Here is a 57,012-nt window from a genome sequence, read left to right as displayed (position 1 = left end):
AGGACAGCGTCAGCCTCTTGCGCCTTGGCCATGGTGGCGTCGGTCAGAGGAGTGCCATGCACGTCATAGGCGGCACCGCCGACCAGATCTTCGCTGACGTCGAATTTCAGCCCGCGCTTGTCACCGAACCAAGTGATGACGCGGCGCACTTCCGCCATGACCTCAGGTCCAATTCCATCACCGGGTAGAATGAGCAGAGTAGGCGTGGTCATCGGCGCAAATCCTTTTCGAGTAGAGGGTTGCGGATGCCTAGCCCGTCCCCCCCACGCGGTCAAGAAACACCGGACGCGCCAACAGTGGCGCAGCGCCCTTCAAGGGAACTCGAGATCGACCCAGACCAGCCGTCCGCGCGACGCCGCGCGCCCGCCCTCGCCCAGCAATGCCACATCGGGGTCGTCCGGCGTCGGCCAGAAGACGCCTGCGTCCAGCACTGTCAGATCAGCAGATGGCAGGACGTAATCCACCCGCATATTTCCCGGCTCCCCCTCGGCGTCCCAGGCCACGGTGTCGGTCCGCGCAATCACCGGATCCCGCTGTCCGGCAATGGCAGCCCCGGCGCTTTGCGGCATCGGGTCTTGAATGCGAGGGTCCGCCAAAAGGGCAACAATTTCGGATCGATGCCCTTGGCCGCCGGTCGGATCCAAATTGGCGTTTCCGATCAGCACGAAGGGGGGATCCGGCGGCAGCCACGGCAAGGCCCCGTCCCACAAGACGCGCCAGAACCGTACCTCGTCCCGGTTGCGCAGCCCGTTGCGATCCTCGGGCCCGTCAAAGACCGGTGGGGTTGCATGAAACGCCAAGAGGTTCAGACGCCGGCCATCGGGGAGCAGAACCGGCACATCCCAATGGCCGGTGGTCGAGAGCCGTTGTTCGGCCTGCGCCCGGCGCGACGGAAACGGCACGCCGGCGACTTGCGGCAGAATCGCCCCGGGCAGGTCCTGCCACAACAGTCCAGAAAAGTCGCGAGTGCGGTCATGGTCGAGGGGATACCGCGATAAGATCGCCATCCCACTTTGCCCCGCGAACCAGCCGAAGCCTTGCGCATCGGCCGGACCGCCCAGACGACCGTCGCCATCCAGATCCAATCCGCTCGCACGGCCGGTGTTCGGCCGAAACGCAAACCGATGCGGGTAGTGAGCCCCGCCCTGCGCCAAAACATCGGCGAAAGCCGCCAGCGCGACCCCGCCCAGATCGTAATCGAACCGGGTCAGCAGGATCACATCGGGATGGATCCGAGCAATAATCCGTGCCGCGGCCAGAACCTGCGGGTCATCGCCCTTCAGGATATCCCGCAACAGCAAGCCGGGGCGTTTCCGGTCAAGTTCCACCGTATAGGTGGCGATCCGCACCGGGTCGGCGCCGTAGGACGGCACCACCCCCAGCGTCAGCCACAGCGCGATGATCCCGAGAAGCCGCATTGCGCCAGACAACGCGACACTCGTTAAGACAAGGTAAAGACCGGCCTGATCAGACCCAAGGGCGGGCTTGTGCGGCGGCAACCTCAAACGCGTCGATCTGGGCGCTTTTCTCTAGGCTGAGACCGATATCGTCCAAGCCATTCAGCAGGCAATGCTTGCGGAAAGCATCAACTTCGAAGGCGATGCAGCCGCCATCCGGCCCGGTGATCGTCTGGCTTTCCAGATCGACGGTGACAACGGCATTGGACCCACGCTGCGCGTCGTCCATCAGCTTGTCGACATCTTCCTGAGGCAAAACAATCGGAAGGATGCCGTTCTTGAAGCAGTTATTGTAAAAGATGTCGGCGAAACTGGTCGCAACAACGACCCGGATACCAAAATCCAACAACGCCCAAGGCGCATGTTCCCGCGACGAGCCACAGCCGAAATTGTCACCCGCCACAAGGATTTCTGCGTTGCGATAGGCCGGTTTGTTCAAGACAAACTCTGCGATCTCATTGCGATCATCGTCATAGCGCATCTCGTCGAACAGATTGACGCCCAACCCCGACCGCTTGATGGTTTTCAAAAACTGTTTCGGAATGATCATATCCGTATCGATATTGATCATCGGCATAGGCGCCGCGATTCCAGTCAGCGAAGTGAATTTTTCCATGTGGTGTCTTTCCGAAGGTTACATCATCGATGCGGCGTAGTCCGAAGCAGCAGATACGCCCTGCCAAGGTTTGGAAAAGGCGCACGCGGCAAACGGGTCATGACCGATCAACCGGCGGCCCATTTCAGAGCCACCGTGCGTTCAGCGCGTAGCGTTGCGCAAGAAGAAGGCCAACGCGATCAGACCCGCGCCATTGAACAAAAGTTCGATCCCAAGCAAGATCCCCAAAAGCGAGATCGACGCCGCCGCAAAATTGGCGACGATATAGCCCGCCAGCAACACTGACAGCGCCCCGGACACCAGCATCGGCCAAAAGAACTGGGTGGCCTTCATCGTGAAGGCCAGAACCAGCCGGATGATGCCGCTCGCAGCCAGCAGGATCGTCACCAGCATCGTCAGAGAGATCGCGCCTTCAAGCGGGTTGGTGATGAAGGACAGGCCGATCACCCCCATCAACATCCCCAGCACGATCGACAGGACCTTATGACCGGTTCCCGGCTCACGCCAACCGGCGATGATCTGGAACACCCCGATCAGCAGGAACAGAATCCCGGTCAAGGTTGTCACGGCCATAGAGGCCGCCACGGAATTGCCCAGTACAAAGATCCCGAACACAACCGACAGGACCCCGAGGATCAGCCATTTCACCCAATTCTTCATCTCAAATCGTCCTTATGACCGCGGCCAACCGGCTGCTAATTCAAATCCCGTACATCGGTCAGATGGCCGGTCAAGGCTGCGGCCGCTGCCATCGCAGGGCTCAGCAAATGGGTCCGACCGCCCCGCCCCTGACGACCTTCGAAGTTACGATTCGATGTGGCCGCACAGCGCTCGCCCGGGCTCAGCTGGTCTGGGTTCATAGCAAGGCACATGGAACACCCTGCCAGACGCCATTCAAAACCCGCGTCCAGAAAAATTTCCGCCAAGCCTTCTTCTTCGGCTTGGGCCCGAACCAGACCCGAACCGGGCACGACCATGGCCCGCAAGCCGTCCTTGATTTTCTTGCCCTTCAGGATTTCAGCCGCAGCGCGCAGGTCCTCGATCCGACCATTGGTGCAAGAGCCGATAAAAACGGTGTCGATCGCGATTTGGCTCAGGGGCGTGCCCGGAACCAACCCCATATAGTCCAGCGACCGGCGCACAGCATCAACCTTGCCACCCGCGAAATCTTCGGGGAACGGCACGGTGCCGGTGATCGGCAACACGTCTTCTGGCGACGTGCCCCACGTAACGACCGGGGCGATATCTTCACCAGCGATGGTCAGAACCTTGTCCCAATGGGCGTCCTCGTCGCTGAACAAGGTTTCCCACCACGCCATGGCCTTGTCCCAGTCGGCACCTTTCGGGGCGTGGGGGCGGCCTTTGACATAGGCATAGGTGGTTTCATCTGGCGCGATCAGACCGGCGCGCGCGCCGCCTTCGATGGCCATGTTGCAGACCGTCATCCGGCCTTCCATGGACAGATTGCGGATCGCTTCGCCACAATATTCGATGACGTAACCGGTGCCGCCCGCAGTGCCGGTCTTGCCGATCACGGTGAGGGTAATATCCTTGGCCGTCACACCCGGGCGCAGCTTGCCGGTGATTTCGACCTTCATGTTCTTGGATTTCTTCTGGATCAGGGTCTGGGTCGCCAGAACATGTTCCACCTCAGAGGTGCCGATGCCGTGGGCCAAGGCACCGAACGCGCCATGGGTTGCGGTGTGGCTGTCGCCGCAGACCACGGTCATGCCCGGCAAGGTCCAGCCCTGCTCCGGTCCAACGATATGCACGATGCCCTGACGGACGTCGGACACTGGATAATAGTGAATGCCGAAGTCCTTGGCGTTCTTGTCCAGCGCCTCGACCTGAATGCGGCTTTCGACGTTATCGATGCCATTCACCCGGTCAAGCGTGGTCGGAACGTTATGATCCGGCACCGCGATGGTTTTATCGGGCGCGCGCACAGTGCGACCGGCCATGCGCAGACCTTCAAACGCCTGCGGGCTGGTCACTTCATGGACCAAATGGCGATCAATATAGATCAAACAGGTGCCATCTTCCGCTTCATCGGTCAGATGGGCGTTCCAGATCTTGTCATACAGTGTCTTGGCGGCGGTCATTTTGGTCCTCTCCCGCGGTCGTGTTCCGGCCTCGTGCCACGGGCGGGCCGCGCCCGGTGGCTGCGCAATCGCAGCACCGACACGACCACATCCAGACCACGGCGCCGCGCTGATGCGCGACAGTCAATGGCACGTTCCGGGATCATTGCTGTGCCATATCGCGTCCCTGTCCCACGTTCAAGACATTGAGCAGGGCCAAAGGCCCGACGATAGTTCGGCCATTACCCGCAGGAGGCCACCGTTCGACGTTGCGAGAAAGCGCGCTCACGTGCGACTGTGACAGGGAACACGCACCCACCAGACCCGGAGGAAGGCAGATTCTCAACGAACTCACCCTCTTTTGGGACCAAACCCTGAACTTTTTGTCGACCTTGGTCGTCCCTGGCTGGCGCCTGTATCAGGTGCTGATGATCGTCGGGCTGCTGGCAGTGTCCTTCGGCCTGAACGCCATCATTGGCCCGGCGCTGTATCAACGGATGCGTGCGTTAGAGGGGTTGCCGAAATGGCTGTTGCGGCTGTTGCTGGTCCTCTACCGACAGCTTCCCCTGATCCTGTTCGTCGGCTTAAGCTGGGCTACGGTCGTCGTCATCCGCGAAGTGACGTGGCCCGCCCGCAGTTATCTGGTGGGCATCGCCGCCTCGATCGCCACAGCGTGGCTGCTGGTCCGGCTGGCCGGGCAACTTGTGCGAAACCGGCTGCTGCGACGCTTGGTGACCACATCTTTGCTGATCTATGTGACCCTGTACTATCTCAGCCTCGACGATGATGCCGCGCGTGTCCTGAGCGATATCGCCCTCGATTTCGGGGATCTGAATCTCAACGCTCTCGCCGTCTTGAAGGTGCTGATCTTCACCTCGTTGCTGCTGGCCGGTGCGCGGCTTTTGGCACAGACAATTCGGCAACAGATTCACGCCAACGATGACATCACTCCGACCATGCAAGTGTTATTAATCAAACTCTTGCAAGTCGTTCTTTATGTCACCGCCTTCTTTATCGGCCTCAAGATCGTCGGGGTCGACCTGACCGGGCTAGCATTTCTATCCGGCGCCATAGGTTTAGGGGTCGGTTTTGGCCTGCAAAAAATCGTCTCCAATCTGGTTTCCGGCGTGATCATCCTGCTGGACAAGTCAATCAAGCCCGGCGACGTCATCTCGCTGGGCGAAACCTTCGGCTGGATCAACGCCTTGGGCGCGCGCTATGTGTCCATCACCACGCGGGACGGCAAGGAATTCCTGATCCCCAACGAAGACCTGATTACCGGGCAAGTGGTCAACTGGTCCCATTCCGACGAATTCGTCCGTCTCGACATCTTTTTCGGCACCGCTTATGGCGACGATCCGCATCTGGTGCGCGAGGTCGCCGTTGCCGCAGCCGGCAGTGTCCCGCGGGTTTTGAACAGCCGCAAGCCGGTCTGCCATATTGTTGGGTTTGGCGACTCGTCCGTCGATTACATCCTGCGGTTCTGGATCACCGACCCGTCTGGCGGCCTGACCAACGTGCGCGGCGCGGTCTTTCTGGCGCTATGGGACGCGTTCCGCGACAACAGCATCACCATCCCCTTTCCGCAACGCGAAGTGACCCTTATGTCAGGCAGCCCCGTTCAAACCAAACCCGCATCTGAATGATGCGCTACGCCTTTTACACCGTTTTCTTATTGGCTTTATCCTTGTCGGGATGCGCCCAGATGCCCCCCGGGGCCAGTCTGGACTTCGATATTGAGTCGTTCGTCGACATGAACCCGGCGGACTTCCGGCTGCGCAGCACTGTTCCCGCCGGGCTGGACTTCACCGGCGACGCCGAGTTCCATCTCAGAGTGTTGCTGCCGAACGACAACATTCTGTCCGACCGCGTCTATGACCTGCGCCAAGTTGCCTCTGGCACCGACCCCGCAACGGGGCGCAATCGGATCGACTTTGCTCTGCGGCCTGCGGATGAATCGACCTTTCATCTGCAGCAAAGTGCGCTGTTGTCATCGTTGGTCGCGGGGTTCGTAAACCTGCAATCGGACCAGACATCACTGGGGATTTGCCAGCGACGCACGTCCGGGCCACTTCTGGGGCACGTCACCATGGACTGGCGCGATTCCGGGCGCGATTTAACGATCGCCAGCATTACTGTCTCCACCAAATCGCTTGTCGACGGCCTGCATGGCGGCCTCGAGCTGTGCCTCCACTAAGCCTTGGCACTGAACCTGCGCGGCTGACATTGAGATTTTATCCCGAAGATGCTATATCAGGGTCACACGCGCGCCGGTGTCTTGCGGCGCTCAATTTCTGGAGGACACCATCCTGTCCCACTTAGCCCAGGCGGCCATGCCCATGACCGCACCCCATGCGCCCGGTTCGGGCGTTCACACGACGTCGAAGAGCGACGACATCCTCGCGCGGATCATGTCTTCTCTCTCAGATGACAAAGCCGAAGACGTGGTCAGCATCGATCTGCGTGGACGGTCCGAAATTGCCGATCACATGGTCATTGGAACCGGTCGCTCGTCGCGTCAGGTTGCTGCCATGGCAGAAAAGTTGACTGAGCGTCTCAAGCAAGACCTGAGCGTCAGCTGCAAAGTCGAAGGCAAGTTCCCCGGCGACTGGGTTTTGATCGACACCGGCGATGTGATCGTACACCTGTTCCGCCCTGAAGTCCGCGATTTCTATCAGCTTGAGAAGATGTGGATGCCGACCGGATCGGGCCAAGCCTGATCTCGTCTGGTTGCTGACGTTATGAAACTGACCATTCTTGCAGTCGGTAAGATGCGCGCGGGCCCTGAGCTGGCACTGGTCGACGACTATCTCACGCGGTTCGATCGGACTGGTCGCGCGTTGGGCTTGGGCCCGGCGCGCATTGTCGAGGTTGAAGACCGCAAAGGCGGCGGTCCCGCGGCAGAGGCACAGTTGCTAGACAAAGCCTGCCCCAATGGCGCGGTGCGACTGGCGCTGGATGAACGCGGCGCCCAGATGTCATCGCCGGATTTTGCCAACCTTTTGGCAAAATGGCGCGATGACGGACGCAGCGATCTGGCGGTGATGATCGGTGGAGCCGACGGCTTCGATCCGGCCTTTCGCAAGGGGGCTGACCGCTTGCTTTCGTTCGGGCCAATGGTCTGGCCACATATGATGGTGCGGGTCATGCTGGCCGAGCAACTATACCGCGCCAGCAGCATTCTGGCCGGCGCCCCGTATCATCGCGTATGACACTCCCCCCGCACCTCGTATCATTCGGGCACGGATATTCCGCCCGAGCGCTCGCGCCGCTATTGCTGGCCAAGGGGTGGCAGATCACTGGGACAACCCGCGATCCGGGCACAGCCAACGCCCTGCGCGCAACCGGGATCACGCCCTTTTTGTGGGGGGATCAAGACCCTGCCCCATTGTTGGCTTCGGCCACACATCTGCTGATTTCAGCAGCCCCCTCGGCGACCGGCGACCCCACCCTAGAGACCTTTGGCCCTAGCATTGCCGCAGCCGCGCCGCAGTTGTCCTGGGTTGGCTATTTGTCTACCACCGGCGTTTATGGCGACCACGGCGGCGCTTGGGTCGACGAAGACACCCCCCTGACCCCCAGCACGACCCGCGGCGCGCACCGTGTCATGGCCGAAGCCGCGTGGCGGGATCTGGCCCGCCGGACCGGGCTTCCCTTGCACATTTTTCGCCTCGCTGGGATTTACGGCCCCGGTCGCGGCCCTTTCGCCAAGGTCCGCGCCGGAAGCGCGCGCCAGATCATCAAGCCCGGACAGGTGTTCAGCCGCATTCACGTGGCGGATATCGCGCAGGCCCTCCATGCGTCGATCCATGCCCCCGCGCCGGGCGCGATTTATAATCTATGCGATAATGATCCGGCCCCGCCACAAGACGTTCTGGCCTATGCAGCACAGTTGCTGAACTTGCCCCCGCCGCCAGTCGAGGCGTGGGAAGAGGCCGAAATGACCCCGATGGCGCGCAGCTTTTATGCCGAAAGCAAGCGGGTCCACAACGACCGCATCAAGCGCGATCTCGGCCTGCGTCTGCTGTTTCCAGATTATCGCTCTGGATTGCGGTCCCTGCTGAGCGAAGAACAGGCCACCAGTCGCGCCGCAGCCCAGAACAGCCCGACAAAAACCACCCCGCTTGCGTAGGTGAGCCCGTAAAAGCGCAACCGCGCCGCCAGCGGCATGTCGTTGAGAAACGGATACGGCAATCCCGAAGTGACCGTGCCAACCGGGGTCAGATTCAACGGCGCCACCAGCACTTCGGCCCACAGAACATAGATCACCACCAACGCGCCCAGCCAGACAGCGGTGCACAGTGGGAACCGAAACGCCCGTTTCAGGAAAAGCACGTCAATCCATTGCAACACCGGCCCGGCCAGATGCAGATAATATTCACGGTAGCCCGCAATCTGAGTGTCGCCATTCACCAACGCCGGATCGGTGAAATACAGCCGCCAATAGGAGGCAACGACAAGGGCGTTCAGCACCGCCACTACCGACCCGAACACCGCGCCCGGATCGCCGAGAGCCCCATACCGGGCGGTCCGCATCATAGCCGCCGCAATCAGACTTCCGGTCAGCGCCCAGATCGTCAGATAGCGAAACTGTCAGCCGAACGCCCCCAGCTGATCGGCACCGAACCGGTCTACGAAATAGAACGCGGCCAGTGCCAGAACGATCAGACGGTAAGTCCGAACAAGCGTGCGGCTTAGGGGCGGCGCAAGGGGCAACGCCTCAGACGCGCGCTTTGGCCAGATTTTCGACGCCGAGAACTTCCAGAACCTTTGCCTCGATATCAGCCGCGGACATGCCCGCGCTCGCATACATATCCTCGGGGCTGGCCTGATCGATGAAGGTATCCGGGAACACCATTGACCGGAACCGAAGTCCGCCGTCAAACACGCCCGCATCGGCCAGAAGCTGGGCAACGTGGCTGCCAAAGCCGCCCACCGCCCCTTCCTCGATGGTGATCAGGGCTTCATGCTCGGCCGCCAGTTTCAGGATCATGTCCCGGTCCAGAGGTTTCGCAAACCGCGCATCTGCCACGGTCGGCGTGATCCCGCGCCGACTCAGGGCATCCACGGCGCGCTGGACTTCGGCAAGCCGGGCACCGAACGACAGGATCGCGACCCGTTGACCACGGCTGACAATCCGGCCACGGCCGATTTCAAGCGGCGTGCCCCGTTCCGGCACATCCACACCCACCCCTTCGCCGCGCGGGAACCGCACCGCCGATGGACGGTCATCAATGCTGGCCGCCGTCGCCACCATATGCATCAGCTCAGCCTCATCCGCCGCAGCCATCACCACGAAATCGGGCAGATTGGTCAGAAACGCGATGTCGAAGCTGCCCGCGTGCGTGGGGCCATCCGCGCCGACCAGACCGGCCCGATCAATGGCAAAGCGCACCGGCAGACGCTGGATCGCCACGTCATGCACCACCTGATCATAACCGCGCTGCAGAAAGGTCGAGTACATCGCGCAAAACGGCTTCATGCCGCCCGCTGCCAGCCCGGCGGCAAAGGTTACGCCATGCTGTTCGGCAATGCCGACATCAAAGCACCGGCTGGGATAGCGTTCGGCAAACAGGTTCAACCCGGTCCCATCCGGCATCGCCGCAGTCACCGCGACCACCCGGTCATCCGCTGCGGCCTCGGCCAGCAAGGCCTTGGAAAAGACGGATGTGTAGGACGGCGCGTTACTGGCGGCCTTGGTCTGCTCACCGGTCATGACATCGAACTTGGCGCGGGCATGGCCACGATCCGCGCTGTTTTCGGCCGGACGATAGCCCTTGCCCTTCTTGGTGATGACATGCAGCAGGATCGGGCCCTGCGCCCGCGCCTTAACGGTCCGCAACACCGGCAAAAGCTGGTCCATGTCATGCCCGTCGATGGGACCGAGATAAGAAAACCCCAGCTCTTCAAACATGGTGCCGCCGACCGTCAGGTGCTTCAGCATGTCCTTGGCCCGACGCGCGCCTTCTTGCAGCGGCGGCGGCAACAGACTGACCGCGCCTTTGGCCGCCGATTTAAACTCTTGAAACGGCGTGCCAGCATAGAGGCGCGACAGATACGATGACATCGCCCCAACCGGCGGCGCGATGGACATCTCATTGTCATTCAGAACCACGATCAGGCGCTTTTTCAGGTGCCCGGCATTGTTCAGCGCCTCAAACGCCATCCCTGCCGACATCGCGCCATCCCCGATCACCGCAATCGCATCGCCGATGCCGTGTTCGGGCGCACCGCCCAGATCACGCGCCACTGCGAACCCAAGCGCCGCCGAGATCGAGGTCGACGAATGCGCCGTGCCAAACGGATCGTATGGGCTTTCCTTGCGCTTGGTGAATCCGCTGAGGCCATCCTTTTGCCGCAGCGTCCGAATTCTGTCGCGCCGTCCGGTCAGAATCTTGTGCGGATAGGCCTGATGCCCAACATCCCAGATCACTTTGTCATGGGGCGTATCGAACACAGCATGCAGCGCCACGGTCAATTCCACCACCCCAAGCCCGGCCCCCAAATGGCCACCAGTCACAGAAACGGCACTGATGGTTTCGGCCCGCACCTCATCGGCCAGCCGGGCCAAATCAGCATCAGACAACGCCTTCAGGTCAGCCGGTCCGGCAACCTGATCGAGCAACGGGGTAATCGGGCGATCTGCCATGGCACTTATCCTCCGGCTTGGTCAGCCACGATGCCTCAATCGAGACATCGCCAGTCACCCCTCTTGGGCAATCAATAGTCTCGCGAGATAACGAAATGTGCGGTCTGCCGCAAGCGATCCGCGTCTGCCCCGTAAGGGTCGAGCGCGGCGCAGGCGGTATCGACTAGGTCGCGGGCACGACCCTGTGCCGCTTCCAGTCCCAGCAGGCTGACAAAGGTGGCCTTGCCCGCCCCCGCATCCTTGCGCAGACGCTTGCCGGCGCGGCTGGCATCGCCGGTCACGTCCAAAATGTCATCCGCAATCTGAAACGCCAGTCCAAGCGCGCTTGCATAGGTTCCCAACGGTGCCGGATCGGCCTGGGCCAGACGCGCCCCCGCCTCGGCGGACCAGCGGATCAACGCGCCGGTCTTGTTGCCCTGCAATGTCAGAATCTGCTCCAGCGTCAATGGCTGTGACGCGGTCTCCGCTGCCATGTCCTGCGCCTGTCCCAACACCATCCCGCCAATGCCGCTGGCCCTGGCCAATGTCGCCACCAGATCAATCCGCACGGCGGGATCCGGCGCACAAGCCTCACGCGCCAACAGCTCAAACGCCAGTGTTTGCAGGGCATCCCCCACCAGAACCGCAATGCCATCGTTCCATTTCTTATGGACCGTCGGCTGGCCGCGTCGCAGATCGTCGTCATCCATACAGGGCAGATCGTCATGCACCAGCGAGTAGGCGTGCAGCGCCTCGACCGATGCTGCCGCGATCACCGCTTGCTCCGGTTCGATCCCGTGCAAGCGCGCCGTTTCAAGCACCAGAAACCCGCGCAGCCGTTTGCCGCCGCGCAGCGCATACCGCATGCCCTGCGTCACCGGCACGTCGGCCGCATCGGCCAACACATCGTCGAAACAGGATTGAACCTGCGCAGCCGCAGTCGTCAGTGCCGCTTGGAACACCTCAGAGCCCGTCCACCGCCACAGTTCCCTTTGGCTGGCCGCTGTCATCCAGAGTGATCGCGGCGACCTTTTCCTCGGCAGCTTTCAGCCGATCTTCGCAATGGCGTTTCAGCGCCGCCCCGCGTTCGTAAAGGGTGATCGATTCTTCCAACGCCACGTCCCCGGCTTCCAGACGTCCGACCACGCGCTCAAGTTCCTTCATCGCTTGCTCGAACGTCATGTCCGCTACTGCTGTCTCGCTCATCCGTCTGTCCTTTTAACTCACTGCCGCATCGTGTTGGGCCATGAGACCCCGCAGATGGGCCGCAACACTGTCGCCCAAAGCCGGCAGATCATAGCCGCCTTCCAGACAGGAAACCAGCTTTCCGCCGCAATGTTCCTGCGCCAGCGCACACAGACGGTCGGTGATCCACGCAAAATCCTCGGTCTCTAAATTCATCTCTGCCAACGGGTCCGCCCGATGGGCATCAAACCCGGCCGAGAGAAGAATCAGATCCGGTCGCGCTGCCGCAATTGCCGGGATCACCTCGGCCTCGAACACAGCGCGATAGGCCGGGCCATCAGTACCTTGGGGCAGTGGCAGATTGACGATCTGATCATGGGCGCCCCGCTCAGACCGCGCGCCAGTGCCGGGATAAAGCGGGCTTTGATGCGTCGACACAAACAGAACGCCGGGCTGGTCCCACAACAAATCCTGCGTCCCGTTGCCGTGATGCACATCAAAATCCATGATCACGACACGCCGCAATCCATGCACAGCCAAAGCGTGCTGGGCCGCCACCGCGACCGTGCCGTACAGGCAAAACCCCATCGCCGTCTCCCGTTCGGCATGGTGTCCGGGTGGGCGCATGGCGACAAAGGCATTATCGGCCCCGCCGGTCAGGACCAAATCGACAGCCGCCACCGCCGCGCCCACCGCACGTCGGGCCGCCCGTTCGGATCCCGCCATGACATGGGTATCGCTATCCAGTTCCGCCCAGCCTCGCGCTGGCGCTGCGGCTGCGACCCGGTCGAGATAGCGTTGCGGATGACAGCGCAACAACGCGGCATCGGGGGCCAACGGCACCTCGGGGCGCAGCAGGCCAGAAAATTCCGGCTTCGACGCAAGGTTCGCAATCACGTTAAGCCGCGCCACCTGTTCCGGGTGCTCAGGCGGCGTTACATGTCCAAGCCCGTCGGGATGGAAAAAAAAAGCTGTTGTCATGAGGCTGACGCTAGCCGCCGCAGGTCAGTCTGTCACCAGCATATAGCCGGCACCGCGCACGGTTTGCAGATAGCGCGGTTGCTTCGGGTCCGCCTCAATCTTGCGGCGCAGCCGGGTGATCTGCACGTCGACCGCCCGTTCTTGGGCCTGCCCGCCCTCACGACCGGAATCGCGGCCCAGATCCTCGACCAGTTGCATTCGGCTCACCGGCTCTCCCAAGCTGGTCGAGAAAATCTTCATCAACTGGCTTTCGGTTGCCGTGAGCCGGATCAACTCTTCGCCCGACCACATCTCGCCGCGCTCAGTGTCATACCGCACCGGCCCAAGCGTCAGGACCTGAAGACCATTCGTTTCGGCCACGGGGGGCGGCACCCGGCGCAGGATGGCGTTGATCCTGAGCAACAATTCTTTCGGCTCGAACGGTTTCGGCAGGTAGTCGTCGGCGCCCGCTTCCAGACCTGCGATCCGATCGCCGGTTTCACCCTTGGCGGTCAGCAGCAAGATCGGTGTCGCAATGTCCTCGCGCAGGGATCGGGTCAGGCTGATCCCATCCTCTCCCGGCATCATGACATCCATGACGATCAGATCAAATTCCAATCCGGCCAACAACCGCCGGGCATGCGCCCCATCCCGGGCCGCCGTGACGCAAAAGCCGCTTCTGCTGAGAAATTTCTGCAGTAGGGTGCGGATGCGTTCGTCATCATCGACCACCAAAAGGTGTGTTTCTGGGACCTGTGCCATACCGCTTACTCCTTGAAGGTCCGAAAATGCCGCTGCATGTCGGGGTCCATCATTGCTTCCAGTACCTGCCGAAAGCCACTGACGGCTTCGGGCCCCACGGTGCGATACGCCGATCGCATCCGTTTTCGCTGGGCTTCGGACAGCGCCTTTTCCAAAGCCTCACCTGTGTCTGTCAGATGCAAGTGCCGCTCGCGTTTGTCGCGATGGCCCACCCGGCTTTCCACCAAGCCGTCCTCTATCAACGCTCGCAAAACCCGGTTCAGCGATTGCTTGGTCACCCCGAGAATTGCCAACAGGTTGTTCACCGTGGTTCCGTCGCACCGATTGATGAAATGCAGCGCGCGATGATGGGCCCGGCCATAGGAATATTCTTCCAACAGACGATCAGGATCGGACGTGAAGCCACGATAGGCAAAGAACATCGCCTCGATGCCCTTGCGCAACTGCTCGTCCGTCAGGAACAGCAGGTTCTCGCCGCCATTACCGCTGTGACCATCCATCTTGTCCTGCCTTCCCTTGCGGGCGGTCCGGTGTTCACAAACCGCCTGCGTGTGCATCATTTTACGTCAGCGTTATTGACTTTCCAAGGCTCAACCGATAGATCGCAACAGATTTCTCGTAATTTTCTGTCCGTACCGGACCTAAATTGCGCAATTTTCGTAAACTTTCCGCCAATTGCGGACAAACATAAAGGAATGGAATGATGGCCGGGGCCTATGATGATCGCGACGGGTTGATTTGGGTCGACGGCAAAATGGTGCCGTGGCGCGACGCCAAAGTTCATGTCCTGACGCACGCCCTTCACTATGCATCGTCCGTGTTTGAGGGCGAACGGGCCTATGGCGGCACGATTTTTGAATCTCGCCGCCATTCCGAGCGTCTGCGGAAGTCGGCAGAGTATATTGATTTTCAGATCCCGTGGACGGTGGATGAGATCGAAGCCGCGAAATACGAGGTGATGTCCGCCAACGGCCTGACCGATGCCTATGTCCGGGCCATCGCGTGGCGCGGCGCCGGCGATGACATGGGCGTTGCATCGGCACGAAACCCGGTCCGCATGGCTGTCGCGGCTTGGGAATGGGGCAACTATTACGGTGACGCCAAGACCAAGGGCGCGAAACTTGATATTTCGAAATGGCGTCGTCCCGCACCCGACACCATTCCGTGCCAAGCCAAGGCGGCCGGTCTGTATATGATCTGCACCATGTCCAAACATACGGCCGAGGCAAAAGGCTGTTCGGATGCGATGATGTTCGATTACCGCGGCTATGTCGCCGAGGCGACCGGGGCGAACATCTTCTTCGTCAAGAACGGCGAAGTGCATACGCCCACGCCAGATTGCTTTTTGAACGGCATCACCCGTCAGACCGTTGTGGAGATGCTGAAAGCGCGCAACGTCACCGTGCACGAGCGTCACATCATGCCGGAAGAGTTGGAAAGCTTTGAGCAATGCTGGCTGACAGGCACTGCTGCCGAAGTGACCCCGGTCGGCAAGATCGGGGACTACAACTTCGAAGTTGGCGCAATGGCGCGGGATATCTCGGATGCGTACGAAAAGCACGTCCGCGCCTAATCTCAGTCAGCCCCCCTGTGCGGTCACGCGCCGGGGGGCAATTCCTTGATTATTCCGGTTCGCTGGCTTCAATGCGGACGAATTCGCGCATCCGGCTTCCTTCCTGCCGTGACGGGGACCGCTGTTGTAGGGCGAGGGTCGCTGCGTTAGGCTGATGCGCCAAAGTTTCGCGCACGCTGGCTTCGATCAAACCGTTGCTTTTCGACGTGTCAGACTTGTCCAGAACATGTTTGGTCATAGAGTCCTCCTTCTACCTAGAAGCCGATTGTATCACGACTCCCCTACTGATGTGAGGTCGTTTTGCGGCGATTCAAGTCAGCGTCAGCCTTGGGGCGTCATTCCGGACTTGGCTTTTCCGCGCTGAAGACCCAGTTGTCTTTCGCGCCAGATGATCAGAACGCCGGCGGAAATCACGATCAGCGCGCCGCCAAGCATCCGGCCAGTCGGCACTTCTGCGAAAACCACATAGCCTAAGATCAACGCAAACAGCATCGACACATACTCAAACGGTGCGATCAAAGATGCGTCCGCGAAGCGATAGGCGGATGTCAGAAAAATTTGTCCAAAGCCCCCCAAAATTCCAGCGGACACCAGCAAGGCTGCGGCGCCCGCACTTGGCATAACCCAGCCATAGGGGATGGTCAGAAGCGACAACACCGTCGAGGTGATCGAAAACCAGAACACAATGGCGCTGGTCCGTTCTGTCCGTACCAAATTTCGAACGAAGACCTGTGCAAGCGCAGCAAAACAGGCCCCCATCAAGGCCAGAAGCGCCCCAATCGCCTGTCGATCCGCAATCTCTCCAGACAAAAGCGACATCCGCGGCGACAGCACGATCATCACCCCAAGCATCCCCAAGGCCACTGCGGACAGGCGATAGACCCCAACTTTTTCGTTCAAGAACATCGCGGCAAAAACGACCACCAGCAGCGGTGCGGTATAGCCAATGGCCGTCGCTTCAGGCAGCGGCAACAACCCCAGCGCGGCAAATGCCAGCCCCATTGCCAAAGTGCCGACGAAACCGCGCCAGACATGGGCCATGGGATTTGCAACCGTCAGCCCGACCGACAATTCGCCCCTTACGATCAGCCAAATCAGGATGACGGGCAGCGCAAAGAATGACCGAAAGAACACAGCTTCCCCTGCCGGAACCTCAGCCGACGCGGCTTTGATACAAGCCGCCATCGACACAAATGTAATCACCGACAGGATCTTTAGAATAATGCCATGAAACGGGGACATACGCGCTCCGGGATTCGGGGGAATTCAGGTCGTGCCTAGCCTCTGCCCGTCCAAAGCGCGAGTGTTACTTTTTGCCAGCCGCGGAAACCCGGCGCACCGCGATCAAGCCCACGATACCACTGGCCAACAGAACGACCGGCAATGGCAACGGCACGGGGGCCACCGTCGGGGCAATTGAAATCGCATCAATCAACCCTCCGTATGAATCGCTCAGCCCGCTGGCACCAAAGCGCAAACGATAGGTCCCCGCCGTTTGAACATTAAAAGCTTCAGACACTTGCGACCAAAATCCAATCGTTCGGGCGGTGGTGTCGCCCGGACCACCCACACTGCCCTGAAACAGCCCCGTCAACGAATAATTGATGCCATTGGTGCCCGAATTATTCGTGCGAGGGCCGTAAAAGAAGGTCATCACATAGTGCCCCACGTCCAGCAGCACGTCTTGGAACATGCTGGAATTGGAATTGCTGTCCAATTCGACATAGTGATTGCCGTCATAGGCATCGACCTCGGTCAATGTTCGGTTGCTTTGAATCTCAATCCCGGCGCCGCTGTCCGTGGTCCAGCCCGCAATCGAAGACCAGACATCCCAACTGCTGCCGGGGCCGGACATCAAATCATCAAAACGCTGTCCGTAATTCGATCCGGTTTGACTAAAGGTGTCCTCGAAACTGCCGTTTTCCACCACCGCTGCGGATGCAGGCAGACCCCAAAGAACCAGCCCCGTCAGGGCGCCTATCACGTTCCATATCATACCACCTACACTCCCCGGAAACCCACGCTGTCGCCGATCAGCCGCACTCTGATCGACATTCCGTGTGGTGTATCCCATCACCAGTTAATCCGGCGTTAGGGGCTGCGATGGTCGTTAAATTCCGAGATATATTCAGTGCGTTCAGGTTGGCTCACGCAATCGGGCCACAGCCCATTCGGCAGCATCCCGCACCGTCGGATCGTCGTCTTCAAGACGCGCGCGGGCTGTGGACACCAAACCCTGATCTGCCGAATTTCCAATCGCATACAGCACGTTGCGGACAAAACGGTTGCGGCCGATCCGCTTGATCGGAGACCCGCTGAACATTGCCCGGAACGCGGCATCATCAAGGCCACAGAGCAGTGACAGATGCGGGGCAGTCAGATCTTCCCGCGCCGCATAGCGCATTTCCGTCGCCGCCACAGCGAATTTATTCCACGGGCATACCGCCAAACAATCATCGCATCCATAGATCCGATTGCCCAATCGCGGCCGCAATTCCAGATCGACCGGACCGGCATGTTCAATCGTCAAATAGGAAACACAGCGCCGTGCATCCAATTGAAATGGTGCAGGAAACGCACCGGTCGGACACACATCCAGACAGGCGGTACAACTGCCGCAGGATTCGACCCCCGGTGCATCTGTCGGCAAGTCCAACGTGGTGAAGATTGCCCCCAGAAAGAACCAGTTCCCCAGATCTCTGCCTAAAAGATTGGTGTGCTTGCCTTGCCAGCCCAGTCCCGCCGCCGCCGCCAACGGTTTCTCCATCACCGGCGCTGTATCCACGAACACCTTGATTTCCGCACCCGGCGCCTGTTCGATCAACCAACGTCCGACCCGCTTTAGCCGTTTCTTAACCAAGTCGTGATAGTCGCGGTTGCGGGCATACACACTGATCGCGCCGCAGCTTGGCTGGTCCAGAACGGCAAGAGGGTCCTCGGCCGGGGTATAGGGTTCTGCAAGCATGATCACCGACCGCGCCTGCGGCCACAAAGCCGCCGGATCGCCGCGCCAGCCGGTTCGTTCCGCCATCCAGCCCATTTGGCCGTGCCGGTCTTGCGCGATGAAAGCCGCCAACCGCGCCGCAAGCTCCGGCACCGCATCAGGGCGACAAATGCCGGTCTTAGCGAAACCTTCAGTCCGGGCTTGGGCAATCAGGGCCGATTTCAGCGCAGCCCCATCCGTCCCCTCAGTCAGGGTCATGACACCTGACCACGCCGCAGGGTCAGAGCAGCAGGCCGCCGCGGATCAGAAATCCAGGTCGCTGTAGTGCGCCGCGGGCTGAAACCCAAGCACCTGATCGGCCAACAGGCTTCGGAACGCCGGGCGCGATTTAATCTTGGCGTACCAGTCCTTGACCACTGCATGCCGGTTCCAATCTACATCCGAAGTATAGTCCAACGATGACAGATGCGCCGCCCCGGCAAAATCCGCCAAGGTCATGACATCGCCTGCCAGCCAGCGCCGATGGTCCAGCAACTGGGCCATATAGTCCAGATGCGTCTTGATCCGGGTCACCCCGGCCTTGACGTTGCGACTGTCGGGATAGCCGGCGCCGGTGAGTTTTTTGTTCACCCGTTCGCCAAGGATCATCAGGGTGACTTCGCGGTAGAAGGTGTCGTCAAAGTACTGCACCAGCCGTCGCACCTCAAACCGCTCGCGCGGGTCCACCGGCATCAGCGCCGGGGTCGGATAGACTTCGTCAAGATACTCGCAGATCGGCCCGCTTTCCGCCAAAGTCAGCCCGTCGATTTTCAGAACCGGCACCTTGCCTGCGGGGTTGCGGCGCAGGAATTCCGCCGATTTTTCCCAATAGCGCTCTTCGTGCAGATCAACGTCGATCCTTTTCTCTGACAGCGTCAGACGGACCTTGCGGCAAAACGGCGATAGCGGGACGTGATATAGGACGGTCATGGGATGCTCATCAGGATAAGATGTCTGCCACCGTCTTGCCGCTTTGGCGCCGACAGTTCAACCTTTGAAACAGGCATCGCGGCCATCTCGCCGGATCGTTGCCGCCCCATCCAGGATCGACGCGGCGCGTTTGCGAACAAAATCCGACGGTTTCGCAGCCGAGCGGCCTTTTGGATCGGGCAAAATCGCCGCCAGTCGGGCCGACTGCACCGGGGTCAACGCTGCCGCTTCAACCTGAAAATAGGTGGCAGCAGCGGCCCCGACACCGAACACACCTTCGTCGAATTCCGCGACATTCATATACACTTCCAACAGTCGCCGCTTCGACCAGACCAGTTCGACGGCGGGGGTCAAAAGTGCCTCCAGCGCTTTGCGCGGCCAACTGCGCCCCTGCCAGAGGAAGACGTTCTTGACCACTTGCTGCGAGATGGTTGACCCGCCCCGCCGCGCGCCGCCATCCAACGCCTGACGCAACGCATCGATATCAAAGCCCCAGTGCAGACAAAAATTCGCGTCCTCGGCGGCGACCGCCGATCTGGCCATAACCGGGGCAATGTCTGCCATCGGAACCCAGTCATAGGCGACTTTTCCCAACCGTCCCCGTTCGGCCAGCATGTAAGGGGTCGTGGGCACGGGCACAAACGCAAACAGCAGTACGGCGCCAAAGACCAGCGCGACCAAGGCCGCCAGCCCCGACAACAGCCATCGCCGCACCCGCCTTGACAGGCGTGCACGCGGGCGTTTTGCGCTTAGCGATCCCATGCGGCCAACAACCATGCTCCCTACCTGTGGTCAACGGTCAAACCGGGCATGACCAGCGCGTTGCAGTCTATCCGGCTGCCCCAAGCTAGACGTCACCAAAGGTCGCGCACGGCCGGCAACGACGCATCAAGCTTGACACGAAAAACCCTATCCCGTGCATTGCCGCGCCGGATAGGGTCAGGTTGTTGTCGCGCAGGGATCAGGCCGACACGGCGTCCGCTTCGATCCCAAGTGGATGCGGCAGATTCACCAGCATCTCTTTCGGGCAGACCTGCAGGAAGTTGCCGCGCTCCAGATCCCAGTGCTGAAGCAAATCGGCGGCACGGCGGCTGCCGGTTTCTTCCAGATGACGCGCGATCAACTCTTCCAGTTGCGTCATCCAATAGGGCACCGTGACCGGACACGTCACCAGCGTTTCCATGTTCATCAGTTCAAGCGCGGACCCATCCGGATCGTAAAGATAGGCCATGCCGCCGGTCATCCCAGCGCCGAAGTTTGCGCCGATGCTGCCAAGGATCACCGCGGTTCCGCCGGTCATGTATTCACACCCATTGGATCCACAGCCTTCGATCACCACCGTCGCGCCCGAGTTGCGCACGGCGAACCGCTCGCCTGCCCGGCCTGCTGCAAACAGATAACCCGCCGTCGCGCCGTAGAGCACCGTGTTGCCGATGATGGTGTTGGCGCTGGCGATGAGCGGGCTGACTTGTGGCGGACGGACCACAATGATGCCGCCACTCAGCCCCTTGCCGACATAGTCGTTGGCATCCCCCGACACTTCCAGCTTCAGGCCGGGGGCCGCGAACGCCCCAAGCGATTGCCCGGCACTGCCGGTCAGCTTGACCGTCAGGTGATCGGGCTGAAGGCTGTTGCGCATGCCAAACCGCTTGACAATATGGCTGGACGTGCGCGTTCCGATCGACCGCAGCGTGTTCTGCACGGCGTAGCTCAACTGCATCTTCTCGCCATCTTCCAAGAAGCGCGCGGCGTCCTTAACAATCTCGGCATCCAGTGTATCCGGCACCACATTGCGCGGCTTCGACCGGTCATAACGCGCATGCATCGCGGTATCGACGGTGATCAACAGCGGGTTCAGGTCGAGATCATCCAAGTGCGCCGAGCCCCGGCTGACCTGGCTCAGCAGATCGGCACGTCCGATCAACTCATCCATATTGCGGACGCCCATTCCGGCCATAATCTCGCGCACTTCTTGGGCATAGAAGGTGATGAGATTGACCACTTTCTCTGCCGTTCCGGTGAACTTGTCCCGCAGGCTTTCATCTTGGGTACAGACGCCGACTGGGCAAGTGTTCGACTGGCACTGACGCACCATGATGCAACCCATCGCGATCAGCGCAGCCGTACCAATGCCGTATTCCTCGGCTCCCATCAGGGCCGCGATTACGATATCGCGTCCGGTGCGCAAGCCGCCATCGGTCCGCAGGGTCACCCGGTCGCGCAGCTTGTTCATCGACAGAACCTGATGCGCTTCGGTCAGGCCCATTTCCCACGGCAAGCCGGCATATTTGATCGACGTGGCCGGAGACGCCCCGGTGCCGCCATTATGACCGGAAATCAGGATGATATCAGCCTTGGCCTTGGCCACACCGGCGGCAATCGTGCCGACGCCCGACTGCGCCACCAATTTAACGGTGACTTTCGCCCGTGGGTTGATCTGCTTGAGATCGTAGATCAGCTGCGCCAGATCTTCGATCGAATAGATGTCGTGGTGCGGCGGCGGGCTGATCAGCATAACGCCGGGGGTGGAGTGCCGCAAACGTGCGATGAACTCGGTCACTTTAAAGCCGGGCAACTGTCCGCCTTCGCCGGGCTTGGCCCCCTGCGCGACCTTGATCTCCAGTTCTTCGCACTGGTTCAGATATTCGGCTGTCACCCCGAACCGCCCGGACGCCACTTGCTTGATCTTCGCAGATGGGTTGTCGCCGTTGGCCTCTGGCACGAAATGCGCCGGATCCTCGCCGCCCTCGCCGCTGTCGGATTTGGCGCCGATGCGGTTCATGGCAACATTGAGGGTCTTGTGTGCCTCTGGGCTGAGCGCGCCCAGCGACATGCCGGGGGTCACAAACCGCTTCCGGATCGAGGTGATGCTTTCCACCTCTTCCAGCGGAACCGGCTTGCCCATCGGCTTGATTTCCAGCAGGTCGCGCAGATGGATCGGCGGGTTGCTGCGCATCTTGGCCGAATACTGCTTCCACATCTCGAAGCTGGCCTTAGTGCAGGCGGCCTGCATCATATGCATGGATTGGGCTTCCCACGCGTGGGTCTCGCCCGAGCGACGCGCCTTGTAAAAGCCGCCAATGGGCAACACGTCCGTGCCGCCGAGCCAGCCTGTGGCATGCACCTGTTCCAGCTTGCGTTGAATACCCGTGACACCGATGCCCGAGATCCGGCTGAGGATGCCGGGGAAGTATTCGGCGCACATGGCCCGGCTCAGGCCAACCGCCTCAAAGTTCAGACCGCCGCGATAGCTGGAGACAACGCTGATCCCCATCTTCGCCATGATCTTGAGCAAGCCCTGATCAATGGCATTGCGATACCGCGCCACCGCAGTGTTCAGATTGCAATCCAGCAAGCCACGGTCGATCCGGTCGGCCAAACTATCTTCGGCCAGATAGGCGTTGACCACAGTTGCGCCCGAACCAATCAGCACGGCGAAATAATGTGGATCGATGCATTCCGCTGACCGCACACAGAGCGAAGTGAAGGTTCGCAGCCCCTTGCGCGTCAATCCACTGTGGATCGCGCTGGTGGCAAGGATCATCGGCATCGCGATCTTGCCTTCGCTCTGGTACTCATCCGTCAGAATGATGTGACCAGCGCCCGAGCGGACGGCATCTTCGGCCTCGCTTCGGATGCGGACCAAGCCATCGCGCAGCGCGTTGGGGCCCGCGTTGACCGGGAAGGTACAGTCGATCTCGGCCATCGGAGCATTGAACTGCTCTTTCAGCTTCTCGAACTGGCAATTGCCGATGAACGGGCTGTCGACCACCAGAATTTCGGTCTGGCTGCTGTCTTCGTCCAGCACGTTGCGCAGATTGCCGAACCGGGTCTTCAGGCTCATGACGCGGAATTCGCGCAAGGAGTCGATCGGCGGATTGGTGACCTGACTAAAGTTCTGCCGGAAGAAATGGCTGAGCGGACGATACTTTTCACTTAGGACGGCAGACGGCGTATCGTCGCCCATGCTGACCAAAGTTTCTTTCCCGTCTTCCGCCATGGGCGTCAGGATCTGTTCCAGCTCTTCAAGGCTGTAGCCTGCCGCGATCTGACGGCGGCGCAGATCTTCGCCCTTAAAGCCCGGCGCTTCGTCGGCTTCTTTAAGAACTTCGTCCAACTCATTGATTTTGCCGACCCAGTCCCCGAAAGGCTGTGACGAGGCAAGCTTGTCTTTCAGCTCGGTATCGTGGAACAGCTTGCCGGTCTTCATGTCGACAGCAATCATCTGGCCCGGGCCAAGTGCGCCCTTTTCGACGACCGTCGCCTCGTCCACAGGCACCATCCCCGCCTCGGAGCCTGCAATCAGCAAGCCGTCGCCGGTGACGACATAGCGCATCGGCCGCAGACCATTGCGGTCGAGGCCCGCACATACCCACCGACCATCGGTCATCGCCAAAGCCGCCGGACCGTCCCACGGTTCCATGACCGAGTTGCAATAGGAATACATGTCCCGCCACGGCGCGGGCAATTCAATCGCCTGCTTGCTCCAGCTTTCGGGCACCAGCATCGTCTTGGCCATGGGCGCGTTCCGGCCAGCCCGAACCAGAACCTCGAACACCGAGTCGAGGGCGGCACTGTCGCTTGATCCGCCGGGGATGATCGGTTTGATGTCTTCGGCCATATCGCCAAAGGCACCGCTGGCCATGCGAATTTCATGGCTCTTCATCCAGTTGACGTTGCCCTTCAGGGTGTTGATTTCACCGTTATGGGCCAACATGCGGAACGGCTGGGCCAACCACCACTGCGGGAAGGTGTTGGTGGAATAGCGCTGGTGATAGATCGCAAAAGCGCTCTCAAACCGCTCATCCTTGAGGTCTGGGTAGAATTCCGCGACCTGCTCGGCCAGCATCATGCCTTTGTAAATGATCGACCGGCAGGACAGCGAACAGATATAAAGTCCGGCGATATGCGCTGCCAACACGGCCTTTTCGATCCGGCGACGGATGACATACAGTTCGCGCTCAAAGGTGTCTTCGTCGACGCCCTTGCTGTTGGAAATGATGATCTGTTCGATCTCAGGGCGGGTCGCGTTGGCCTTTTCGCCCAGAACCGTAATATCGACCGGCACATGGCGCCAGCCATAGATGTAATAGCCCAGTCGCAGCACTTCGGCCTCGACAATGGTCCGGCAGGATTCCTGCGCAGCAAAATTGGTGCGTGGCAAGAACACCTGCCCGACCGCGATCAGTTTGGTGACATCAGGCTCGTGGCCGGTGCGGCGGATCTGGTCATAGAAGAAGGGCACCGGAATCTGCAGGTGGATCCCCGCACCGTCCCCGGTCTTGCCGTCCGCATCGACAGCGCCGCGATGCCAGATCGCTTTAAGGGCATTGATGCCGGATTCCACCACCGCACGGGACGGGGTGCCGTTCTGCGCCACCACAAGTCCGACGCCGCAGGACGAATGCTCGTCCTCTTCGCGGTACATGCCGTTTTCGGCCATGAAGGCGCGCTTGGCTTCCTCGGCTGCTACCCAGGCTGCATCATATTTGGTCATTGCTGGTCTCCTTCACCGAAGGAAGCGAACATCGCCTCTACTTCTTGTTTGGTCATGGTTTGATGATCACCTGCAAAGGCATATCCGCCCGGCTTGCAATCGATGTAGATTTCTTTGGTCAACGGCAGGTCGCCGGCAGCGTCAAACAAACCGGCGCTGACCGCGTACCGCTCGTGTCCCGGCAGGGTCAGCTTGTACCACAAGGTCGACCCGCAGGTGTCACACCACGCCCGCTCGGCCCAATCGGACGAGCGGAAGGTTTTGACCGGACCAGTTACCTGCAACTGGGCGGGGTCAACATCGACCTCGATCAGCGCAGAGCCGGTCCAACGGCGGCACATCTCACAGTGACATGCATGCAACTCGGCCTTGGCTGGGGTCGCTGAGACCACAACGGCACCGCATAAACACTGCCCATCCATGCCAGACCTCCGTTTCTGACCCGCCCTATCGCTTACTCGGCAGCAACCGATGCTGTCGCGGCATCGAACCGCGCCAGCATCGCCTCGGCGGCCTCACGGCCGTCTCGGATCGCCCAGACCACCAAGCTTGCGCCCCGCACAATATCGCCCGCCGCATAGACCCCGTCCATGCTGGTGGCATGGGTACGGAAATCGGCCTTGATGGTGCCCCAGCGAGTCACTTCCAGCTCGGGCTCGTTCCACAGGGTCGGCAAATCTTCGGGCTCAAAGCCCAAAGCCTGCACCACCAGATCGGCGTCTTCGACGTAATCGGACCCGTCGATCAGTTCTGGCATTTGACGGCCCGTGGCATCGGGGGCACCAAGGCGCATCTTTTGCACCATCACACCATTGACGATATCGCCGGTGAAGCCCTTCGGCGCCGCCAGCCAGATAAATTCCACGCCTTCTTCTTCGGCGTTTTTGGTCTCGCGCTGCGATCCGGGCATGTTGGCCCGATCCCGGCGGTACAGACAGCGCACCGATTCTGCGCCCTGCCGGATCGCCGTGCGAACGCAATCCATCGCGGTATCGCCGCCGCCGATGACCACGACCTTCTTGCCGGTGGCATTCAACTCGCCGCTCTCATATTCAGGCACGGTATCGCCAAATCCGACCCGATTAGAGGCAGTCAGATAATCGATCGCCCGCACAATTCCGCTAGCCCCAACACCGGGCGCCTGCAATTGCCGGGTCTTGTAGACCCCGGTAGCAATCAGCACCGCATCATGCGCCGCACGAATGTCTTGAAAACTGATATCTTCCCCGACCGCGCAATTCAGCCGGAAGGTCACGCCACCGTCTTCCAGTTGCGCCATCCGCTCCATGACCACGGATTTTTCCAGTTTGAAGCCGGGAATCCCATAGGTCATCAAACCGCCACCACGATCATAGCGATCATAGACGGTCACGTGCACACCCTTCCGGCGCAACAGATCGGCAGCCGCCAAGCCACCCGGACCCGCGCCGATGATGCCGACGCTTTCCGCGCGATCCCGAACCGGACGGATCGGCTTGACCCAGCCCTGCTCGAACGCCAGATCGGTCAGGTATTTTTCCACCGAGCCAATTGTGACAGTGCCATGGCCGGACTGTTCAATGACGCAATTGCCTTCGCACAGGCGATCCTGCGGGCAGATGCGGCCACAAATCTCAGGAAAGGTGTTGGTCGCCTGACTAAGCTCATAGGCTTCCTGCAACCGCCCTTCAGCCGTAAGGCGCAACCAATCGGGAATGTTATTGTGCAGCGGGCAGTGGCTCTGACAATATGGCACACCGCATTGCGAGCACCGTCCGGCTTGCTCCGCAGCTTTCGCCGTCGCATACTCGGCATAGATTTCCTGGAAATCTGTCCGGCGCTCGCCCGCTTCCCGCTTCACAGGCATATCCCGCCCCACGGTCACGAACTGCAGCATCTTCTCTTTGGCCATTGCCGCCTCCAAATTCGTCTTGCCTGCTTGTAATCAAGGCGACCGCAAATGAAAAGTCAGAATGTGTGACCTTTATTGCAGATAATTCAGACAACGCACAGCATCTCTGCGACATTACCTTGAAATATATGGAAGGCATTCTGACATAATTAATATAAATGCCTAAATATCAGATAGTTACGATGACACCCCCTAACGTATGAGTCAAACCGCATGACCCTCTTCCATCTTTTTCTCGTCGCGGTGATCCAAGGGATCACCGAATTTCTGCCGATTTCGTCGTCCGGACACCTGATCCTGCTGCCGAATCTTACCGGCATGGAAGACCAAGGCCTGACCATTGACGTGGCCGTCCATGTCGGGACGCTGTTCGCAGTTGTCCTTTATTTCTGGTCCGATGTCCGCGAGGCGATGCTTGGAAGCATGCGCCTGCTGCGCGGCAAGGTCGACACCAAAGGTGCCCAATTGGCGCTGTGCCTGATTGTTGCCACAATTCCCGTCGTCATCGCCGGACTTGCCATGAAATTAAGCGGCCTTGAAGAAGCCCTCAGGTCCACCGCCGTCATCGGCTGGACGATGATCATTTTCGGCATCGTGTTGTATTTCGCGGATCAAAAGGGCCCCGAGGCTAAGACCGATCAAGACTGGACCCTGCGCGACGCCCTGATCATGGGCTTGTGGCAGGTCATCGCCCTGATCCCCGGGACCTCGCGCTCGGGCATCACCATCACCGGCGGCCGGATGCTGGGCTATACCCGAACCGACGCTGCCAAATTGTCCATGCTGATGTCGATTCCCACCATTGCCATGGCCGGACTTCTTTTGGGCGTCGATGTAATCGGATCAGCCGACATGCAGATGGCCCGGGACGGCGCCATCGCCGCGGCCTTCGCGTTTGTCTCGGCGCTGCTGGCATTGAGCCTGATGATGCGCTTGCTGAAGTCGGTCAGCTATACGCCCTATGTGATCTACCGGCTGGTCTTCGGCGTGATCCTGCTGGCAATCGCTTATACCTAAGACCAAACGACCACCGGCACCGGCGGGTCTCCCCCGCCGATGCCGCCCGACACCTTCATCCCGACAGGTTCAGACCTTCAGGTTCTTCGCAGATTCGGTCACTTCATCGAACTGGCCGCTGGGGCGGAAGCGCCAGAGATAGTCGTTCACCACCGCAGCAATCGCGACCGGCTCAATCCCGAGCTGCGCAAAGCCCTGCGCCCCGTCCGTCACCACATTATCATGTTGCAGATTGCGCACCTGATCGCGGGTCAGCATCGTGTTCTCGATCAGCCCCCCGGTCATCTTCTGGCCAAGATCAAAGCCCCAGCCCATCATTCCAGCGATCGGGAACGGCACGTTCAGGACCAAGCGGCGCCGCCGGATCACCGTCAGCATCTGGGTGATCAGGTCGCGGAAACTCCGCACATCGGGACCGCCCAATTCATAGATGCCAGTGGGCGCCTGCCCCAGAACGCCAGCGACCACAGCCTCCGCCACATCATCAACGTAGACCGGCTGCATCAGCGTATCGGCCCCGACAATCGGAAGAATGGGGCCAAACCGTGCCATCCCAGCGAACCGGTTGAAAAACTGATCCTCCGGCCCAAAGATCACCGACGGGCGCAGGATCATTGCGGTCGGCTGATGCTCTAGAACCGCGGCCTCACCGGCAGCCTTGGTGCGGGCATAGTCGCTCGCACTGTCGGCATTGGCCCCAAGCGCCGACATCTGCACAAAACGGGTGATCCCAGCCTCAGCAGACAGGCGCGCCACGCGCCCTGCCCCTGCGGCTTGAATCGCCTCAAAGGTGCTTTTGCCGGTTTCGTTCAGAATACCGACGCAGTTGACCACCGCGTTGGCGCCGCCAAGCACATTGCGGACCGAGGCGTCATCGCGAATATTGCAGAACACCGGCTCGACTTGGCCGACCGCCCCATAGGTGCGGACAAACTGCGCCTCATTGGGGCGCCGGCAAGCGACGCGCACGCGCCAGCCTTCTTTCGCCATACGCCGGGCGACATAGCGTCCGACAAACCCCGACCCTCCAAAGATCGTGACGAGTTGCGACATGCGTGGCCTCCGTGCTTTTCCTGCAAATTTCCTATGGCCCGGGATACCCTTGATGACCGGAAGCGACAAGGAATATGACGTCGCGCCGATTTTTTGAAATCTCGTGTTGACACCTCCGTCGTGGGTAGGTAGATCGCCCCAACACGACACCAGCCCAGGTGGCGGAATTGGTAGACGCGCTAGCTTCAGGTGCTAGTATTGGAAACGATGTGGAGGTTCGAGTCCTCTCCTGGGCACCATTATCCCGAAGAGATCGGGTTAATGTCAGTCACTTGCGGTGATCGCCGTGTTTCCAATCGCTCTCGATACTTCTGTGTAAATTTGCAGTCGCGATTGCTAATATTGATTCGGCACATCTCATCTGTTTCCAGCCCACCGAACGCATTGGCTTCAAATCCTGCACAGACCACTCTTGCCCTAAGTCAATCCCGGACCGAATGCATGCCCCGGACGTGGTCAGGGCGGGCCCAGACCGCCATGGCCGCATCCCTTTACGGCAGTGGCTCAGCCTCTCGCCCGCTGTGACCGGTTCTGCACGAACCGTTTCGCAAACGTCCCGCATACTGCTAGAGTTGGGCCTGACCGATGTCCCTCCCGCCGAGTGCGCTGCCCCCATGATCACGCTGAAAACAAAATACGCGCTGAAGGCGCTCATGGTTCTGGCAGATGCGCAAGCTGCGGCCACCGGCGCTTTGCGGGTGGAAGAGATCGCCGTGCAGTCCGGGGCACCGAAACGCTTTCTTGAACATATCCTGCTGGATCTGAAACGCGCCGGCCTGATCGGCAGCAAACGGGGACGCTTTGGCGGCTATGCGATGATTAAAGATCCGAAAACCGTGTCTCTGGCTGAAATATTGCGTCTGGTGGATGGGCCCCTTGCGCCGCTGGCCTGCCTGTCACGCAACGCCTATCAACGCTGTGCCGATTGCAAGGATGAACAGGCGTGCCGGGTGCGGGCCGTGTTTGGCGGGTTTTATTCGGCCTATATCTTGATGATCGAATCCCTGACCTTGGCCGATCTACAAGCGGATCATCGTCCGCTGGAACGCTTCGCCATCCCCGAAACCCTCCTGCCCTGATCGGCCAAGGTCAGGTGCGCGGCATCTGAAATCTGAACACGGTCCAATCCTGCTCAGAGGTCGCAGTCAGCGTGCCGCCATGAGCGCGCGCAATTTCCGAGGCGATGAACAACCCCAAGCCCAAACCATCTTGGTTGGCGCCCGCATTGGCGCGAAAAAACGGCTGGAACAGCATCTCAAGCGCCTTTTCCGGGATCGCCGGCCCCTGATTGGCCACGGTCAGGGTGAATTGCCCGTCCTCATCCGCCGCCGTCATACGGATCGGCCGGGTCGCCGCCCCGTGCGAGACCGCGTTTGACAGAAGATTAGACAGCAACTGCGCCAGCCGCGCCGGGTCACAATTGACCGGATCGGCGAAATCGAGGACCGCTTCAATTTTGGCATCCGGCTGGGCCAGTTGGATTTCCGCGATCACTTGGCGCAAGGCCGGCATCAGCGGCAACACGACGCCGCGGTCGATCGATAGACCCGCGCCCAGTCGCGACCGAGCCAGATCCATCACATCCTCAATCAACGCCGTCATCCGGTCCACCGCCCCTTGGGTCATCGACAGCATGTGCAACGTCGTTTCGGTTTGCGCCTCACGCCGGATGATGCGGATCGCAGAGGCAATGGCCGCCAATGGATTTCGCAGGTCATGCCCCAGCACCGCGATGAACTGTTCGCGCAGATGCGCATCGCGCTCTGTCACCAGAAGGGCGTTGACCGCCTCTTTATGTTCGGTGACGTCCCGGGCGCTGCAATAGTACCGACCGCCTTCAGGCACTGTATTCCACGACAACCAACGATAGCTGCCGTTTTTGTGGCGGTATCGATTTTCGAACTTCAGCACCGGGGTGCCGCGCTGCACTGCCTCGAATGCCGCCTCGGTCGCCGGCAGATCATCGGGATGCACAAAACTCAGGAAACTTCGACTCTCGACCTCATCTGGCAAGAACCCCAGCGTCGTGAACCACGCGGGGTTGGTGTTCTCGAACAGGCCAGAATCGTTCAGGATCCCCAACAGGTCGGGGGTGACTTTCCACGTGAGGCTATATTTCTTCGCAAGTTCTGGCACGGGCTCACTCTGGCTGTCGGGGCGGTGGCTGCGTATTATACGAAATTCGCCAAGCTGACCGTTCTGACGATCACCACTCACGGCAGCCTCGGAACAAGGCGCTTACGAATGACGAAGGACGGCAGACATAAGACAAGGCGCTCATACAATGATACTCTAAACGCCGCGCACACGCACCACCAAAGGCCGCTGAGGGGATCAGCGGCCATTCCGCAGAACTGCGGCAGAGGGTGTCGTCCATGTCGTTAGGTCAAACCGGAGGTTTGCCGCGAACCGCGCGGGCCACCATGGCGACGACGAACAAGATCAGGAAAATCACGAATAGGATTTTTGCGATTCCAGCAGAGGCTCCGGCGATACCGCCGAACCCAAGTGCCGCGGCAATCAGCGCGACCACAAGGAACGTAAGGGCCCAACCAAGCATTTCAGTTTCTCCTTTTTTGCCAGACAGCGTGTGAAGTACACTCAAGCAACGCATCGCGCCGGGAACTGGTTCCATTCGCGCCGCCAAACCGGATAAAAATCTCGGCGCATTCAAGGTCTTGACCAGTTTCGCGTCCCGCACCGCGCCCGTGCAGCTCGCAACAAAAAAAGGCCAGCGACAGAGTCGCTGGCCATCCTCGTTAAACTTTTGGGTGATCGAATTGCCGGGGCGTTTTGAGGCGCGATCAGACGCCGGACATCCAATCATCAACTTCGCGCTCAGCCTCATCCTTGGCCTTGCCATATTTCGCTTGGACCAAACCGACCAGCTCTTGGCGGTTGCCTTTGGCCTGCGTCAATTCATCGTCGGTCAGCTCGCCCCACTTGGCTTGGGCCTTGCCTTGAATCTGTTTCCAATTGCCTTCTACTTGATCCCAGTTCATGTCTCTCTCCTTGAGTTGTCTGCGTCAGTATCGACATCTACCAAACGTCTCAGTCCCCATTCCGTTCCGGATTTCGCGAATTATTCGCGGGAACAACTGGCGGAAATCCGCCCGCCCCTTTCAGATCAAACCAACTCTTCAGGCACGAAGGGAACCGCTTGCCCAAAGCTTTCCGACGCCTTGATGTCATAGGGCAGCACGAACCCTTGACGGTCAGACGGTCGGCGCTGCGCATTGGACAATGCAAGACCGCGCCACCGCGCCACCGCCGCAGTGCGGTCAAAGAACGCGGGCCCTGCCCCGTCGGGCAACCAATGCGCCATCAGCTTGCGCCGCAGCGCCACCACATCCGGCGCCGCATCCAGAATGACCCCGGCCTCGGTATCCCATTTCAGGCTGCGCCCGTTCAGGTTGGCCGAGGACACAATGGCGGCGGTATCATCAAAGACCGCAACTTTAGCGTGGATATAAATGATCGGCGCATCGGCCAGCAGGTGCCTGCCGTTACCACCGGTCTGGTTGCCCTCTTTGGCCTGCGCCGCCGCCCCGATAAACAGCCGCTTGCCAAAGCCCCGTTGCAGGATGCGCAAAGCCTGCCCTTGCAAGAACTCTCCGAACCGCGCGTCGTGCCCGGAATTTCCATCAAAGGCCACGTCCTCTGGCGCGCCGGGCAGGATCAGGATTATTTGCAATTTCGGCTTGCTCCGGCCGATGTCCGCCAACGTTCGGGCCAGTTTTCGATCCCGGAAAAACTGCGTTTCAATATAGATCAAGTCGCTGCTGCGCCGCGCCAGCATTTCATGGGCCGAGAGGATTTCGTGGCAAACGGTCTTCGGTCCGATTGACGCCGCGACCCCGGTCCGCGGCTTGGAAATGGTGCGCAGAAGTCGCTTTTGGGCCACCGGCTCGGCCCGTCCTGCTGTAACATCAAGAAAGCTTTCCAGATGCGCCTGCGCTTCGGCCACCACCGGCCCGTCTATCATGATCTGCACATCGTGCCAGGTACTTGCACTGTCCCGATCATGGCGCGGGGTATCATAACGCCGCTCGTTCAAATCCAGCCCACCGATATATAAATGTTGCCGATCAAAGACGGCCAATTTCTGATGATGGGTGGCCGGACACAGCGGCGGAACAGACCCATAGCGCGGCCTGACTTTGCCATCGTCCCGCAGGATGATCCACTGCCGCAACCCTGGCAGTTCCCGCAGGGCCGTTTCACGCCGATCCGGCGACATCGCGTTTAGTGTCTTCGTGGTTCCCACAAGCTTCTTCATGATCATCGGCCAAAATGCCAATCGCAAAAGGAACGACGTGCGCGCCGGATGCATTGCGGGGGTGATGCGCAACCGGGCGTCGGGGCCAGCCAAATCAGCGGCGGCAGCAAACTGGCGCATGCTGCGCCAAGTGGAGCGGTGCCCCTCGGCCCATGCCACCGGATCGAAATCGGTGATCACCATGTGAACCGCCACACCGCGCTGCAAGGTGTGAACCATCAACTCGAACCAGCTGTCACCGATGGCCCGCGCCTCAAGGCTGCGCAGTTTGGTCGACAGATCAAATATTCTGAAGCTGGCCCAAATTTCTGTCTCTGCGGTCAAAAAGGCCCGTTCAAGCGTCGGATACGCCTCGGCTGCCGTCACCAATGCCCGCATCTTTGACCTTCGCCGCTGTAGTCCAAATTTGGAAACCATACGCTATCTGCCTGCCTATACAGCCAGACGAACACCCCGTACTGCTGATTGTTCCATCACAATCACGCGGCCTCAATCACACAGGGATCCGCAGTGCCGCAGACGTCACGCAGGCTCCGCCGGGCGATCAAACCGCATTTCCGCCTCAGACAGCGGAGACACGCCAAATTCGACCCGGGTCCGGTACAAGCCCCCCCGAATATCCCGGTCAACACGGCCGCCAAGCTGCATCGCGAAGGCCGAGATTAACTGCCCGCCCAGATCGGTTGGAAGACCGGGATCCGGATACAGTTGCGTTGTGGAATTGATCACTTCCACAACGGCGGTGTCTTCGTCCATTCGCCGCAGCACGACCGAGATTTTCGGCGTATGCGCGGCCTCGGTCGAACAATGATTGAGGGCGCTGCTCAGGGTTTCGGCCACCAACAAGCCAAGCGGCACCGCCTGATCCGGCACCATCCGAATGTCATCAAATTCGGTCCTGCATTCAAACAGACGGCCATTCGCCGAACTGGTGCTGGTGATTTGATCCACCACACTTTTTAGCAATTCGTCGGCATGGATATCAACGCTGCCCACCGTTTCGAACAATTCCCGATGGATCGTCGCAAGACTCATAACGCGGTCGCGAAGTTCGACCATCATCTGCCGCGCCTCTTTACTTTTGACCCGGCGCACCTGCATGTTCATGATCGATGCGATCAACTGAAGATTGTTCTTTACCCGGTGATGCACCTCGCGCAGCAGCACTTCTTTTTGGTGAATCGTATCTTCCAATTCCGCTTCATCGCGCAAAATGGTGTCGGTCATCGACTCGTAAGCTTCGGCCATCTCGCGGATTTCCAAGGGCGCTTGACGAACTTCGATGTCGCCCACCACCCGGTTTCCATGCGCAAAGGATTTGATCGATTTGGACAGTTTTCGCACATTCCGCGACACCAGCCGCTCCACCGCCAACCACGCCGCCACCAGACTGGCCAACCACATCAGCGCCGGAAGAAGCACAGGCATCGATGACAACAAACGGCCAAGCGCCCCCGATGACGTGGTCAACCGGGTGCCCAAAGCATACAACTCGCCGGGGACCATTGGGACCACGGAATATACCCGCTTTTTGCCGTTCCTGCCTTCGGTCGAAAATGCCAGCGGCTCGGCCGACGCCAGCGCCTCAAGTGGCAGGTCTCCGGGAAGCGCAGTCAAATCGTCTAATCCGGCGGATGAGGTCAGAATCTGTCCGTCCGGATCAAACGTAAACAGGGTCAGCCCGTTCGACGCCCCGTTATCGTCAATTTCCGCGCCCAGTTCCTCATGCGGCAGCGACACGCTGACAATCCCGATGACAGTCCCGTCCTGACCGCGCACCGGATAGGTCACACCCAGCACCGAATTGCCGGTTACTTGGCTATGGGGGTTCACGGTAAACCCGGGCTGCTGCGCCGCCATAATTTGTTGGAACAGCGGGCTTTTGGAAAAGTCGAATTCCACCCCGGTCGACGAACAGCGCATCAACCCAGAATTCGGCACGAAGGCCACCAGAGAATATTCCAGATTGCGCTCGGCGATGCGGGCCATCACCCGCGAACAGGCGACATCGTTGTCCAACAGCGGGCTGATCGAATTGGACAACGCTTCGGCCACTCCGCGTGCTTCTTGGATCAGGCGGACCTCTCCGGCTGCCGCCTGCATCGTTTCCCCCAAAAGCGCCGCCTCAGACCGCGCCTGCACCTCGTTGACCAGCGTGATGGATTTGGACAGGGATATAAAGGTAAGAGGTAACAATACGGCAGCCAGAACGAAGGCCAGTTGAAAACCCAGCCTATCGGTAAGCCGACGGTGCGACGTCGGCGTGGTGGTCATGCAGCTTGCACTCCGTTGCGGCCCATCACGGCAAGTGTCGCGGCATCGGCGCCAGAGACCGGATTTTCGCCTTCGGCCAGCCCCAGCATGTCACACAATTTCGCCCGCGCCCGATTTGCCCGGCTTTTCACCGTTCCCACGGCCACGCCCATCATTCCGGCAGCCTCGTCATAAGAAAAGCCAGAGGCGCCAACCAAGATCAGAACCTCGCGATGCTCTGGCGACAGCTGATCGAAGGCCTTCAGGAAGTCTGTCATCGCCAACCGCCCGTCATGGGCCGGTTTTTCACTTAAGCGCGCCGCATGGGCACCGTCCGGATCGGGTACTTCGCGGCGGCGTTTGCGATGCAAGGAATAATAGGTGTTGCGCAGGATCGTGAACAACCACGCCCGCATGTTGGTGCCAACTTCGAATTTTTCGATGTTGCTCCAGGCTTTCACAATGGTATCCTGCACCAGATCATCAGCGGCCGAAACATCCCGGGTCAGACTGATCGCAAAGGCCCGAAGTGCAGGCAAGTGGTCAGGCAACTCGTCACGCGGATCAACGGGGGTGCCGGTCATTTACCAGACTCCTTCTTACGCAACTGCTCCAGCAAGTCCTTGAACCGATCCGGCACATCTTCTTCCAAGGCTTCACGATAAACCCGCTTAAGATTTTCATCGATTTGGGACTTCAAACCTGATGTATCCTCATTGTGATCCATATCTGCCCACATAAAATATCCAATTCTTCGCTTTCTCACGGAACCAAACGCCGCGACCAGACGTTTGGTTCCGTATAAAATGCACATGAGGAACTCGATGTCTGAACCCGACTCCCCCGATTTTGCTTCGTCCATTGCGGCAAACCTGCCATTCCTGCGGCGTTATTCAAGGGCTCTGACTGGAAACCAGCAATCGGGCGATCGGTATGCCGCCGCGACGCTGGAAGCGATCCTCGAAGACGCGGGTGATGCCAGCGCCGGCTTGGCCGCAAAAGTCGCGCTATTCCGCGCCTTTCACCTTGTCTGGAGCAGCGCCGGCGCACCGGTTGATACCGGCGACACCGGCCTTGCCGCCCGCGCACAGGGGCGCATGACCACCTTGACCCCGAACTCGCGCGAAGCCCTGCTTCTGTTCGCGATCGAAGGCTTCTCGGTGGAAGAGATCGCACAGATCATGCAGATTGATGCCGCCGAAGCCACCGCCAGCATCGACATCGCCCGCCGGGAAATGTCCCAAGCCGTCACTGGCAAGGTCATGATCATCGAAGATGAGGCGATCATCGCCATGGATATTTCCGCCATCGTCGAAGATATCGGCCACACCGTCACCGGGATCGCCCGCACCCGCGCCCAAGCCGTGGCTCTGGCCGCCAGCGAACGCCCCGATTTGATTCTCGCTGACATCCAGCTGGCCGACAATTCCTCGGGCATTGATGCGGTCCGGGATATTCAGGCGCAATTCGACGACGTCCCCGTGATCTTCATCACCGCGTTCCCCCAGCGCCTCCTGACCGGAGAACGCCCGGAACCGACCTTCATGATCACCAAGCCGTTCACTGAAGAACAGGTCTATTCCGCCGTCAGCCAAGCGATGTTCTTTTCCTCGACGGAAACCCTCGCCGCCTAATCACAGCGCAGACCTTCCAATTAAAAAAAAGTCCCGGGACGTCGGTCCCGGGACTTTTTTGTACCCACCCTGCCCCTTTGGGCAAGGCCGCTACCGGTGGCCCGTTATTTCGTCGTCGCTCGCAGCATCCAAGCCGCCTTTTCGTGAAACGCCGACCGCCCCGTGATCAGATCTGCGGTGACAGGATCGGAATTCTCTTCCGCCAGCTCAATCAACGCATGCATGCGCTTGGCCACCTGCGCGTGATCATTGGCCAAATCCTCGACCATCTCAATGGCGGGCGGCAGCTTGTCCTGATCCTTAACCACGGACGCGCTGATAATGTCCTGCATCCGCGACGGCGCAAGTTGGCCGATGGCGCGAATGCGTTCCGCGATCTCGTCTGCCGCCGCGAACATATCGGTGTACTGACCCTCGGTCAGGTTGTGCACGGAAAAGAACAGCGGTCCTTCGATGTTCCAGTGATACGCATGGGTCTTGAACACCAGCCGATAGGTATCGGACAGCGCTTCGGACAGTCCTTTGGCGAGGGATGTGGTTTTCTTCACGCCGGTTTTTACCGCGCCAGACTTCGATTCGACGTCCATTAGGTCGCTCATGATCGATCCTTTCATCTCAATGTGTGATGCTGGACCAACGCAATCGCCGCGCCCCGGTTCCGTTCAGCGCGGCAGGAAGACCGCGCCATGGCGAACGATCAGGTCAACTGGAAACGAACCCCGCAAACAGGTCAGGCCCCGCGTGGGACAACGGCCGCACTTTCCAAGGCTCAGGCCGCGTCAAGCCCGTCGAAAACCCCCGGCAGCAGCTCTTCCCAAAAGGCAAAGATGCCGCGCGCATTCAACGCCGAGGCCCAGCCCAGCCGCAGAAAATCATCGCGCTCGAGCGGGTCGTTAATCTGCGACAGAAACAGTCGGCGATCCGCATCCCGTTGCGTGGGCGTCCGCGCCTCTGCGACCTCGCGCACCCGGGCCATCCGTTGGGCCCGTTGCCGCCGTTCATGGCTGATGGCGTGATCGCGCATCCGCGCCGCCTCTTGCCGGGCCTCATCATCGATCTGGCGCAAGGCTGCCGCCCGGGCCCGCTCGGGTGTCAGCGCCGCTTCCGGTGCCGCCTCTGCCGTCGTCGCCCCGGCATAGCCATCACGGATCGCAGCGGTCAGATACCGCACCGGGCTTTTCACCCCGGCCTGACTGCCGACATAGTCCAGCTTCTCGACCACGAAGGCCTCGCCATGCTCTGCAATCCACTGCCGCGCCAGACGGTCACTGACCCCCAGCGCCCGCAGCCGGTCCAGCACAGCCCCCGACCCTTCCGGCGCGCTGGCATTGCCGTCCACGTCCAGCATCGCCAGTTGCGGGTTCTCTTTGATCAGGAACCGGATATCTGTGACCACCCGGCCCTGCTTGCGGACCTCTGGCGTCAGCACGATGTTCGAGGTGCGGCTGATCTCGGCCACCGACGGCTTGATGATCTTCGCGTTCAACTGCTTGTAGACCTCATAATAGGCCGAACCATCGACCCCCATCAGCCGCCGAAACAATCCAAGGTCCCACCAGCCGGTGCTGCCGGTCCGCACAAAGCGATAGCAGTTCTCATACAGCGCCAACGCATGTCCACTGGTGAACCGACGCTGGATGTTCAGATTGATCAGGGCAAACACTTTCGGGTCGTGCAGCTTCGCCGCCAACGCCGGGGAATAGGAATACTCACACACCCCGCCTTTCAGCTTGGCATAGGCCAGCAGCGCCGACACCCCCCATTCATGTTCGCCATCCTCGGCCAGCATATCCCATTCGGCCACGGTCTCGGCCAAGCCGCGCAGGCTGGCTTTCAGCGTGTCCATATCATTGCTGTTATAGCCAATCATCAGACACAGGGTCCGCGCATCGATCCGGTGCGTCGCCTTCACCGTCAGATCATCATAGGCATTCAGCAGCAGCACATTGCTGAGCTTGCGCTGCAGCAGCGTCAGCTTGCCCGAAACATGAATCGCAGCGACGTTCTTCTTGACCGAATTGCGCCGAAGCGATCCGGTCAACTTGGCGCGCGGGATCTCCGCCGCTGTCATCTCTCTCGACATGGATCTCGGTCCTGCTCTGGCCTCGATGCGGTCTAGGCCGCTTGCCGCAAACCATACTCGGAACAGGCACCCTTACTCAAGCGCCTTAAGGGCACCCTTCTACGGGATGGTCATCCGGCACAGGCACCGCAACTGGGCACCTTCCCGTATTTGGGCACCTGAAATACCGCAATATACGGACTAAGACCTGCCTCTTTGCCCCCTCACAGCCGCCGGAGAGTCCATTTCCGATCCCAAAAGGCTGCGACCCCCCCTCTCCCGCTCGCGGATGCCCGTCTTCCTGTGTTTTGGCACCCGAGCCACCGTATTCGGGCACCCTAAGCCCTGCATTCGGACACCTCTGCAACCGGAAACAGGTCCCCAAACCTATTTATCTTATTGTTTATAATTATATTTCTGAGGCTAAAGATCCTAAAGACTCCAAAGACTCTTACAGCTATGACAGGCACCGCCAATCCGTGTGTTTCTTCAGTCAATTTGAGATTTAAGCAGGGGTTTCGCGGCGAAACCTCTCATACTTCGTCGCATGTGATCGCAAAGACATGGGATTAACAGAAACAGCAAGATGTGTGATACTCAGCGCAAATCACGGGAAACACCGTACATCAGAGGCAGGTACCGCACATGACCAAGAGAACCGAACTCCCTCCGCCGCCCTATTTCAATCTCGATCCAAAAGCCGCTGCCGCGCGCTTGCCAAAGTCTAGCGACACCGCCCGATTCGCAAAAGCCGCCGCCTTTGCCGCCCGCGGGCGCGAGGATTTGGCCAAGCGCGGCTATGCCCCCGACGGGCGCAAACGCTTGCGGAAATTCTCGACCTGGGAAATTTGCCGCTATCTGATTCCGGTGGCTCCGGCCCATTTGCGACGGGTGCTGAAGCAGAACCCGGACCTGCCGCAGGGTGAAGGCATCAGCGGATCCAAATGGTTTACCTTGGAAGAAGTGCTAGCGCTGCGGGCGCATTTGGCCGAAGGCGGGTTGGCCTCGAAAGAATATAAACCCTATCGTCCCAAGGGCCTGCCGGCCAAAGTGGTGGCTGTGGCCAACTTCAAGGGCGGCGTTGGCAAGACCTCAACCGCGGCCCATTTGGCGATGTCTGCGGCCTTGGACGGCTATAAGGTTCTGGTGATCGATCTGGATAGCCAAGGGTCCATGACCTCGATCATGGGGGGCACGGTTCCCGATGAATGGTCCACGGTCTTTCCCCTGATCGCCCGGGATTATGCCCGGCATTTGGTCGATGAGAACAGTGTCCGGGAAGCCCGGGGTGAAGCCCCCCTGCCCCTTGACGAGACCCTGACCGAGGCCTTGAACGCCACGGCGACCGACATCGTTCAGCCGACCCACTGGCCGAACATCGATTTAATCGGCGCGCAGCTGAACCTTTACTGGGCCGAATTCCAAATTCCGGTCTGGCGGATGAACCTGCGCCGCTGGCCGTTATGGGATGCGCTGACCAATTTCCTGAACGATGAAGAGCTGCTGAGTAAATATGACGTCATCATGCTCGATACCCCTCCTGCACTTGGGTACCTAACGATCAATGCGCTGGCGGCTGCGGATATTCTGTTGGTGCCTTTGGGGGCCAGCTTTCTGGAATTTGACAGCACGGGGCGGTTTTTCGACATGCTCTATTCAACATTCGCCTCCATTGAGGACGGTGAAAACACCATGCGCCGGGCGGCGGGCCTTGATGAGGTCAAGTTCGAATGGGACGTGGTGCGCACTCTGATCACCCGGTTCGATGCCAATCAACAAACCGATCTGGCCAATGTCATCCAAGCCTATTTCGGCGATTTCATGAACGCGCATCGGCAAGAATTTACCGCGTTGGTGGGGCAAGCGGGCGAGCAGGTGAACGGCATCTATGAGGCCGATTACCGCGAGTTCAACCGTGAAACCTATACCCGTGGCCGCGAGGCGTTTGACCGGACCTATGCGGAACTGAAAGAGATCCTGATCGGATCGTGGTGGCGGGATGCGCAACTGGCGGCTGCTGCTGCGCCAACCGAGTAAACAAGAGAGGTGATCCATGGCACGACGCACGAAACTGACCGCGCCCTCTGCGGCGGAACTGCAATCTCTGGAAGAGGGTTTCGCGGCGAAACCTAATCTGTCGGCGGCGGGGATGATGCCGCCGATTGCTCAGGTCGCGGCTGAGGCGGCGGCGCTAACCCCGGTCGGAACCGCGCAAATGCGGGCCGAGGCGGCCAAGGACAAGCATGACGCTGAACGGTTCCGTCAGGCCGAAGCCGATGGGCTGGTTCTGATGGACATCCCAACCAACCAGATCGTGGCCGATGAACTGACCCGGGACCGGATGGCGCTGGACCCCGAAGCGATGGAAGAGCTGAAAGCATCGATCGCCGCCAGTGGCCTGCGCTTGCCGGTCGAGGTCTTTGAGTTGGACGGTGCCGCGCCGGGTGGGCCGCGCTATGGATTGCTGTCGGGGTTCCGGCGACTGGCCGCTGTTCGCGCCCTTGAAGGGCAAGGGGCGGGAAAGTTCGCCACCATTCGGGCAATCCTGCGCGAGCCGGGGTCGGTGGCCGGGGCTTTTCTGGCCATGGTCGAAGAGAACGAAATCCGCGCCAATCTCAGCCCTTATGAGCGCGGGCGCGTGGCGGTGATTGCTGTGGGGCAGGGGGCCTATGACAGTGTTGAAGCGGCGGTGTCTGGGCTGTTCCGGGCCGCATCTAAAGCCAAGCGATCGAAGATCCGGTCCTTTGCACTGGTCCATGAAGAACTGGGCGATATGCTGACCTTTCCCGAGCATCTGTCCGAGAGGGCAGGCCTGCGGCTGGCCAATGCAATCCGGTCGGGTCTGTCAGGGCGGCTGCGCGAGGCGTTGGCATCGGGCCATGGCACCACGCCGGACGAAGAATGGGCGGTGCTAGAGCCGCTGGTGGATCTGGCCGAAACCGAGACCCGGGAACCAAGCAAGGGCGGGCGACCGCGGCGTCAGGCCCCGGCGCGGCCCAGTGATGGCCCGGGACTTTACCGGCTGGACAATGGCATCACCATCCGGCGCGAAAACGACAGCAAGGGGTATTACATCCGGTTGGAAGGGTGGACCGTCAACAGTGATCTGGTGGATACGGTGATGTTCGAGATCAAGCGCTTGCTTGAACCGGAATAAGGGCCGGCCGGTTTCGCCGCGAAACCGCGTCGACGCGGAGTATCTTGGCGCAAATTTTGAATATAATGCGTATTAAGTGCGCAACCTACTGAAACTAAGACAATTAAACTGTCCGTAATTGGATGCAGGGTCGTTGCAGTGCGTAACTGATGCGGTGCGCCCGTCCCGTGTGGAGGGGGCTGTCGGCACCGCCGGAAGCCGGTGGTGTGTGGCAAGGCCCTATCTGCGCCCCTGTGAGCTCGTCAGGGGCGGCATGTTGGTCGGGCGGGCGGCCTGAGGGTGTGGTGGGCGAGGTGGCCTCTGATCGGGCCTGTAGGGCGCGCGCAGGGCTGTCGCCGGTCGTCTCTGTCTGGAAAAGTGAAAGGGGGGGGCGACACGGATGGGTCGCGTTGCACTGGGGCCGGTGGCGGCCCCAGTGCGAGAGGCGTTGATCTTAGCTGGCGCGCTTGCGCAGCAGCCAGAGCGCGCCGACACCCGATGCCAGCAAGGGCAGCGCCGGCAGAACCGGCACCGGTACAATTCCGGACGGGTCGGTGGGAAGGGCGATGACATTGGACCGACCCATAACGGTCGTCTTGACGGAGAACAGCGCCTGCTGGCCGTCAATAAGGCTGAACATGCCGCTGTCTGTTTTGCTGAGCGCACCACTGCCATCGTTCGGGACGGGCAGGGGGGATTCCGGCTTCGACTGATACGACGCCAGATCATCCCTGACGATGGTCGAGGCTTTCGGGCCATAGATGCCAATCTCGGAAATCGCGTAGCTGATGGCGGCGTTGAAAAATCCGGTTGCCGGCGTTTCGGTGATAAAGGCCGATGAGTCCAGAGTATAGGAATACGAGATCGACAAGGCCTGACCGGACAGATTCGTCAGGAGCGTTTTGTTGTAACTGAGCCCAAACAGGCTTTTTGTCGTGTCGGTGGCATCGGCTGTTCCCGAGACGCCAGAAGTTGCCGACACGGTTCCGGCGGTAGGGTCTATTCCTGCCGTTGGTGCTGGGCCCACCGTTGGGGCAGAGATTTGGGCATAGTCGTGCGTGACTTGAAAGGCGTAGTCAACGCCAAGCACAGCGACATCCCCTGTGCCTGCTAGAAGGATATTTGTGATCGAAATGGTGGCACTTCCCGCTGAGTCAAACGCGCTCATCGGGGCCGAAAACACGACGGAGGGAAGACTGCACAATCCTAGGACGGATACGGTCGCCAGCCGGAGAGAAATTAACATAATTGAAACTCCGAAATGGAATAAGGTCAGAACATAATATTATAACTTGTTAACAAATGAAACAGAAATTAGCCGTTGGTTCGTTGGCGTGATCAATCCCGCGGCGATGCTTGCGAGATTGACCGGAAGTCATGCCGGTGCCCGACTATTGGGCGGCCAGTTTGTCCTCACCGGGGCGGGCCGGAACGAGGGCGCGCACCAGATGCTGCATGTCGAGGATGCCCAGATCGGCGCCGTCTTGTTGGACGTTATAGCAACATTCCGTATTGCCGCCGGACATCTCGATCAGTTCTTCCAATGTCGCGTCGGGCGAGACCACGCCTGAGAAGGCGGGCGGCACGTCAGGACAGCGCTGCATGATTGAGCGGACGCGCAAAACCCGCGCCCGGTTGATTTCGCCGACAAAGGCTTCGATATATGGATCGCTGGGATAGAGCAGGATGTGCTGCGGTTCGCCCTGCTGGACCACGAATCCATCTTTCAGGATGACCAGATGATCGGCCAGACGCAGGGCCTCGTCGAGATCATGGGTGATGAACACGATGGTTTTGTGCAGGTCTTTTTGCAGTTCCAGCAGCAGGCCCTGCATGTCGGAGCGGATCAGCGGATCGAGGGCCGAGAAGGCTTCGTCCATCAGCATGATGTCGCTGTCCGAGGCCAAGGCCCGGGCGATGCCGACCCGTTGCTGCATCCCGCCCGACAACTGGTGCGGATATTGCGCTTCGACCCCGGCCAGACCGACCCGGTCCAGCCATTTGCCGCCTTCACGGTCGGCGGTGTCCTGATCCTCGCCGCGAATCCGCCGCGACATGCCGGCATTTTGCAGCACGGTGCGGTGCGGCAGCAGCGCGAATTTCTGAAACACCATCGACATTTTTTCCTGCCGCAACCGACGCAGGTCGGCCGGGCCGTAGGTCAGCACGTTCTCGCCATCCAGCAGGACTTCGCCTGCGGTGGGTTCGATCAGCCGGTTCAGGTGCCGGATCAGGGTGGATTTTCCAGAGCCGGACAGGCCCATGATGACGGTGATCTCACCTTCGCGGATGTCGACGTTGATGTCGTTCAGGCCAAGGGTGTGGTTGTGGTGATCCAGCAGTTCGTTCTTGCCCATGCCCTCGCGGACAAGGGTGAGGGCGGTCTGCGGATCCGGCCCGAAGATTTTGTAGAGGTTGCGAATGGCGACTTTGACCCGGGCGGGATCTGTGGCGGGCATGGTGGGCGCGGTGGGGGTCATGAGCCAGCCTTCGTTGAAACGTTAATGCGGTTCAGGGCCGCCTTGGTGCAGCGATCCAGCAGAACGGCCAGCAGCACGATGCCAAAGCCCGAGACCAGACCGACGCCCAGTTCCAGATTGCGGATGCCGCGCAGGACCAGAACGCCAAGGCCGGGGGCGGAGACGAGGCTGGCGATGACGACCATGGCGAGGCTCATCATGATGGTCTGGTTCACGCCCGCCATGATGTTGGGCAGGGCCAGCGGAATTTGTACGCCGAACAGTTTTTGCCGGTCGGTCATGCCGAAGGCATCGGCGGCCTCGATCACGTCACGGTCAACGAGGCGGATGCCCAGATCGGTCAGCCGGATGACGGGGACGACGGCGTAAAGAATGATGGCGATACCGTAAAGCTTTGATTCTGTGACGGAAAACAGAAAGATCAGCGGGATCAGATAGACGAATGTCGGCAGGGTTTGCAGCATGTCGAGCAACGGAATGTTGATCCTTTGGAAGGTATCATTCCGGGCCATGGCAATGCCGATGGGCACCCCGATGGCGACACTGATCATGGTGCAGACAAAGATGATCGACAGGGTTTGAATGGCGTAGGTGTAATGGTCGATGAAGCCAAGAAACAGAAACGAGGCGGCGACCAGCAGTACAATGCCCAAAGAGCGGGCCGCAAACCATGTCAGCAGCAGCAGGGCAGGGATCATGATGAACCACGGCGTCGCCTCGAACAGGTTCATGGTGCCGTCCAGCGCCCAGCTAAGCGGCTGGGTGATCGGGTCCAGCACTGCCTTCAGGGGGTCTTTGATCGACAAGAAGCTGAGTTCGACGGCTTCGGTCATATCGCGGGTGCGCGGGATCGAGTTGCAGGCTTCGTGAAGGGAATCCAGAGACGGGAACGGCGTGTCCATCAGCGGGGTTGACTGCGTGGCCGCAACTTCGGGGGTGACCCCGGATTTCTTTTGCAGGAGCTGAGCCATGGTCATCGGACCGTCATTCGCGCCAGCGTCGCACCAGGATCGTAACCCAAGGGAGTCGAACACTCCGTCGTAGAAAGCCATGTCTCAGTATATTCCTTGCGACGAACCGGTCGCTGCGTGTGCCGGACGGGTCCGGGCTTCGGGGCGTCCAAGCGGGCGCCCCGGTTGGGTTATGTGATCACGAGGATCAGAGCAGGGCTGCGAGGTTTGCCTTGGCATCCTCGCTCAGCCATTCCGACCAGACCTCAGGGAAGGTGGTCAGGAAGAAGACCGCTGCTTCTTCGTTGGAGCCGTTATTGGCTTCTTTCCATGCCAGCACTTCGCCCATTTGCGCGTTGGTGAACGCCACATGGGACATCAGTTCAGCGATCTCAGGCTCGCGATCGGCAAAATCGGTGGTGACGATGGTTTTGACCGGGCCAACGGGCCAGTCGGTCTTGCCCTCGGCGGAGCAATCGCCATCGGCGGCGCAGAGGAAAATCTCTTCGTCATAGGGCACGCCCATCTCGACCGAGACCATCGGGTATTTGCCCAAGATCGCGGTGGGGGCCCAGTAATAGCCGAACCACGGTTCTTGGTTTTCAAAGGCCGATGCGATTGAGGTGGCCAGAGTTTCACCCGAGCCGTGCTGGAAAATCTCAATCCCGGCATCGATCACGCCGAAATTCCGAGCCAGATCAAGATTGGTGTTCTTGCAGGCCCAGCCGTCAGGACAATTGTGGAACCGGCCGCCGACCAGTTCGGGGTTGGCAAGGATGCCTTCAACCGTGGCCAGTTCGGGATGTTCATCGACCAGATACTGCGGCACCCACCAGCTTTCGACGCCGCCATCGGACAGTACGTCGGCCAGCGTGGTGATTTTTCCGGCGTCCTGAAGTTCGTTATAGGACGGGGTGCCGTTGATCCAAAGCTCGGACAGGATGTCGGGCTTGCCGGTTTCCGCAACCGATACCATTGCCGGAGTGGTCGAGGACGGAACGGTCACGACAGAGCAGCCATAGCCTTGTTCCATCAGAAATTTTGACACCGCAGTCACCACGGCGCTGGAGGCCCAGTTCATTTCGGTCATCGTCACTTCGCCGCACTCGGCTTGGGCGGCAGTGGCCAGTCCGCAGCACAGGGTTAGGGACGAGGCAGCGAGGATTAAACGTCTGGTCATAATACAGTCCTTGGTTGCAATTTTTCCCGGGTTTCGCCGGGTGCTGATGTGCAACCCGGCGGGGGCGCCGGGTTGCGATCAAGACTATGGTAGGACGAAAGCTACCCGATATCCACAACCGACCGGAACAAAGTTGATTGCGATCTGTGGGGGGGACTTGCCGGACGGCGGCGTCACGGCGTCACGGCGTCGGTTTTGGCGCGGTCCGGGCGGCTTCGAACCCGGCGATGGCGCCGGGATGCAGCGGGGCGGTCAGGCCGAGGCTTTCCATTTCGTCCGGGGTTAACGCCCCCAGAAACGCCGCTTGCGATGCGAAACTGCCCAAGTTCGACAGGGTCTCGGTCACAAGGGTTTCGATGAACGCATCTGGGATGTCGGCACGGGTCACCAGCGTTGCGGTGACGGAAAACGTCGGAATATCGCGATTGAGGCCGGGATAGGTGCGGGCGGGGATGGTGTCGCGGCTGAACTGGGCGCCCTGGTCCAGCACTTGATTGATGTATTTCGACCGCAGCGGCACGATCCGGGCGCCGCAATCTCGGATCGCGGTTGCGACGGTCTGATTGGGATGGCCGACCACAAGGATGGTGGCGTCGATCCCGCCCGAGCACAATTCGGCGACCGCAGACGCGGTGGGCAGTTCCAGCAGTTGTGCAAAGTCCGAACGGGTCGCGCCATAGGATAGCAGCAAGTCATTGGCGGTGGCGCGGCGGCCAGAGGCTGGCTCGCCAATGTCCAGCCGTTTGCCAAACAGATCCGCCGTCGATCTGATGTCACTGTCAGGCCCGGCCAGGATCGTGACGGTTTCAGGATACAGGGCCATGACGCTGCGCATGTCCGAGAACGGGCCGTGTTTGGCGAACAGGCTGGTGCCGTTATAGGCGTGGCTGTGCCAATCGGACTGGACCAGCGCCACATCCAATTCACCGTTGCGCAAGCCTGCGATGTTGTACAGTGACCCCGGCGTGGCCTCGGCCGAGCAGCGCAGGTTAAGGTCGTTGTCGCCGTTGACCTGACCGCACATCACCGATGCGGCCTTGTAGTAATTGCCATCGAGATTGCCTGACCCGACGGAATAGAAGTCAAGCGCTGCAAGCGGCGCCGCGACGGCGCCGGAAAACAGGAATGCCAATGCGGCGCGAACGGCTAAGCAGGGCAGGGGGTGGGACATGGGCACCTCGGTTGGGCAGGTCGGTTTGGGTCGTATCTGCCTTAAAGAACCACCCGGCGCGCGCCGCGCCAAGCACATTTTACCTTGGCCACCCGGCGGGCACTGACTAGGTTGCCGAAAAGCGCGGTGGACAACGGAGACTCGAGTGACAGATATCCTCTATGACATTCCACAAACGCAGTTGGCAATCTGGTTTGCCGTGGTGGCTGTGGGGGTGACCTTTCTCGGGTTGTTGCTGGTCAAGCCGCTGCTGCGGATGCTGGTCGGCCGCAGCCCGGACCTGAATGACACGATCTCTCATTCGACGGCGATGGTCAGTTTGTTCTACGGGCTGCTGATCGGCTTGCTGACCGTGGCGGCCTATCAGAACCGCGAACGGGTCGATCAGAGCATTCGCAACGAGGCCGGGGCAGTGGGCGCGCTCTATTCTGATCTGGGGTCTTATCCCGAACCGATCCGGTCGGACGTCAAGGCGATGCTGCGCGACTACACCCTTTACACGATCTACCGCGATTGGCCGGCGCATCAACAGGGTGAGACCCTGAACGGCGGGGCCAACCGGGCCGATGCCATGCGGCAACGTCTGGCCAGTTTCGCACCGGGCACCGTGTCGTCCGAGATTGTTCACCGCGAGGTCATGAGCCGGTTTCAGGAGTTTTCCAGCTTTCGCCAACAGCGGCTGAACGGCGTCACCACCAAGATCCCCGCCGTGTTGTGGTATGCGGTGATGGTGGGGGCGGCGATCAATATCATGCTGCTGCTGATGTTGCGGATCCGGCTGGTGCCGCATTTCGTGCTGGGAACGATCAACGCCTTCTTCCTTGGCATGATCCTGTTCGTGATCGTGGCCTTGGACAATCCGCTGCGCGGCGAACGCAGTTTGCAACCGACCGCGTTCCAGACCCTGTGGGACCGGCAGATGATTTGGGACGAGCCGCAATCATGAGGGCCGGTATGATGAGGCCCGGTGTGATAGGGGCGGTGCAGAACGGTTTTGGACGAAAAGGGCGGGCAATTTATGGCCGAATTTGAAGTGCGGGAAGTGGAAGGCATGCGGCAAGTGCGACTGTCGATCGCGAATGAAAGCGTCCGCGCCCGGCGCGGGGCCATGTCGACGATGCGCGGTGATATCGCGTTGGTGCCACGGTTGCCGGATTTCGGGTCAATGGTCCGGTCGATGTTTGTCAGTGAGGCGCGGGTGCGCCCTTATTACACCGGCACTGGCACGATCATGTTGCAGCCGTCGCTGGGTGGCTATCACTTGTTGCAGGTCGAACAGGGCGAGCGTTGGATCCTTGAGCCGGGCGTCTATTGGGCGTCCGAGGCCAAGGTCAATCTGGGCCTGTACCGCGAGCGGTTCTTTCCCAGCCTCTGGGCCGGGGATGGCTGTTTTCCGTTCAAGACCACGGTGGCGGGAACGGGAACGGTTGCGATCAACGCCCCCGGCCCGGTCGAGACCGTTGATGTGGTCGATGGCGCCTTGAAGGTGCAGGGGCGGTTGGTGCTGGGGCGGACCGATGGTTTGAAGTTTTCCTCGCAGCGATCGGCCCGGTTTCCGCGCAACCTGATTTCCGGCCAGCGCCGCTTGCGGGCGTTCAGCGGCACCGGCAAGGCACTGGTGTGCTGGACCCCCTATTGGAACCAGCACATGTACGAGCGCATGACCGGCGAAGGCATCGAAGGGTCGTTGTTCGAATAAGGCGCCGGGCGGTCGCGGCTTAGGCTCAGGCCGGGACGCGGGCGTTGCTGCGGATAAACCCGGTGATCTCGGCGGCAGGGCGGGAGCCGGTCAAGCGGGCGACTTCGCGGCCATTTTGATACAGGATGAGCAGCGGAATGCCCCGGATGTTCAGTTTCTGCGACACCCCGGGATGGTCCTGCGTGTCGATCTTGGCAAAGCGGACCTTGCCGCCGAACCCTTGCGCGGCCTTGGCAAATTCCGGCGCCATTTGTCGGCACGGCCCGCACCACGGCGCCCAGTAATCCACGATCACGGGCAGGCCGTGGCCCTTGACCAGCTTGGCATGGGTGGTGGGATCCAGCGCGGCCACCTTGGCATCCACCAGCTTGGCCCCGCAGGTGCCACAGATCGGCCCCGCGCTGAGCTTGGCTGCTGGCACCCGGTTGGCCTGTCCGCAGGTGGCGCAAATCAGTTTGGCGGGTTCGGTCATGATGGGCGCTCCTGCAATCTGGTCTTGGTCCAGCATATAAGCTCTTGCACCGAGGCGGTTCAAGACGCCGGGTGGTTCTGGCGCTACGGACGGCATGGGCCGGGGGCATTAACGACTAGACGATGGATGTCTGATATGGGGCACGCGGGGGGTGGGCAGCCCCGCTGGCAAAGGAGAGCGGACATGGCGAGGATGCCGGAGTTTCTGGTGATAGGGGCCGCGCGCGCCGGGACCACCGCCGCCTACCTGTATTTGCGGCAGCACCCCGACCTGTTCATGTCACCCGCGAAAGAGCCGAATTTCTTTGCCTTCGAAGGGCAGACCCTGATCTGTGATGGGCCGGGGGCGGATTACATCAACAATTCCTGCACCGATCTGGTCGCCTATCAGGCCTTGTTTTCGGCAGCCCCGGACGGGGCGATCTGCGGCGAAGCCTCGCCGCTGTACCTGTATGCAGAGCGCGCGCCCGAGCGGATCGCGCATCACATCCCGCAGGCCAAGCTGATCGCGATCCTGCGCAATCCGGCGGAACAAGCCTATTCCCACTATCTCTATGCCCGTCGCCAGATGCTGGAGCCGCTGGATGATTTCGGTGCTGCAATCGGTCAGGAAGAGGCCCGACTGGCGGCAAATTGGCAGCCGTTGTTCGGCTATAGCCGCTTCCCGCAGTACCATGCCCAACTGTCGCGCTATTACGCGCGCTTTCCGGCGGCGCAGATCAAGATCGTTCTGTATGAAGATTTCGAAGCCGATCCCGTGGCGGTGATGGCCGATCTTTACCGGTTTATTGGCGTGTCCGATGCGGTGACGCCGGATGTCTCGTACCGGCCCAATGCCGGTGGGGTGCCGCGCAATGCCCGGTTTCAAAACTTCCTGATGCAAGAAAGCGCCTTCACCCGCGCGGTCGCGGCGGTGGTGCCCCGCGAAACCCGCCGCCGGATTCGCGATGCTTTGGTCGACCGCAATATGGTCAAGACCGCGCCGATGCCATCCGAGGCGCGGGCTCTGCTGGCGGCGGCGCAACGCCAAGATACCGTGAAGCTTCAGGATCTGATCGATCGTGATCTCAGCGCTTGGCTGACGTAACCGGCAGGTTGCCGTCGACTGCGGCTTGTCTCTGATCCCGGCTGGTCTATGCTCGGCGCGGAAGCAACCGCTGTGTTGCGGCGCACATTTACAGAGAAGGCAGCCTCATGCGTTATGCACGGCCCGAAACGGCGACGGAGGCAGTTGGTCTGCTTGCGAACGAGGCGGGTGTGACCCGTGTTCTGGCAGGGGGCACTGACGTGTTGGTGCAGTTGCGGGCGGGATCGGTCACGCCGGACCTGATTGTCGATATCAAACGGATCGCGGGCCTGCGGGCCATCACGCCTGAGGCGGGCGGTTTTCGCATCGGCGCGGCAGTGTCAGGGGCCGAACTGGGCGAGCATGCGGCCCTGTGCGCGCTTTGGCCGGGGGTGGTCGAAGGCTGCAATCTGATCGGATCGACCCAAGTGCAGGGCCGTGCCACCATGGCGGGCAATCTGTGCAACGGCTCGCCGGCGGCGGATGCGGTGCCGGGTTTGGTGGCGGCCGAGGCCACAGCCCGGATTGAGGGGCCAACCGGCCCGCGCGAGTGTGCGGTGGCCGATATTCCGACCGGACCGGGCAAGACCGCCGTGCAGCGCGATGAGATCGTCACCTCGATCTTTCTGCCCGCGCGTCCGGCGCGGTCGGGCGACGCCTATTTGCGGTTCATTCCGCGCACCGAAATGGACATCGCCGTCGCCTCGGCTGCGGTCAACCTGACGCTGGCTACGGACGGCACCATCGCTGCGGCGCGGGTGGTGTTGGGCGCGGTGGCCCCGACCGTGGTTCTGGTGACAGAGGCGGCCACGGCCCTGATCGGCAACCGGCCGGATGCGGCCACATTGGCGACGCTGCAAGCGGCCTGTTCTGCGGCGTGCAACCCGATTGATGACAAACGCGGCACGGCTGAATTCCGAACCCAAGTTGCGGGCGTTCTGGCCAAGCGTGCCACCCTGATTGCTTATGCCCGCGCCGGAGGTTCCCTGTGAAAACTGTTCCCGTCTCAACCACGATCAACGGCGATGCTGCGGAATTCATCTGCGCACCGGATGAAACTCTTTTGGATGTGTTGCGCAACCGAATGGGCCTGACCGGGGCCAAGGAAGGCTGTGGCACCGGCGATTGCGGCGCGTGCAGTGTCACCTTGGATGGGCGGCTGGTCTGTTCCTGTCTGGTGCTGGGGGTTGAGGCCGAGGGGGCCGAGATCGCGACAATCGAGGGCCTTGCGACCGGCGATGGACTGCATCCGTTGCAGCAGGCGTTTATCGACCACGCCGCCCTGCAATGCGGGATTTGCACGCCGGGTATTCTGGTTGCCGCCAAGGCGCTGCTGGACAAGAACCCAGACCCCAGTGAGACCGAGCTGCGCTATTGGCTGGCCGGAAACCTGTGCCGCTGCACCGGCTATGACAAGATCATCCGCGCCGTGCAAGCTGCGGCCCGGCAAATGAGGAGCGCATAACATGGCGTTCGACACAGAACCAAAGCGCGACTTCAAGGTTGTTGGCCGCCGGGTGGCGCGGCCGGATGGCATCGACAAGGTGACCGGACGCGCACTGTATGGCGCGGATATGTCGGCGCCGGGGATGCTGATGGGCGCGATCTTGCGCAGCCCGCACGCCCATGCCGAGATCGTGTCGATTGATGTCACGGCGGCCGTGGCGTTGGACGGGGTCAAGGCGGTGGTGACGGGGGCGGATTTCGCCGATGCTATGGATGCGGCGACGGCGGATGTGCGCGACAATTGTCTGGCGCGGGGCAAGGTGCTGTATGACGGCCATGCGGTGGCGGCTGTGGCTGCTGCCAGCGGCGCCATCGCCCGGGCTGCGTTGGACCTGATCAAGGTTGAATACCGGGTTCTGCCGTCGGTCACGGATGTGGACTTGGCGATGCGGGCCGATGCCCCGGTGGTGCAGGCCGGGCGGGCCGTGGAAGTGGTGCCGGTGGGCCTGTCCGAGAACGTCACGGATCATTGCGAATTTGGGCACGGCGATCCAGAGGCCGGCTTTGCCGCCGCCGATCTGGTGATCGACCGCAGCTTCACCACAGCCGCGACCCACCAAGGTTATATTGAGCCCCACGCCTGTCTGGCCAGCATGGGCCCAGACGGCAAGGCCGATCTGTGGTGTACGACCCAAGGACAATGGGCGGTGCGAACGGCCTGCTCTGCGATTCTGGGGATGCGGGCCAGCCAATTGCGGGTCACGGCCTCGGAAATCGGCGGCGGTTTTGGCGGCAAGACCACGGTGTTCATTGAGCCGGTGGCGCTGGCGCTGTCGCGCAAAGCGGGGCGTCCGGTCAAGATCGTGATGAGCCGGACCGAGGTGTTCCGCGCGACCGGCCCGACGGTGGCGTCGTCAATCGACGTCAAGATCGGGATGACCAAGGAGGGGCGGATCACGGCGGGGACGGCGACGCTGCGCTATACCGGTGGGGCGTTTCCCTGCGGGACGGTGGCGATGGGGGCGCAGGCGGCGTTTGCAGCCTATGATCTGGCCGCCGTGCGCACCTTTGGCTGGAACGCCTTGACCAACCGACCGAAAGAGGCCGCCTATCGGGCACCGGGCGCGCCGCAGGCGATCTATGCGGTGGAAAGCGTGGTGGACGAGTTGTGCCAAAAGCTGGCGCTTGATCCGCTTGAGGTCCGCCTGTTGAACGCCGCGCGCGAGGGCACCCGGTCATCTTATGGCCCGACCTTTGAGGCCATCGGTCTGGAGGCCACACTGGAAGCCGCCAAGGCGCACCCACACTATGCTGCGCCGCTGGCGGCGGGGCAGGGACGCGGATTGTCTTGCGGCTTTTGGTTCAATTTCGGCGGCAACACTTCGGTGTCACTGACGATCAATACCGATGGCACCGTGGGGATCACCGAAGGCAATCCTGATATCGGCGGCTCCCGCGCGGCGATCAGCCAGATGGCGGCGGAAGAGCTGGGCATCCCCTACGAGCAGGTGCGCACCGTGATCGCCGACACCAGCTCGCTGGGCCATAATGACGTGACCGATGGCAGCCGGGTGACCTTTGCCGTCGGGTTGGCGGTGATCAAGGCGGCGCGCGACGCCATTGCCAAGATGTGCGCCCGGGTGGCGCGGATTTGGGGAATCGATCCCGAGGCGGTGGAATGGGTCGACGGGGCCGCGCGTCCCACTGGCCCAAATGCCGGGACCTTCCCGCCGATGACACTGGCCGAGATCGCCGCGCTGTCGTTCAAGACCGGTGGCCCGATTGCCGGCCATCATGAAAGCAACGCCGATGGGGCCGGGGTCAGTTTCGGGGTGCACCTAGTGGATGTCGAGGTCGACCGCGAAACCGGCGCCACCAAGGTGCTGCGCTATACCGTGTTCCAAGATGCCGGCAAGGCGGTGCAGCCGGACTATGTGGAAGGCCAGATGCAGGGCGGGGCGGTGCAGGGCATCGGCTGGGCCTTGAACGAGGAATATATTCACGACGCCGAGGGCCACCTGCTGAACCCGGGCTTTTTGGATTACCGGGTGCCGGTGGCCTCGGACCTGCCGCCCATTGAGGCGGTGATCCTTGAGATCCCGAACCCGGGCCATCCTTACGGCGTGCGCGGTGTCGGTGAGACCCCGATCGTGCCGCCATTGGCCGCCATCGCCAATGCGGTGTCGCGGGCGGCGGGGGTGCGCCTGACGGCGTTGCCGATGTCGCCGCCGCGGGTGTTGAAAGCCCTGACGGCGCAGGGCTGAGCCGTGGTCGCCGTCACCTTGTGGGGCTCGCTCAGGCCGTTCGCGGATGGCCAAACCGTTGTCGAGGTCGAGGCCCGCACCTTCAAAGAGGTGCTGGACCGGCTGGCCGAGGCCTATCCCGGTTTGCGGCCGCAAATTGAGCGGGGGGTGTCGATGGCGCTGGACGGCAAGATCTATCGCGAGGCGTGGTTTGCCGAAATCCGCCCGGAAAGCGAAGTGGTGCTGATGCCATATATGACCGGGGGATGATGGCGGTGAAACACTGGTGCAATCAAGAAGTGACTGGCGCGTCGGCGGTGGGGATGATACCCGCCAGCAACCCATTTCACGCCCTGCGGAGGTCCACATGACGCCCACGACGCACGACTATGACGCCCAGCGTCAGGAAACTTTCGACACGTTTGGCGAGGCAGATGTCGATCTGCCGGAACGTGCCGTGGTGGATTTTCTGTTCTTTGTTGAAGAAGCCGATGCCAACTGGCAGGCCTTCGAGGCCGAATTGCACACCCGCGGTTTTGAAACCCGGCGCGAAGATGAGGGCGACACGCTTGCCGCCAGCATTGGTCCGATCCTCATCACAGCGGAAGAGATCTGGGCCCAAGAACGTGTTGCGACCGAGATTGCCCTGCGTCACGATTTCTACCCCGATGGGTGGGAACTGGATGTGGAGGTAGATGACGACGCGGATGGCGAGGACTGAGCGCCCGATGATGCCGGAGGCGGCGTGACCGGTCCGGGGACGGACCTGGCGTGGCTGGCCGATCTGGGCTGGTCGGCGTTTTTCCAAGATCAGGTGGACCCTGCCGAGGCCGATTTGATGCCGGTGCGGATTGCATCGGTGCATCGGTCGCGGTTGACCGGGGTGGCGCCAGATGGTCGGTTTCGGCTGACCCTGCCGCCACAGGTGGCCACCACCGATTTCGCAGTTGGCGACTGGGTGTTGGTTGATCCGGACACCCAGACCTTGGTGCGGCGGCTTGACCGTCGCAGCGTGCTTGATCGGCACACGGCAGGCGCGCGGGTGCCGCAACTGATCGCCGCCAATCTGGACACCTTGTTCATCGTCACTTCTTGCAATGCCGATTTCAACCCGGCGCGGCTAGAGCGGTATCTGGCGCTGGCCAATGAGGCCGGGACCGTTCCGGTGATCGTGCTGACCAAGATCGACACGGTGGCGGACCTGTCCGAATTTACCGATCAGGCCGCAGCGTTGCAGCGCGATCTGGCTGTGGTGGGTCTGAACGCGCGCAGCCCCGACGCGGTGGAGGTTCTGGCGCGGTGGTGCGGGCCGGGTCAGACCGTGGCGCTGATCGGCTCGTCCGGTGTCGGCAAGTCGACACTGTTGAACACGCTGGCCGGGCAGGATTATGAGGATCGGCAAGCAACCGGCGCGATCCGCGAGGACGATGCTAAGGGGCGCCACACCACCACGGCGCGCTCGTTGCATGCCATCGCAGGTGGCGGTTGGGTGATTGATACGCCGGGGATGCGGACGCTGCATGTCAGCGACTTGTCGTTTGGCATTGAGTCCTTGTTTGCCGAGATCACGGAACTGGCCCCCAATTGCCGGTTTCGCGATTGCACCCATGCCCATGAGCCGGGATGCGCCGTGCAGGCGGCGGTGTCCGCGGGGGGGCTGGATCCGGCGCGTCTGTCGCGCTGGCGCAAGCTGCATGAAGAAAATCGCGACAACACGCCGGTGGTCTCAGGACCGCGCGGCAAAGGCCCGCGCGGCAAAGGCCCGCGCGGCAAGAAACGCTGACGCGGCAGGGGCCCGCCTCAGGCGGCGAGCAAGGGTCCGAGATGCTTGTGTTGCCGCGACAGGGCGGCAAGCACCGGGCGCACCTGATTGACGGCGGCTTCGTCGCCGCGAACCAGCATCTCTATATCTCCGGTGGCGGCTTGGTCCTCGGTGCCGGTGATGGTGCAGTTCAACAGCGTCCCTCCGGCCGTATCCAGAACCGCAACTGCGCGGCGCATAGACTCGGGCGCGAGCCCGCTCAGGTCGCACACGACGGTGCCGGGCAGCAGGGCGGTGGCAATGCCGTCCGGTCCGGCGGTGGCGGTGTCCAATGCGGCGGGGGACGGCAGGGCCAACAAGATTACAGCAGATTGATCCGCAACTTCCGAGGGGGCGGCGCAGGCGGTGCCGCCAATGGCGTCCAATGTGGCGCTTGCCGCCGGGTCCAGATCAAAGCCCGCCACGTCAAATCCTGCGGCGCGCAGGGCCTGACTGTAGGCCAGGCCCATGGCCCCAAGGCCGATGATGCCGATGACGGCGGGTTGGC

At 60.8% G+C, this 57,012-nt stretch carries 58 protein-coding genes and 1 tRNA gene (1 of these 59 only partly in view); 21 read left to right on the top strand and 38 right to left on the bottom strand.

Annotation, left to right across the window (positions count from 1 at the left end; all coding sequences use genetic code 11):
- The 5 genes from leuB to leuC form a co-directional block, all read right to left on the bottom strand.
- Positions 1-212, bottom strand: partial view of a 3-isopropylmalate dehydrogenase gene (gene leuB / locus BV911_RS12715; RefSeq protein ID WP_086053996.1) — the 5' end (the start) only. The gene continues 895 nt to the left of window position 1, outside the view; the window shows 212 of its 1,107 coding nt (coding positions 1-212); its start codon is at positions 210-212; the stop codon falls past the left edge of the window.
- A 99-nt stretch (positions 213-311) separates the two neighbouring features.
- Positions 312-1,430, bottom strand: a complete 1,119-nt coding sequence (locus BV911_RS12710; RefSeq protein WP_371588153.1) for an endonuclease/exonuclease/phosphatase family protein — start codon at positions 1,428-1,430, stop codon at positions 312-314.
- A 37-nt stretch (positions 1,431-1,467) separates the two neighbouring features.
- Complete coding sequence (gene leuD / locus BV911_RS12705) at positions 1,468-2,073, bottom strand: 3-isopropylmalate dehydratase small subunit (RefSeq protein WP_086053994.1); 606 nt, start codon at positions 2,071-2,073, stop codon at positions 1,468-1,470.
- 141 nt (positions 2,074-2,214) lie between these two features.
- Positions 2,215-2,733 (bottom strand): HdeD family acid-resistance protein, encoded by a 519-nt coding sequence (locus tag BV911_RS12700; protein ID WP_086053993.1) that lies wholly within the window; start codon positions 2,731-2,733, stop codon positions 2,215-2,217.
- A gap of 35 nt (positions 2,734-2,768) precedes the next feature.
- Positions 2,769-4,175, bottom strand: coding sequence for a 3-isopropylmalate dehydratase large subunit (gene leuC, locus BV911_RS12695; RefSeq protein ID WP_086053992.1), 1,407 nt, complete (start codon positions 4,173-4,175; stop codon positions 2,769-2,771).
- 407 nt (positions 4,176-4,582) lie between these two features.
- Here leuC and BV911_RS12690 point away from each other — a divergent pair, with 407 nt between their 5' ends.
- The 5 genes from BV911_RS12690 to BV911_RS12670 all read left to right on the top strand — a co-directional run bounded on the left by BV911_RS12690 (position 4,583) and on the right by BV911_RS12670 (position 8,286).
- Positions 4,583-5,800 (top strand): mechanosensitive ion channel family protein, encoded by a 1,218-nt coding sequence (locus tag BV911_RS12690; protein ID WP_086054007.1) that lies wholly within the window; start codon positions 4,583-4,585, stop codon positions 5,798-5,800.
- Between the two features lie 59 nt (positions 5,801-5,859).
- The gene (locus BV911_RS12685) at positions 5,860-6,351 is read left to right on the top strand and encodes a hypothetical protein (RefSeq protein ID WP_139840080.1); all 492 of its coding nucleotides are present in this window, start codon (positions 5,860-5,862) and stop codon (positions 6,349-6,351) included.
- 142 nt (positions 6,352-6,493) lie between these two features.
- Entirely contained in the window at positions 6,494-6,874 is a 381-nt protein-coding gene (gene rsfS, locus BV911_RS12680; RefSeq protein WP_086054006.1) for a ribosome silencing factor, read from the top strand.
- Between the two features lie 21 nt (positions 6,875-6,895).
- Positions 6,896-7,366: a 23S rRNA (pseudouridine(1915)-N(3))-methyltransferase RlmH gene (rlmH, locus tag BV911_RS12675; protein ID WP_086053990.1), complete on the top strand. Its 471-nt coding sequence runs from the start codon at positions 6,896-6,898 to the stop codon at positions 7,364-7,366.
- The gene (locus BV911_RS12670; protein ID WP_086053989.1) at positions 7,363-8,286 is read left to right on the top strand and encodes an SDR family oxidoreductase; all 924 of its coding nucleotides are present in this window, start codon (positions 7,363-7,365) and stop codon (positions 8,284-8,286) included. The genes rlmH and BV911_RS12670 overlap by 4 nt, the downstream gene beginning before the upstream one ends.
- On the opposite strand, the gene BV911_RS12665 is transcribed toward BV911_RS12670, so the two are convergent.
- From BV911_RS12665 to BV911_RS12635, 7 genes are all read right to left on the bottom strand, one after another.
- Complete coding sequence (locus BV911_RS12665; protein WP_240512239.1) at positions 8,190-8,693, bottom strand: androgen-induced gene 1 family protein; 504 nt, start codon at positions 8,691-8,693, stop codon at positions 8,190-8,192. The two genes, BV911_RS12670 and BV911_RS12665, sit on opposite strands and share 97 nt — an antisense overlap.
- A gap of 181 nt (positions 8,694-8,874) precedes the next feature.
- Positions 8,875-10,803: a 1-deoxy-D-xylulose-5-phosphate synthase gene (gene dxs / locus BV911_RS12660; RefSeq protein WP_086053987.1), complete on the bottom strand. Its 1,929-nt coding sequence runs from the start codon at positions 10,801-10,803 to the stop codon at positions 8,875-8,877.
- 71 nt (positions 10,804-10,874) lie between these two features.
- Entirely contained in the window at positions 10,875-11,792 is a 918-nt protein-coding gene (locus tag BV911_RS12655) for a farnesyl diphosphate synthase (protein ID WP_086053986.1), read from the bottom strand.
- A complete protein-coding gene (locus BV911_RS12650) occupies positions 11,746-11,988 on the bottom strand; it encodes an exodeoxyribonuclease VII small subunit (RefSeq protein ID WP_086053985.1) in 243 nt (80 codons plus the stop codon). Before BV911_RS12650 ends, BV911_RS12655 begins: the two co-directional genes overlap by 47 nt.
- 12 nt (positions 11,989-12,000) lie before the next feature.
- A complete protein-coding gene (locus BV911_RS12645) occupies positions 12,001-12,948 on the bottom strand; it encodes a histone deacetylase family protein (RefSeq protein ID WP_086053984.1) in 948 nt (315 codons plus the stop codon).
- 24 nt (positions 12,949-12,972) lie between these two features.
- Positions 12,973-13,689, bottom strand: coding sequence for a response regulator (locus BV911_RS12640; protein ID WP_086053983.1), 717 nt, complete (start codon positions 13,687-13,689; stop codon positions 12,973-12,975).
- A gap of 5 nt (positions 13,690-13,694) precedes the next feature.
- On the bottom strand, positions 13,695-14,189 hold the full coding sequence (locus tag BV911_RS12635) for a MarR family winged helix-turn-helix transcriptional regulator (RefSeq protein ID WP_086053982.1): 495 nt from the start codon (positions 14,187-14,189) through the stop codon (positions 13,695-13,697).
- Positions 14,190-14,392: 203 nt separating this feature from the next.
- On the opposite strand from BV911_RS12635, the gene BV911_RS12630 reads away from it, so the two are divergent.
- Positions 14,393-15,262 carry a branched-chain amino acid aminotransferase gene (locus BV911_RS12630; protein ID WP_086053981.1) on the top strand — a complete coding sequence of 290 codons (870 nt, stop codon included), beginning with the start codon at positions 14,393-14,395 and terminating at the stop codon, positions 15,260-15,262.
- A gap of 49 nt (positions 15,263-15,311) precedes the next feature.
- Here BV911_RS12630 and BV911_RS12625 read toward each other — a convergent pair whose 3' ends face one another.
- The 9 genes from BV911_RS12625 to BV911_RS12585 form a co-directional block, all read right to left on the bottom strand.
- Complete coding sequence (locus tag BV911_RS12625; protein ID WP_086053980.1) at positions 15,312-15,500, bottom strand: hypothetical protein; 189 nt, start codon at positions 15,498-15,500, stop codon at positions 15,312-15,314.
- An 83-nt stretch (positions 15,501-15,583) separates the two neighbouring features.
- Positions 15,584-16,504, bottom strand: coding sequence for a DMT family transporter (locus tag BV911_RS12620; RefSeq protein WP_086053979.1), 921 nt, complete (start codon positions 16,502-16,504; stop codon positions 15,584-15,586).
- A gap of 64 nt (positions 16,505-16,568) precedes the next feature.
- The gene (locus tag BV911_RS12615; protein WP_139840079.1) at positions 16,569-17,246 is read right to left on the bottom strand and encodes a hypothetical protein; all 678 of its coding nucleotides are present in this window, start codon (positions 17,244-17,246) and stop codon (positions 16,569-16,571) included.
- 153 nt (positions 17,247-17,399) lie between these two features.
- On the bottom strand, positions 17,400-18,464 hold the full coding sequence (gene queG / locus BV911_RS12610; protein ID WP_086053977.1) for a tRNA epoxyqueuosine(34) reductase QueG: 1,065 nt from the start codon (positions 18,462-18,464) through the stop codon (positions 17,400-17,402).
- 45 nt (positions 18,465-18,509) lie between these two features.
- Positions 18,510-19,175: a glutathione S-transferase family protein gene (locus BV911_RS12605; RefSeq protein WP_086053976.1), complete on the bottom strand. Its 666-nt coding sequence runs from the start codon at positions 19,173-19,175 to the stop codon at positions 18,510-18,512.
- Positions 19,176-19,232: 57 nt separating this feature from the next.
- Positions 19,233-19,952 (bottom strand): monofunctional biosynthetic peptidoglycan transglycosylase, encoded by a 720-nt coding sequence (gene mtgA / locus BV911_RS12600; RefSeq protein WP_086053975.1) that lies wholly within the window; start codon positions 19,950-19,952, stop codon positions 19,233-19,235.
- 184 nt (positions 19,953-20,136) lie between these two features.
- Complete coding sequence (gene gltB, locus BV911_RS12595) at positions 20,137-24,672, bottom strand: glutamate synthase large subunit (RefSeq protein WP_086053974.1); 4,536 nt, start codon at positions 24,670-24,672, stop codon at positions 20,137-20,139.
- A complete protein-coding gene (locus tag BV911_RS12590) occupies positions 24,669-25,094 on the bottom strand; it encodes a GFA family protein (protein WP_240512237.1) in 426 nt (141 codons plus the stop codon). Before BV911_RS12590 ends, gltB begins: the two co-directional genes overlap by 4 nt.
- A gap of 32 nt (positions 25,095-25,126) precedes the next feature.
- Positions 25,127-26,563 (bottom strand): NAD(P)-dependent oxidoreductase, encoded by a 1,437-nt coding sequence (locus BV911_RS12585; protein WP_086053973.1) that lies wholly within the window; start codon positions 26,561-26,563, stop codon positions 25,127-25,129.
- Between the two features lie 213 nt (positions 26,564-26,776).
- On the opposite strand from BV911_RS12585, the gene BV911_RS12580 reads away from it, so the two are divergent.
- Entirely contained in the window at positions 26,777-27,580 is an 804-nt protein-coding gene (locus tag BV911_RS12580; protein ID WP_086053972.1) for an undecaprenyl-diphosphate phosphatase, read from the top strand.
- 69 nt (positions 27,581-27,649) lie between these two features.
- Here BV911_RS12580 and BV911_RS12575 read toward each other — a convergent pair whose 3' ends face one another.
- A complete protein-coding gene (locus tag BV911_RS12575) occupies positions 27,650-28,633 on the bottom strand; it encodes a complex I NDUFA9 subunit family protein (protein WP_086053971.1) in 984 nt (327 codons plus the stop codon).
- 152 nt (positions 28,634-28,785) lie between these two features.
- Here BV911_RS12575 and BV911_RS12570 point away from each other — a divergent pair.
- Positions 28,786-28,872: transfer RNA gene (locus BV911_RS12570), tRNA-Leu, on the top strand.
- Between the two features lie 375 nt (positions 28,873-29,247).
- Positions 29,248-29,712, top strand: a complete 465-nt coding sequence (locus BV911_RS12565) for an Rrf2 family transcriptional regulator (protein WP_086053970.1) — start codon at positions 29,248-29,250, stop codon at positions 29,710-29,712.
- 10 nt (positions 29,713-29,722) lie between these two features.
- On the opposite strand, the gene BV911_RS12560 is transcribed toward BV911_RS12565, so the two are convergent.
- The 7 genes from BV911_RS12560 to BV911_RS20380 form a co-directional block, all read right to left on the bottom strand.
- Positions 29,723-30,850: a PAS domain-containing sensor histidine kinase gene (locus tag BV911_RS12560; protein WP_240512236.1), complete on the bottom strand. Its 1,128-nt coding sequence runs from the start codon at positions 30,848-30,850 to the stop codon at positions 29,723-29,725.
- Between the two features lie 169 nt (positions 30,851-31,019).
- On the bottom strand, positions 31,020-31,193 hold the full coding sequence (locus tag BV911_RS12555; RefSeq protein ID WP_086053968.1) for a DUF1328 domain-containing protein: 174 nt from the start codon (positions 31,191-31,193) through the stop codon (positions 31,020-31,022).
- A 244-nt stretch (positions 31,194-31,437) separates the two neighbouring features.
- Positions 31,438-31,635: a CsbD family protein gene (locus BV911_RS12550; RefSeq protein WP_086053967.1), complete on the bottom strand. Its 198-nt coding sequence runs from the start codon at positions 31,633-31,635 to the stop codon at positions 31,438-31,440.
- A 125-nt stretch (positions 31,636-31,760) separates the two neighbouring features.
- Complete coding sequence (locus BV911_RS12545) at positions 31,761-33,290, bottom strand: phospholipase D-like domain-containing protein (protein ID WP_240512235.1); 1,530 nt, start codon at positions 33,288-33,290, stop codon at positions 31,761-31,763.
- 144 nt (positions 33,291-33,434) lie between these two features.
- A complete protein-coding gene (locus BV911_RS12540; protein WP_086053965.1) occupies positions 33,435-35,186 on the bottom strand; it encodes a sensor histidine kinase in 1,752 nt (583 codons plus the stop codon).
- A complete protein-coding gene (locus BV911_RS12535) occupies positions 35,183-35,749 on the bottom strand; it encodes an RNA polymerase sigma factor (protein ID WP_086053964.1) in 567 nt (188 codons plus the stop codon). The genes BV911_RS12540 and BV911_RS12535 overlap by 4 nt, the downstream gene beginning before the upstream one ends.
- Positions 35,746-36,027 (bottom strand): NepR family anti-sigma factor, encoded by a 282-nt coding sequence (locus BV911_RS20380; protein WP_371588149.1) that lies wholly within the window; start codon positions 36,025-36,027, stop codon positions 35,746-35,748. Before BV911_RS20380 ends, BV911_RS12535 begins: the two co-directional genes overlap by 4 nt.
- Between BV911_RS20380 and BV911_RS12525 the strand changes: the two genes are divergently transcribed.
- The gene (locus BV911_RS12525) at positions 35,990-36,799 is read left to right on the top strand and encodes a response regulator (RefSeq protein ID WP_086053962.1); all 810 of its coding nucleotides are present in this window, start codon (positions 35,990-35,992) and stop codon (positions 36,797-36,799) included. The two genes, BV911_RS20380 and BV911_RS12525, sit on opposite strands and share 38 nt — an antisense overlap.
- Positions 36,800-36,903: 104 nt before the next feature.
- Here BV911_RS12525 and BV911_RS12520 read toward each other — a convergent pair whose 3' ends face one another.
- Positions 36,904-37,398 carry a Dps family protein gene (locus BV911_RS12520; RefSeq protein WP_086053961.1) on the bottom strand — a complete coding sequence of 165 codons (495 nt, stop codon included), beginning with the start codon at positions 37,396-37,398 and terminating at the stop codon, positions 36,904-36,906.
- 170 nt (positions 37,399-37,568) lie between these two features.
- A complete protein-coding gene (locus BV911_RS12515; protein WP_086053960.1) occupies positions 37,569-38,882 on the bottom strand; it encodes a replication initiation protein in 1,314 nt (437 codons plus the stop codon).
- Positions 38,883-39,506: 624 nt separating this feature from the next.
- Between BV911_RS12515 and BV911_RS12510 the strand changes: the two genes are divergently transcribed.
- Both BV911_RS12510 and BV911_RS12505 read left to right on the top strand, forming a co-directional pair.
- Positions 39,507-40,898: an AAA family ATPase gene (locus tag BV911_RS12510; protein ID WP_086053959.1), complete on the top strand. Its 1,392-nt coding sequence runs from the start codon at positions 39,507-39,509 to the stop codon at positions 40,896-40,898.
- 16 nt (positions 40,899-40,914) lie between these two features.
- Positions 40,915-42,018, top strand: coding sequence for a ParB N-terminal domain-containing protein (locus BV911_RS12505; protein WP_086053958.1), 1,104 nt, complete (start codon positions 40,915-40,917; stop codon positions 42,016-42,018).
- Between the two features lie 433 nt (positions 42,019-42,451).
- On the opposite strand, the gene BV911_RS12500 is transcribed toward BV911_RS12505, so the two are convergent.
- From BV911_RS12500 to BV911_RS12480, 5 genes are all read right to left on the bottom strand, one after another.
- Positions 42,452-43,165 (bottom strand): hypothetical protein, encoded by a 714-nt coding sequence (locus BV911_RS12500; RefSeq protein WP_139840078.1) that lies wholly within the window; start codon positions 43,163-43,165, stop codon positions 42,452-42,454.
- Between the two features lie 223 nt (positions 43,166-43,388).
- A complete protein-coding gene (locus BV911_RS12495; protein WP_086053956.1) occupies positions 43,389-44,477 on the bottom strand; it encodes a glycine betaine/L-proline ABC transporter ATP-binding protein in 1,089 nt (362 codons plus the stop codon).
- A complete protein-coding gene (locus BV911_RS12490; protein ID WP_086053955.1) occupies positions 44,474-45,529 on the bottom strand; it encodes a proline/glycine betaine ABC transporter permease in 1,056 nt (351 codons plus the stop codon). The genes BV911_RS12495 and BV911_RS12490 overlap by 4 nt, the downstream gene beginning before the upstream one ends.
- 106 nt (positions 45,530-45,635) lie before the next feature.
- Positions 45,636-46,607 carry an ABC transporter substrate-binding protein gene (locus tag BV911_RS12485; protein WP_086053954.1) on the bottom strand — a complete coding sequence of 324 codons (972 nt, stop codon included), beginning with the start codon at positions 46,605-46,607 and terminating at the stop codon, positions 45,636-45,638.
- A 181-nt stretch (positions 46,608-46,788) separates the two neighbouring features.
- Positions 46,789-47,778 (bottom strand): TAXI family TRAP transporter solute-binding subunit, encoded by a 990-nt coding sequence (locus BV911_RS12480; protein WP_168184060.1) that lies wholly within the window; start codon positions 47,776-47,778, stop codon positions 46,789-46,791.
- 145 nt (positions 47,779-47,923) lie between these two features.
- On the opposite strand from BV911_RS12480, the gene BV911_RS12475 reads away from it, so the two are divergent.
- On the top strand, positions 47,924-48,724 hold the full coding sequence (locus BV911_RS12475) for a DUF4239 domain-containing protein (RefSeq protein WP_086053952.1): 801 nt from the start codon (positions 47,924-47,926) through the stop codon (positions 48,722-48,724).
- Positions 48,725-48,796: 72 nt separating this feature from the next.
- The gene (locus tag BV911_RS12470) at positions 48,797-49,477 is read left to right on the top strand and encodes an AIM24 family protein (protein ID WP_086053951.1); all 681 of its coding nucleotides are present in this window, start codon (positions 48,797-48,799) and stop codon (positions 49,475-49,477) included.
- 25 nt (positions 49,478-49,502) lie between these two features.
- Here the strand turns inward: BV911_RS12470 and BV911_RS12465 are convergent, their stop codons facing one another.
- Entirely contained in the window at positions 49,503-49,949 is a 447-nt protein-coding gene (locus BV911_RS12465; RefSeq protein WP_086054004.1) for a co-chaperone YbbN, read from the bottom strand.
- Between the two features lie 183 nt (positions 49,950-50,132).
- Here BV911_RS12465 and BV911_RS12460 point away from each other — a divergent pair, with 183 nt between their 5' ends.
- From BV911_RS12460 to rsgA, 7 genes are all read left to right on the top strand, one after another.
- On the top strand, positions 50,133-51,035 hold the full coding sequence (locus tag BV911_RS12460) for a sulfotransferase (protein WP_168184059.1): 903 nt from the start codon (positions 50,133-50,135) through the stop codon (positions 51,033-51,035).
- Between the two features lie 107 nt (positions 51,036-51,142).
- The gene (locus BV911_RS12455) at positions 51,143-52,006 is read left to right on the top strand and encodes a xanthine dehydrogenase family protein subunit M (RefSeq protein ID WP_086053949.1); all 864 of its coding nucleotides are present in this window, start codon (positions 51,143-51,145) and stop codon (positions 52,004-52,006) included.
- Entirely contained in the window at positions 52,003-52,479 is a 477-nt protein-coding gene (locus BV911_RS12450; protein WP_086053948.1) for a (2Fe-2S)-binding protein, read from the top strand. Before BV911_RS12455 ends, BV911_RS12450 begins: the two co-directional genes overlap by 4 nt.
- A 1-nt stretch (position 52,480) precedes the next feature.
- The gene (locus tag BV911_RS12445) at positions 52,481-54,724 is read left to right on the top strand and encodes a xanthine dehydrogenase family protein molybdopterin-binding subunit (protein WP_086053947.1); all 2,244 of its coding nucleotides are present in this window, start codon (positions 52,481-52,483) and stop codon (positions 54,722-54,724) included.
- A gap of 3 nt (positions 54,725-54,727) precedes the next feature.
- Positions 54,728-54,973, top strand: coding sequence for a MoaD/ThiS family protein (locus tag BV911_RS12440; RefSeq protein ID WP_086053946.1), 246 nt, complete (start codon positions 54,728-54,730; stop codon positions 54,971-54,973).
- 97 nt (positions 54,974-55,070) lie between these two features.
- The gene (locus BV911_RS12435; RefSeq protein WP_086053945.1) at positions 55,071-55,424 is read left to right on the top strand and encodes a ribonuclease E inhibitor RraB; all 354 of its coding nucleotides are present in this window, start codon (positions 55,071-55,073) and stop codon (positions 55,422-55,424) included.
- A 24-nt stretch (positions 55,425-55,448) separates the two neighbouring features.
- Entirely contained in the window at positions 55,449-56,486 is a 1,038-nt protein-coding gene (rsgA, locus tag BV911_RS12430) for a ribosome small subunit-dependent GTPase A (RefSeq protein ID WP_240512234.1), read from the top strand.
- Between the two features lie 17 nt (positions 56,487-56,503).
- Here rsgA and BV911_RS12425 read toward each other — a convergent pair.
- On the bottom strand, positions 56,504-57,012 hold a 509-nt coding region (locus BV911_RS12425), incomplete at its 5' end, for an NAD(P)-dependent oxidoreductase (RefSeq protein ID WP_139840077.1).

It is taken from the genome of Pseudoruegeria sp. SK021 (genome assembly GCF_002119405.1).
Lineage (GTDB): Bacteria > Pseudomonadota > Alphaproteobacteria > Rhodobacterales > Rhodobacteraceae > Meridianimarinicoccus.
Note: the sequence above shows the minus strand (reverse complement) of the source record. Positions and strands in the feature narration are given on the sequence as shown.

Coding starts and splice junctions, on each gene's coding strand:
- BV911_RS12575 (WP_086053971.1), bottom strand. CDS start 28,633: ATGTCGCAACTCGTCACGATCTTTGGAGGGTCGGGGTTTGTCGGACGC.
- BV911_RS12565 (WP_086053970.1), top strand. CDS start 29,248: ATGATCACGCTGAAAACAAAATACGCGCTGAAGGCGCTCATGGTTCTG.
- BV911_RS12480 (WP_168184060.1), bottom strand. CDS start 47,778: ATGTCCCACCCCCTGCCCTGCTTAGCCGTTCGCGCCGCATTGGCATTC.
- BV911_RS12495 (WP_086053956.1), bottom strand. CDS start 44,477: ATGACCCCCACCGCGCCCACCATGCCCGCCACAGATCCCGCCCGGGTC.
- BV911_RS12550 (WP_086053967.1), bottom strand. CDS start 31,635: ATGAACTGGGATCAAGTAGAAGGCAATTGGAAACAGATTCAAGGCAAG.
- BV911_RS12455 (WP_086053949.1), top strand. CDS start 51,143: ATGCGTTATGCACGGCCCGAAACGGCGACGGAGGCAGTTGGTCTGCTT.
- BV911_RS12635 (WP_086053982.1), bottom strand. CDS start 14,189: ATGGATGGTCACAGCGGTAATGGCGGCGAGAACCTGCTGTTCCTGACG.
- rsfS (WP_086054006.1), top strand. CDS start 6,494: ATGACCGCACCCCATGCGCCCGGTTCGGGCGTTCACACGACGTCGAAG.
- BV911_RS12605 (WP_086053976.1), bottom strand. CDS start 19,175: ATGACCGTCCTATATCACGTCCCGCTATCGCCGTTTTGCCGCAAGGTC.
- BV911_RS12625 (WP_086053980.1), bottom strand. CDS start 15,500: ATGACCAAACATGTTCTGGACAAGTCTGACACGTCGAAAAGCAACGGT.
- dxs (WP_086053987.1), bottom strand. CDS start 10,803: ATGGCAGATCGCCCGATTACCCCGTTGCTCGATCAGGTTGCCGGACCG.
- gltB (WP_086053974.1), bottom strand. CDS start 24,672: ATGACCAAATATGATGCAGCCTGGGTAGCAGCCGAGGAAGCCAAGCGC.
- BV911_RS12650 (WP_086053985.1), bottom strand. CDS start 11,988: ATGAGCGAGACAGCAGTAGCGGACATGACGTTCGAGCAAGCGATGAAG.
- BV911_RS12490 (WP_086053955.1), bottom strand. CDS start 45,529: ATGGCTTTCTACGACGGAGTGTTCGACTCCCTTGGGTTACGATCCTGG.
- BV911_RS12645 (WP_086053984.1), bottom strand. CDS start 12,948: ATGACAACAGCTTTTTTTTTCCATCCCGACGGGCTTGGACATGTAACG.
- BV911_RS12445 (WP_086053947.1), top strand. CDS start 52,481: ATGGCGTTCGACACAGAACCAAAGCGCGACTTCAAGGTTGTTGGCCGC.
- BV911_RS12485 (WP_086053954.1), bottom strand. CDS start 46,607: ATGACCAGACGTTTAATCCTCGCTGCCTCGTCCCTAACCCTGTGCTGC.
- BV911_RS12585 (WP_086053973.1), bottom strand. CDS start 26,563: ATGGCCAAAGAGAAGATGCTGCAGTTCGTGACCGTGGGGCGGGATATG.
- BV911_RS12700 (WP_086053993.1), bottom strand. CDS start 2,733: ATGAAGAATTGGGTGAAATGGCTGATCCTCGGGGTCCTGTCGGTTGTG.
- BV911_RS12545 (WP_240512235.1), bottom strand. CDS start 33,290: ATGCGGGCATTGGTGACGGCAGCCGAGGCGTATCCGACGCTTGAACGG.
- BV911_RS12470 (WP_086053951.1), top strand. CDS start 48,797: ATGGCCGAATTTGAAGTGCGGGAAGTGGAAGGCATGCGGCAAGTGCGA.
- BV911_RS12500 (WP_139840078.1), bottom strand. CDS start 43,165: ATGAGCGCGTTTGACTCAGCGGGAAGTGCCACCATTTCGATCACAAAT.
- mtgA (WP_086053975.1), bottom strand. CDS start 19,952: ATGGTTGTTGGCCGCATGGGATCGCTAAGCGCAAAACGCCCGCGTGCA.
- BV911_RS12670 (WP_086053989.1), top strand. CDS start 7,363: ATGACACTCCCCCCGCACCTCGTATCATTCGGGCACGGATATTCCGCC.
- BV911_RS12520 (WP_086053961.1), bottom strand. CDS start 37,398: ATGAGCGACCTAATGGACGTCGAATCGAAGTCTGGCGCGGTAAAAACC.
- BV911_RS12540 (WP_086053965.1), bottom strand. CDS start 35,186: ATGACCACCACGCCGACGTCGCACCGTCGGCTTACCGATAGGCTGGGT.
- rlmH (WP_086053990.1), top strand. CDS start 6,896: ATGAAACTGACCATTCTTGCAGTCGGTAAGATGCGCGCGGGCCCTGAG.
- BV911_RS12535 (WP_086053964.1), bottom strand. CDS start 35,749: ATGACCGGCACCCCCGTTGATCCGCGTGACGAGTTGCCTGACCACTTG.
- BV911_RS12640 (WP_086053983.1), bottom strand. CDS start 13,689: ATGGCACAGGTCCCAGAAACACACCTTTTGGTGGTCGATGATGACGAA.
- BV911_RS12460 (WP_168184059.1), top strand. CDS start 50,133: ATGGCGAGGATGCCGGAGTTTCTGGTGATAGGGGCCGCGCGCGCCGGG.
- leuC (WP_086053992.1), bottom strand. CDS start 4,175: ATGACCGCCGCCAAGACACTGTATGACAAGATCTGGAACGCCCATCTG.
- BV911_RS12630 (WP_086053981.1), top strand. CDS start 14,393: ATGGCCGGGGCCTATGATGATCGCGACGGGTTGATTTGGGTCGACGGC.
- BV911_RS12465 (WP_086054004.1), bottom strand. CDS start 49,949: ATGACCGAACCCGCCAAACTGATTTGCGCCACCTGCGGACAGGCCAAC.
- BV911_RS12655 (WP_086053986.1), bottom strand. CDS start 11,792: ATGACAGCGGCCAGCCAAAGGGAACTGTGGCGGTGGACGGGCTCTGAG.
- BV911_RS12510 (WP_086053959.1), top strand. CDS start 39,507: ATGACCAAGAGAACCGAACTCCCTCCGCCGCCCTATTTCAATCTCGAT.
- BV911_RS12685 (WP_139840080.1), top strand. CDS start 5,860: ATGCCCCCCGGGGCCAGTCTGGACTTCGATATTGAGTCGTTCGTCGAC.
- BV911_RS20380 (WP_371588149.1), bottom strand. CDS start 36,027: ATGGACGAAGCAAAATCGGGGGAGTCGGGTTCAGACATCGAGTTCCTC.
- BV911_RS12590 (WP_240512237.1), bottom strand. CDS start 25,094: ATGGATGGGCAGTGTTTATGCGGTGCCGTTGTGGTCTCAGCGACCCCA.
- BV911_RS12665 (WP_240512239.1), bottom strand. CDS start 8,693: ATGATGCGGACCGCCCGGTATGGGGCTCTCGGCGATCCGGGCGCGGTG.
- BV911_RS12505 (WP_086053958.1), top strand. CDS start 40,915: ATGGCACGACGCACGAAACTGACCGCGCCCTCTGCGGCGGAACTGCAA.
- BV911_RS12435 (WP_086053945.1), top strand. CDS start 55,071: ATGACGCCCACGACGCACGACTATGACGCCCAGCGTCAGGAAACTTTC.
- BV911_RS12690 (WP_086054007.1), top strand. CDS start 4,583: ATGATCGTCGGGCTGCTGGCAGTGTCCTTCGGCCTGAACGCCATCATT.
- BV911_RS12620 (WP_086053979.1), bottom strand. CDS start 16,504: ATGTCCCCGTTTCATGGCATTATTCTAAAGATCCTGTCGGTGATTACA.
- BV911_RS12555 (WP_086053968.1), bottom strand. CDS start 31,193: ATGCTTGGTTGGGCCCTTACGTTCCTTGTGGTCGCGCTGATTGCCGCG.
- BV911_RS12515 (WP_086053960.1), bottom strand. CDS start 38,882: ATGTCGAGAGAGATGACAGCGGCGGAGATCCCGCGCGCCAAGTTGACC.
- queG (WP_086053977.1), bottom strand. CDS start 18,464: ATGACCCTGACTGAGGGGACGGATGGGGCTGCGCTGAAATCGGCCCTG.
- leuD (WP_086053994.1), bottom strand. CDS start 2,073: ATGGAAAAATTCACTTCGCTGACTGGAATCGCGGCGCCTATGCCGATG.
- BV911_RS12580 (WP_086053972.1), top strand. CDS start 26,777: ATGACCCTCTTCCATCTTTTTCTCGTCGCGGTGATCCAAGGGATCACC.
- BV911_RS12525 (WP_086053962.1), top strand. CDS start 35,990: ATGTCTGAACCCGACTCCCCCGATTTTGCTTCGTCCATTGCGGCAAAC.